This window comes from Nocardia aobensis NBRC 100429 (genome assembly GCF_000308375.1).
Classification (GTDB): domain Bacteria; phylum Actinomycetota; class Actinomycetes; order Mycobacteriales; family Mycobacteriaceae; genus Nocardia; species Nocardia aobensis.
Genome location: NZ_BAFQ01000297.1, coordinates 55904 through 113424 on the forward strand (window position 1 = coordinate 55904; position 57521 = coordinate 113424).

Annotated in this window: 51 protein-coding genes and 2 pseudogenes (2 of these 53 running past the window's edge); 14 read left to right on the forward strand and 39 right to left on the reverse strand. The window is 65.6% G+C overall.

Annotated features, from left to right (window positions below):
* The 3 genes in view from RJ03_RS33945 to RJ03_RS33955 are tightly spaced (each overlapping or abutting the next) and all read right to left on the reverse strand, a layout consistent with a single transcriptional unit that may run on beyond the window.
* Positions 1-313, reverse strand: partial view of a flavin monoamine oxidase family protein gene (locus RJ03_RS33945; protein WP_036511118.1) — the beginning only. Its footprint begins 1088 nt before the window's first position; only the first 313 of its 1401 coding nucleotides appear in the window; it begins with the start codon at positions 311-313; the stop codon falls past the left edge of the window.
* Positions 310-1209, reverse strand: coding sequence for an alpha/beta fold hydrolase (locus RJ03_RS33950; RefSeq protein ID WP_036511123.1), 900 nt, complete (start codon positions 1207-1209; stop codon positions 310-312). Before RJ03_RS33950 ends, RJ03_RS33945 begins: the two co-directional genes overlap by 4 nt.
* Complete coding sequence (locus RJ03_RS33955) at positions 1202-2713, reverse strand: flavin-containing monooxygenase (RefSeq protein ID WP_036511125.1); 1512 nt, start codon at positions 2711-2713, stop codon at positions 1202-1204. Before RJ03_RS33955 ends, RJ03_RS33950 begins: the two co-directional genes overlap by 8 nt.
* Before the next feature lie 272 nt (positions 2714-2985).
* Between RJ03_RS33955 and RJ03_RS33960 the strand changes: the two genes are divergently transcribed.
* Both RJ03_RS33960 and RJ03_RS33965 read left to right on the forward strand, forming a co-directional pair.
* Complete coding sequence (locus RJ03_RS33960) at positions 2986-3687, forward strand: hypothetical protein (protein ID WP_036511129.1); 702 nt, start codon at positions 2986-2988, stop codon at positions 3685-3687.
* Positions 3684-5090 (forward strand): NAD(P)/FAD-dependent oxidoreductase, encoded by a 1407-nt coding sequence (locus RJ03_RS33965; protein ID WP_036511132.1) that lies wholly within the window; start codon positions 3684-3686, stop codon positions 5088-5090. The genes RJ03_RS33960 and RJ03_RS33965 overlap by 4 nt, the downstream gene beginning before the upstream one ends.
* Before the next feature lie 312 nt (positions 5091-5402).
* On the opposite strand, the gene RJ03_RS33970 is transcribed toward RJ03_RS33965, so the two are convergent.
* The 3 genes from RJ03_RS33970 to RJ03_RS33980 all read right to left on the reverse strand — a co-directional run bounded on the left by RJ03_RS33970 (position 5403) and on the right by RJ03_RS33980 (position 8506).
* Positions 5403-6011, reverse strand: coding sequence for a hypothetical protein (locus tag RJ03_RS33970; RefSeq protein WP_083871555.1), 609 nt, complete (start codon positions 6009-6011; stop codon positions 5403-5405).
* Positions 6012-6292: 281 nt separating this feature from the next.
* Complete coding sequence (locus RJ03_RS33975) at positions 6293-7765, reverse strand: MFS transporter (protein ID WP_051025641.1); 1473 nt, start codon at positions 7763-7765, stop codon at positions 6293-6295.
* Positions 7766-7780: 15 nt separating this feature from the next.
* On the reverse strand, positions 7781-8506 hold the full coding sequence (locus RJ03_RS33980; protein WP_232329623.1) for a transporter: 726 nt from the start codon (positions 8504-8506) through the stop codon (positions 7781-7783).
* Between the two features lie 590 nt (positions 8507-9096).
* Here RJ03_RS33980 and RJ03_RS33985 point away from each other — a divergent pair.
* Positions 9097-12312 (forward strand): protein kinase domain-containing protein, encoded by a 3216-nt coding sequence (locus tag RJ03_RS33985; RefSeq protein ID WP_036511137.1) that lies wholly within the window; start codon positions 9097-9099, stop codon positions 12310-12312.
* 294 nt (positions 12313-12606) lie between these two features.
* Here the strand turns inward: RJ03_RS33985 and RJ03_RS33990 are convergent, their stop codons facing one another.
* Positions 12607-13872 carry a saccharopine dehydrogenase family protein gene (locus RJ03_RS33990; RefSeq protein ID WP_051025650.1) on the reverse strand — a complete coding sequence of 422 codons (1266 nt, stop codon included), beginning with the start codon at positions 13870-13872 and terminating at the stop codon, positions 12607-12609.
* 412 nt (positions 13873-14284) lie between these two features.
* On the opposite strand from RJ03_RS33990, the gene RJ03_RS33995 reads away from it, so the two are divergent.
* Positions 14285-14584: an FAD-dependent oxidoreductase gene (locus RJ03_RS33995; RefSeq protein WP_157163597.1), complete on the forward strand. Its 300-nt coding sequence runs from the start codon at positions 14285-14287 to the stop codon at positions 14582-14584.
* A 380-nt stretch (positions 14585-14964) separates the two neighbouring features.
* On the opposite strand, the gene RJ03_RS34000 is transcribed toward RJ03_RS33995, so the two are convergent.
* From RJ03_RS34000 to RJ03_RS34015, 4 genes are all read right to left on the reverse strand, one after another.
* Positions 14965-15591, reverse strand: coding sequence for a TetR/AcrR family transcriptional regulator (locus tag RJ03_RS34000; protein WP_036511145.1), 627 nt, complete (start codon positions 15589-15591; stop codon positions 14965-14967).
* 118 nt (positions 15592-15709) lie between these two features.
* The gene (locus RJ03_RS34005) at positions 15710-15940 is read right to left on the reverse strand and encodes a DUF3263 domain-containing protein (protein WP_036511148.1); all 231 of its coding nucleotides are present in this window, start codon (positions 15938-15940) and stop codon (positions 15710-15712) included.
* Positions 15941-15967: 27 nt separating this feature from the next.
* Positions 15968-17014: a phosphotransferase family protein gene (locus tag RJ03_RS34010; protein ID WP_036511151.1), complete on the reverse strand. Its 1047-nt coding sequence runs from the start codon at positions 17012-17014 to the stop codon at positions 15968-15970.
* Between the two features lie 38 nt (positions 17015-17052).
* Entirely contained in the window at positions 17053-17679 is a 627-nt protein-coding gene (locus RJ03_RS34015) for a TetR/AcrR family transcriptional regulator (protein WP_051025642.1), read from the reverse strand.
* Between the two features lie 238 nt (positions 17680-17917).
* Between RJ03_RS34015 and RJ03_RS34020 the strand changes: the two genes are divergently transcribed.
* Entirely contained in the window at positions 17918-19744 is a 1827-nt protein-coding gene (locus RJ03_RS34020) for an acyl-CoA dehydrogenase (protein WP_036511154.1), read from the forward strand.
* A gap of 520 nt (positions 19745-20264) precedes the next feature.
* The gene (locus RJ03_RS38905) at positions 20265-20399 is read left to right on the forward strand and encodes a hypothetical protein (RefSeq protein WP_281032306.1); all 135 of its coding nucleotides are present in this window, start codon (positions 20265-20267) and stop codon (positions 20397-20399) included.
* Positions 20400-20775: 376 nt separating this feature from the next.
* Here the strand turns inward: RJ03_RS38905 and RJ03_RS34025 are convergent, their stop codons facing one another.
* The 12 genes from RJ03_RS34025 to RJ03_RS34080 form a co-directional block, all read right to left on the reverse strand.
* Positions 20776-21429 carry a CoA transferase subunit B gene (locus tag RJ03_RS34025; RefSeq protein ID WP_051025643.1) on the reverse strand — a complete coding sequence of 218 codons (654 nt, stop codon included), beginning with the start codon at positions 21427-21429 and terminating at the stop codon, positions 20776-20778.
* Between the two features lie 70 nt (positions 21430-21499).
* Positions 21500-22249 carry a CoA transferase subunit A gene (locus tag RJ03_RS34030; RefSeq protein ID WP_036511162.1) on the reverse strand — a complete coding sequence of 250 codons (750 nt, stop codon included), beginning with the start codon at positions 22247-22249 and terminating at the stop codon, positions 21500-21502.
* Between the two features lie 59 nt (positions 22250-22308).
* A complete protein-coding gene (locus RJ03_RS34035; RefSeq protein ID WP_036511165.1) occupies positions 22309-23739 on the reverse strand; it encodes an aldehyde dehydrogenase family protein in 1431 nt (476 codons plus the stop codon).
* Positions 23736-24824 (reverse strand): NAD(P)-dependent alcohol dehydrogenase, encoded by a 1089-nt coding sequence (locus RJ03_RS34040; RefSeq protein ID WP_036511168.1) that lies wholly within the window; start codon positions 24822-24824, stop codon positions 23736-23738. The genes RJ03_RS34035 and RJ03_RS34040 overlap by 4 nt, the downstream gene beginning before the upstream one ends.
* 125 nt (positions 24825-24949) lie before the next feature.
* Positions 24950-25654, reverse strand: a complete 705-nt coding sequence (locus RJ03_RS34045) for a class II aldolase/adducin family protein (protein WP_036511171.1) — start codon at positions 25652-25654, stop codon at positions 24950-24952.
* A 13-nt stretch (positions 25655-25667) separates the two neighbouring features.
* Complete coding sequence (locus tag RJ03_RS34050; protein ID WP_036511174.1) at positions 25668-26330, reverse strand: MBL fold metallo-hydrolase; 663 nt, start codon at positions 26328-26330, stop codon at positions 25668-25670.
* 32 nt (positions 26331-26362) lie between these two features.
* A complete protein-coding gene (locus RJ03_RS34055) occupies positions 26363-27463 on the reverse strand; it encodes an alcohol dehydrogenase catalytic domain-containing protein (protein WP_036511177.1) in 1101 nt (366 codons plus the stop codon).
* 16 nt (positions 27464-27479) lie between these two features.
* On the reverse strand, positions 27480-28469 hold the full coding sequence (locus RJ03_RS34060) for a cupin domain-containing protein (protein ID WP_036511180.1): 990 nt from the start codon (positions 28467-28469) through the stop codon (positions 27480-27482).
* A gap of 38 nt (positions 28470-28507) precedes the next feature.
* Positions 28508-29470: a TAXI family TRAP transporter solute-binding subunit gene (locus RJ03_RS34065; RefSeq protein WP_036511183.1), complete on the reverse strand. Its 963-nt coding sequence runs from the start codon at positions 29468-29470 to the stop codon at positions 28508-28510.
* On the reverse strand, positions 29467-30318 hold the full coding sequence (locus tag RJ03_RS34070; protein WP_051025644.1) for a fumarylacetoacetate hydrolase family protein: 852 nt from the start codon (positions 30316-30318) through the stop codon (positions 29467-29469). The genes RJ03_RS34065 and RJ03_RS34070 overlap by 4 nt, the downstream gene beginning before the upstream one ends.
* A gap of 2 nt (positions 30319-30320) precedes the next feature.
* The gene (locus RJ03_RS34075) at positions 30321-31250 is read right to left on the reverse strand and encodes a VOC family protein (protein WP_036511189.1); all 930 of its coding nucleotides are present in this window, start codon (positions 31248-31250) and stop codon (positions 30321-30323) included.
* Positions 31251-31273: 23 nt separating this feature from the next.
* Positions 31274-32929 (reverse strand): bifunctional 3-(3-hydroxy-phenyl)propionate/3-hydroxycinnamic acid hydroxylase, encoded by a 1656-nt coding sequence (locus RJ03_RS34080; protein ID WP_051025645.1) that lies wholly within the window; start codon positions 32927-32929, stop codon positions 31274-31276.
* A gap of 169 nt (positions 32930-33098) precedes the next feature.
* Between RJ03_RS34080 and RJ03_RS34085 the strand changes: the two genes are divergently transcribed.
* On the forward strand, positions 33099-33554 hold the full coding sequence (locus RJ03_RS34085) for a MarR family winged helix-turn-helix transcriptional regulator (RefSeq protein ID WP_036511192.1): 456 nt from the start codon (positions 33099-33101) through the stop codon (positions 33552-33554).
* Positions 33555-33632: 78 nt separating this feature from the next.
* On the forward strand, positions 33633-34988 hold the full coding sequence (locus RJ03_RS34090) for a YhgE/Pip domain-containing protein (RefSeq protein WP_157163598.1): 1356 nt from the start codon (positions 33633-33635) through the stop codon (positions 34986-34988).
* A gap of 43 nt (positions 34989-35031) precedes the next feature.
* On the opposite strand, the gene RJ03_RS34095 is transcribed toward RJ03_RS34090, so the two are convergent.
* The 4 genes from RJ03_RS34095 to mhpA all read right to left on the reverse strand — a co-directional run bounded on the left by RJ03_RS34095 (position 35032) and on the right by mhpA (position 39416).
* Positions 35032-35817 (reverse strand): IclR family transcriptional regulator, encoded by a 786-nt coding sequence (locus RJ03_RS34095; RefSeq protein ID WP_036511196.1) that lies wholly within the window; start codon positions 35815-35817, stop codon positions 35032-35034.
* Positions 35818-35954: 137 nt separating this feature from the next.
* The gene (locus RJ03_RS34100) at positions 35955-36881 is read right to left on the reverse strand and encodes a VOC family protein (protein ID WP_036511200.1); all 927 of its coding nucleotides are present in this window, start codon (positions 36879-36881) and stop codon (positions 35955-35957) included.
* Positions 36882-36889: 8 nt separating this feature from the next.
* On the reverse strand, positions 36890-37762 hold the full coding sequence (locus tag RJ03_RS34105; RefSeq protein WP_036511203.1) for a fumarylacetoacetate hydrolase family protein: 873 nt from the start codon (positions 37760-37762) through the stop codon (positions 36890-36892).
* Between the two features lie 37 nt (positions 37763-37799).
* A complete protein-coding gene (gene mhpA / locus RJ03_RS34110) occupies positions 37800-39416 on the reverse strand; it encodes a bifunctional 3-(3-hydroxy-phenyl)propionate/3-hydroxycinnamic acid hydroxylase MhpA (protein WP_036511206.1) in 1617 nt (538 codons plus the stop codon).
* Positions 39417-39884: 468 nt separating this feature from the next.
* Between mhpA and RJ03_RS37670 the strand changes: the two genes are divergently transcribed.
* The gene (locus tag RJ03_RS37670; RefSeq protein WP_157163599.1) at positions 39885-40352 is read left to right on the forward strand and encodes a hypothetical protein; all 468 of its coding nucleotides are present in this window, start codon (positions 39885-39887) and stop codon (positions 40350-40352) included.
* Between the two features lie 78 nt (positions 40353-40430).
* Here RJ03_RS37670 and RJ03_RS37675 read toward each other — a convergent pair whose 3' ends face one another.
* Positions 40431-40796, reverse strand: coding sequence for a hypothetical protein (locus RJ03_RS37675; protein WP_157163600.1), 366 nt, complete (start codon positions 40794-40796; stop codon positions 40431-40433).
* A 459-nt stretch (positions 40797-41255) separates the two neighbouring features.
* Here RJ03_RS37675 and RJ03_RS34120 point away from each other — a divergent pair, with 459 nt between their 5' ends.
* A complete protein-coding gene (locus RJ03_RS34120; protein ID WP_036511212.1) occupies positions 41256-42287 on the forward strand; it encodes a hypothetical protein in 1032 nt (343 codons plus the stop codon).
* Between the two features lie 326 nt (positions 42288-42613).
* Here RJ03_RS34120 and RJ03_RS34125 read toward each other — a convergent pair whose 3' ends face one another.
* The 11 genes and pseudogenes from RJ03_RS34125 to RJ03_RS34170 all read right to left on the reverse strand — a co-directional run bounded on the left by RJ03_RS34125 (position 42614) and on the right by RJ03_RS34170 (position 53155).
* Positions 42614-43054, reverse strand: a complete 441-nt coding sequence (locus tag RJ03_RS34125) for a DUF1931 family protein (RefSeq protein ID WP_174372370.1) — start codon at positions 43052-43054, stop codon at positions 42614-42616.
* 13 nt (positions 43055-43067) lie between these two features.
* The gene (locus RJ03_RS34130; protein WP_036511218.1) at positions 43068-44783 is read right to left on the reverse strand and encodes an FAD-dependent oxidoreductase; all 1716 of its coding nucleotides are present in this window, start codon (positions 44781-44783) and stop codon (positions 43068-43070) included.
* Positions 44761-45027 (reverse strand): ubiquitin carboxyl-terminal hydrolase 14, encoded by a 267-nt coding sequence (locus RJ03_RS36640; protein WP_083871553.1) that lies wholly within the window; start codon positions 45025-45027, stop codon positions 44761-44763. Before RJ03_RS36640 ends, RJ03_RS34130 begins: the two co-directional genes overlap by 23 nt.
* On the reverse strand, positions 45024-45476 hold the full coding sequence (gene trxA, locus RJ03_RS34135) for a thioredoxin (RefSeq protein ID WP_036511221.1): 453 nt from the start codon (positions 45474-45476) through the stop codon (positions 45024-45026). The genes RJ03_RS36640 and trxA overlap by 4 nt, the downstream gene beginning before the upstream one ends.
* 14 nt (positions 45477-45490) lie before the next feature.
* A complete protein-coding gene (gene clpB / locus RJ03_RS34140; RefSeq protein WP_036511224.1) occupies positions 45491-48121 on the reverse strand; it encodes an ATP-dependent chaperone ClpB in 2631 nt (876 codons plus the stop codon).
* A pseudogene (locus RJ03_RS34145) lies at positions 48103-48431 on the reverse strand (chaperone modulator CbpM). The gene clpB and the pseudogene RJ03_RS34145 overlap by 19 nt, the downstream one beginning before the upstream one ends.
* Positions 48428-49333, reverse strand: a complete 906-nt coding sequence (locus tag RJ03_RS34150) for a DnaJ C-terminal domain-containing protein (RefSeq protein WP_036511230.1) — start codon at positions 49331-49333, stop codon at positions 48428-48430. Before RJ03_RS34150 ends, RJ03_RS34145 begins: the two are co-directional and overlap by 4 nt.
* A 6-nt stretch (positions 49334-49339) precedes the next feature.
* Positions 49340-49867, reverse strand: coding sequence for a nucleotide exchange factor GrpE (locus RJ03_RS34155; RefSeq protein ID WP_036511233.1), 528 nt, complete (start codon positions 49865-49867; stop codon positions 49340-49342).
* An 8-nt stretch (positions 49868-49875) separates the two neighbouring features.
* Positions 49876-51762 carry a molecular chaperone DnaK gene (gene dnaK, locus RJ03_RS34160; RefSeq protein WP_036511236.1) on the reverse strand — a complete coding sequence of 629 codons (1887 nt, stop codon included), beginning with the start codon at positions 51760-51762 and terminating at the stop codon, positions 49876-49878.
* A gap of 3 nt (positions 51763-51765) precedes the next feature.
* Positions 51766-52268 (reverse strand): annotated as a pseudogene (locus tag RJ03_RS34165) (general stress protein).
* Positions 52269-52858: 590 nt separating this feature from the next.
* Complete coding sequence (locus RJ03_RS34170; RefSeq protein ID WP_036511239.1) at positions 52859-53155, reverse strand: putative quinol monooxygenase; 297 nt, start codon at positions 53153-53155, stop codon at positions 52859-52861.
* Between the two features lie 352 nt (positions 53156-53507).
* Here RJ03_RS34170 and RJ03_RS34175 point away from each other — a divergent pair, with 352 nt between their 5' ends.
* The 4 genes from RJ03_RS34175 to mobF form a co-directional block, all read left to right on the forward strand.
* Complete coding sequence (locus tag RJ03_RS34175; RefSeq protein ID WP_036511242.1) at positions 53508-54647, forward strand: glutathione-independent formaldehyde dehydrogenase; 1140 nt, start codon at positions 53508-53510, stop codon at positions 54645-54647.
* 28 nt (positions 54648-54675) lie between these two features.
* Positions 54676-55080 carry a type 1 glutamine amidotransferase family protein gene (locus tag RJ03_RS34180; protein ID WP_036511245.1) on the forward strand — a complete coding sequence of 135 codons (405 nt, stop codon included), beginning with the start codon at positions 54676-54678 and terminating at the stop codon, positions 55078-55080.
* Positions 55077-55490 carry a GlcG/HbpS family heme-binding protein gene (locus RJ03_RS34185; RefSeq protein ID WP_036511249.1) on the forward strand — a complete coding sequence of 138 codons (414 nt, stop codon included), beginning with the start codon at positions 55077-55079 and terminating at the stop codon, positions 55488-55490. The genes RJ03_RS34180 and RJ03_RS34185 overlap by 4 nt, the downstream gene beginning before the upstream one ends.
* A 777-nt stretch (positions 55491-56267) precedes the next feature.
* The coding region annotated (gene mobF / locus RJ03_RS34190; protein WP_167332045.1) for a MobF family relaxase crosses the window boundary (this coding region is incomplete at its 3' end): on the forward strand, positions 56268-57521 show 1254 of its 1572 nt. 318 nt of the annotated region lie beyond the right edge of the window.

Consider the following 57521-nt stretch of genomic DNA (forward strand, 5'->3'; position numbering starts at 1 on the left):
TGGTGCCGTCGTATCGCTTCGAACGACCACGCCGGTGGTAGATCGACTTCCCGTCGACGTACGTCTCGAAGGTGGCCAGCCCCAACTCGTCGATCAGCGCGAGGACCCGGTCCTGGCCCGGACCGACCCATTGGCCGCCGCCTTCGGTGATCACACCGTCGGCAACGTCGAGGTTCATCGTGCGGCCGCCGACTCGGTCACCGGCCTCGGTCACCACGACCGATTGCCCGGCCTGTACCAGCCGCCGCGCCGCTGTCAACCCGGACACCCCGGCGCCGACGACGACGATGTCGGCGGTGCGTAGCTCGGTCATGCTGATGCCCTTTCGAGGTGTTCGACGACGTGGTCGGCGACGAGGGGTGCGAGCGCGGCGGGCAAGTGATGTCCCATTCCGGAAATCACGATGTGTCGCGCACCGGGTATCGCGGCCGCGGTGGCCTCGCCCCCGGAAGGCGCGATGATGAGGTCGCGATCGCCGTTGATCACCACGGTGGGAGCCTTGACGCCGGCGATCTCCGCCGTCCGGTCACCCGAGGCTTGGATGGCCTGAACCTGCCGGGCGGTTCCGGCCGCACCGTCGCCGGCCGTGCGATTCCACGTCTGCACGGCATGGTCCGCTTCCTCGACCTCATCGATCGGGAACTTGTCGCCCGCCAGATGCGCCGTCAAGCGAAGGTGCGCACGCACGGCCTGTACCCGGTTGCGCGGCGGCGGGGCGGCCATCAGCGCCAGAGTCGACACGGCCGGCCGACCGACCTTCGGATCGCCAGTGGTCGAGTACAACGAGGCCAGTGAACTGGTGAGTTCGGGGTACCGCGCCGCGACGGTCTGCGCGATCATCCCTCCCATCGAGCGCCCGACGAGGTGCACCGGGCCCAGGCCGAGATGTTCGATCAGTTGCGCCGCGTCGGCCGCCATGTCGGCCAGCGTGTAGGCGTCCCGGCGGGGCCGGGCGAGCAGTTGCCGGAGCGTACTCGGTGGCGGAGTGCTCGCGTAGGTGGAGCGGCCGCAGTCGCGGTTGTCCATCCGGATGACCTGAAAGCCGGCCGCGACCAGGGCGGAGACGAACCGCTGCGACCACGCCGTCAAGTCCTCCGCGAGGCCGGCGATGAGCAGGATCGGCGGGGCGCCGAACGTGCCCTCGATTCGATAGCAGACACGCGTGCCGCCGGGAAGGACGGCGAAACGGTCCTCGGTGTGCTCAGGCATGAGCCGCCGCCCGCACTGTCGAGGCTGCGCTCTCCTCGGCGGTGGAACCGAATCGCAGCGCGTCGTCCAGCAGGGGGCCACGCAAAAGCTTGGCGTCCTGCGGGTAGGACATCGACATCTGCCACATGCCGGTGCCCTGCTTCGGATTGATCGCGATGGCCCGCTGCGCATAACCCGAGCTGAGGTCCATGACCGGGCGCGTCTCCATGGCGGGATCGGCCTCGACGACGACGCTGTCATAACCGAAGGCGTCCATATGCGCTTGCAGGTTGCAGAAGTAGCGGCACAGGATGCCGATCTTCAGCGTCCACGACGAAGTGGTGTAGCCGATCGCGATGGCGAGGTTGGGAATGCCCGAGAGCAGGGTGCCGCGGTAGACGACGGAGTCGGCCAGGTTCACCGGTGCACCGTCGACCACCACGTCCATGCCGCCGAGCAGGCGCACATTGAGGCCGGTCGCAGTGACGATGACGTCGGCGTCCAGATGCTCGCCCGACTCGAGCTGGATCCCCGACTCGGTGAAACGCGTGATCCGGTCGGTGACGACCGAGGCGCTGCCGTCGCGCAGCGCGGCGAAGAAATCGCCGTCGGGGGAAAGGCACAGGCGCTGGTCCCACGGGTCGTAGGGTGGGTTGAAGTGGGTGTCCACGTCGTAGCCCCTGGGCAGCAACATCTTGTTGACGCGCCGGATGACCGCGCGCCCCAGGCGGGGGAAGGTGCGCAGCGACTTGACCACGCCCCGATCGATCCAGATGTTGGTGAACCGGGTCATCGCGTAACCGCGGCGTTGGCCGAAGAGCCGGGCGAACAGCAACGCCAGAGAATCGACCTTCGGCCAGGGCACGACGTACGTCGGGGTGCGCTGGAGCATGGTCACGTGAGCGGCGGCGCCCTCGCCGGTCAGCATCGACGGAATCAGGGTCACCGCGGTCGCGCCGCTCCCGATCACGACGACCTTCTTGCCGGCGTAGTCGTAGCCCTCGGGCCAGTGCTGGGGATGAATGATGTCGCCGGCGAAGTCCTCGCGGCCCTCGAAGTGCGGGGTGTAGCCCTCGTCGTAGCGGTAGTACCCGGTACCGGCGAAGATCCAGTTGGCGGTGACACACTTGTCGCCGTCGGCGGTGCGCACGTCGATCGTCCAGCGTGCGTCGGCGCTCGACCATTCGGCGCGCTGCACGCTGTGCCCGAGGCGGATGATCCCGCCCAGATCGTTCTCCTCGACCGTCTCGCGCAGGTAGTTCAGGATCTTAGGACCTTCCGCGATGGCAGCGCGGTCATTCCAAGGCTTGAACTCGTAGCCGAAGGTGTGCAGATCGGAATCGGACCGGATGCCGGGGTACTTGAACAGGTCCCAGGTGCCGCCGATGTTGTCGCGCCCCTCGAGCACGACGACACGCTTGCCGGGGAACGCCTCGACGATGTAGCGCGCGGCGCCGATACCGGAGATGCCGGCACCGATGATGACGATGTCGAATTCCTCGGGTCGCTGCTTCGTAGCGTTCATCGTGGAGCCTTTCGATGGTGATCACGTCGATGTGCGATTCCACGGTGCCCGCTGTTGCGGTTCTCGCACTACGGCGCGGTGCCCAGTCCTGCGCGACGGTGTGGTGCACAGTGCACTGTCCAGGCCTTTGCGGTACGGATCACACCGCCTGGTGGTGCAGTGTGTCGCGACCGTCGCGATACGTGGTTGCACGTCGGCGTAGCGGGCGGTATCGCGAGCACGCCAGTGTGGAAGCCGCACGACATCACGGTCAGACTCGAGGAGGCGCGGCCATGCGCGACATATTCTTCGCCGCGGCGGACATCTGGATGATCGCCATCGGGCTCATCTGCGGCGCGAAATTCATTCGCGGCCAACACAATTATTTGATCGGCCTCGAGTGGATCATTATGGCGACATCAGGGACCAATTTTCTGATCTACGGGATCACCGGGGCGGGCACCGATTCCCCGATGCACCACATCGCCTTCTTCTTGGACGCGTTCTCGCGCTCGATCGGGTTCACGCTGATCCTGGTCCTCGGGTTGCTGGCCGTCACTCACAGGTACAAGCCCACGATCCGCGTGGAGGTGGGCGCCTTCGCCCTGGCCGCGATCGTCGGGTTCGTCCTGTCGGAGTTCGCCGAACAGGTTGGCACCCCGGGTAAGGTGTTCTTCCTGATCACCGCCCTCGCGACCTCCGGCTTCCTGTGCTATTTCGGATGGCGACTCTGGGAGTTCGGCGAGCGCGCCCATGCCGCGTGGGTGGCCGTCACCGTCGCGCTGAACGTGGTCGTCGCGTCGATCTACGACTTCTGGCGAATCCCCGGCGACGACGCCAACCACACCCTCTTCTACACCCTCGCGCTATTCGCGTGGGGTCTGGTGATGCTCGTCATCTACCGGTCGTATGCGGCCTTCGCTGTCCACAACGAGCGGGTCGACGCGGGGCTCGTCCCGACCGCCGCCCCCATCCGAGAAGTCGAAATCGCATGAGCACCACTGCGAATACGACCTACACCACTTTCACCGGCTGGATAGATCCGCCCACCGACCTGCGACCGCCGCTGACGGAGAACCTCACCTGCTCCGTCGCGGTCGTCGGCGGTGGACTCGCGGGCATGGCGACCGCGCTCCGCCTCGCGGAGCGAGGAGTGGACACCATCTTGCTGGAATCGGAGTTCTGCGGGCACGGCTCGAGCTCCCGCAACGCCGGCCAACTGGCAAGCGCGCCCGGCGGCGACATCCAGTTACTGAACTTGTTCTTCGGCAAACGGATGCCGGCGATTATCCGCCTCACCGAAAACGCCGCCGGCCACGTCGAGAACCTGATCGAAACCCTGGACATCGACTGCGACTACGAAGCCACCGGCAACGTCTTCGCCGCCGTCTCTCGCGGCCAACTGGGGCGGGCCCGGCGCATCGCGAAAATCCTCCGACGCGCTGGCGCCCACGTCGAAGAGGGCACCGCTCACGAACTCGGCATCCCGCCCAGCTTCCTCGGCGGCATGCGCGAAATCCAGGGCGGAATCATGAACCCCGGCAAACTCCTGCGCGGCCTGCGCAACGCGGTACTCGCCTCGACCGTACGTGTCTTCGAACAGTCGAAAGTCACTGACATCGTGCACAGCAACGGCACCGTCACCGTCGGAACACCCCGCGGCGTGGTCCGAGCCCGGAAGGTGGTGCTTGCCACGAATGTCTACGGGGGCGAGTGGGATATCACGCCGAAACGCCTGTCGTCGCCGATGTGGGTGACCGAGGTCGAGACCGAGCCGATCGCCCCGGAGCGGCTCGCCGCTCTCGGCTGGACCAGCCGATCCGGGCTCATCACCCAGCACAACATCATGGAGAACTACCGGCTCACCGCGCGCAACACCATCGTGTTCGGCGTGCGGCAAATCGAAGCTGCCGCGAGCTATCCGCTCCCCGTGCGCAGTCCCGACCCGGCGGTCGTGGCCGACCTCGCGAGTGCGTTCGCGCGGCGTTTCCCGCCGCTGGCGGACGTGGCGATCGACCGCGCGTGGGGCGGCTGGATCGGGATCACCTCGACCTGGCTGCCAGTGGCCGGGACGATCGGCGACGACGTCTACTACTGCCTGGCGTGCAACGGCCACGGGCTCGCCCAGGCCACGTATATCGGGTCGCTCATCGCGGAGCGGATCGCCACCGGCACCACCCCGGACGATCTGCGCACCATCTGGGTCGACGAACCGAAGTTCGGCCGTGTGGTCCCGATGATCATGGGGCGCCTCGGATTACGCGCGGCATGGGCCCTGGACAGGTTCAACGACATGATCAACGGCAGCAAGCGCAACGCACGCCAGGGATTCGCCGCCGCCTCGAATGGTGCGCCGGCCCCCGTGCCTATTACATCGCGCGCCGACAAGGCCAGTTGAAACGCGACAGTCGACCACCGGGCGCACTGCTCCAGCGCCCCGAGGCCTCCGCCGAATCATGGGCGACGGCTCACTCACCGCACGACATCGCTGTACTCCCGAATACCGTCCACTGAAGCACCACCGACCTGTACGCGGTCGGTGGTGCTTCAGTGGACGGTATAGCCGTGACGCAGCGGGCGGTCCCCTCTCGCACATCACTCGAACACTCGGTCGTGTCAGAGCCGACACGACCGAGTGTTCGATCCTCGGGAGTACGGCCCAGGAGCCTTACCCCACCGCGCTCATTCGGCCCGATCGATCAGATCGTGATCAGAGGTCTCCGTTGGCTTGTAGCTGCTGGTACTGCTGGATGCCGGTAGCGATTCCAACGGGCGCCCCGACCACGGCGCCGCCGACGATGGCGCCGAGTCCGCCGAGAGTGGCGGCACCGGCGAGACAGGCCGGGATACTCAAGACTCCAGCGGTGACCGCGATGCCGACAAGCCCCGGGACCGCGCAGCCGATGACCGCGCCGCCGACGCCGCCGGCCATGGCCCCGGCACCGGCCGCGAGGCCGAAGCTGGTAGCGACCGTGCCGAGCGCGGTCTGAATGTCGGCGTTCTTGTCGGCCGCAGACTTCGGCGTGTCGGCGTTGATCGTATCGGGCCGGGCGGTGTCGACCTTGCCGCCGGCCGAAGGCTGTGGGGCTACGGCATCCGGATTGCCGAACACCGTCTGTCTCTCGGCATCCGCGACAGAAACCTGGCCGCCCACAGCCTCAACCACGCCGAACGGGGTCGCGTTTGCGGCGGCGGCGGTGGCTCCATCGCCCGCGTACCGGATGCTCGGTGCGAGCTCCACAGACGCCGGTGGGCCAACAGGGTTCGCGGGTGCGGCGCCAGCCGCTTCGGTGCCGAGCGAGACCGCGGCCGCGGTCATAGCCGTAACGGTCATTGCTTTGACAATCGTCCGTTTCATCGGTTGATTGTTCCTTTCATTCCAATGGATTGGGGCGGCAGATTTGTTGCGCACGACGTTTCGGTTCGAGGAAAGAGTCGCCCGCCGATGACCGCGACTTGACAATTCAGATCGTCGGCCATCGGCGGGCGAACGTCAGCGGACAGCTCACTCCGGTGAAGGTGGTGTGTTCGATGTTCTCGGTACTCGTCGATCCGTTCCCGAGTAGTCGTTGCCGGCGAACGGTGTTGGTACCGAGCTGTTTACGCGATCGCCGCGCCGGTATCGAGGCGACGGCCGCCCCGCGCTCGCGAGATCACGAGAGTCGCGAGTACGGCGATCGCGAGGACGGCCGACAGCCAGTAGCCGATGCCGTACAGGCTCTCGGCCGCGACCTCGAGATGCGTACCGGGAATCTGGACCACGGAGACACTCAGGTCGCCGCTGACCAGCGCCGTGCCGAAAGCGAATCCAACGGCCATGAAAGTGCCGGCGACACCCGAGGCCATTCCTGCCTTCTCCTGTGGCACCGCCATCTGTACCGTGGTGAAGCCCGCCGAGTAGCCGACGCTGCAACCGAGTCCCATTGCGGCGGCGCCGACGAGGTAATGCCACTGCTGGTTGTGAGCCACAGCCAGCCAGGCAAGCCCGGCCGCGCTGATGAGGGCCCCGGCGACGAAGACAGGCACGGCGCGCCCGTTGGTGACGAGCCGATCGACCAGAGCACCGCCGACGAGGAAGGTGACCGCGAACGGAACCATGAGCCAGCCGGTCTGCAGTGCGCTGAGGCCCAGCCCGTAGGCGTCGGCCGGACGCAGCGCGGCAGGAATGATCTGCGTGTACGTGCTGACCAGTAGCAGGAAAGCGGCGTTGACCGCGGCGAACAGCGCGATGCACACGCATGATGCGCTGACCAGCGTGGCCTTCATCAGTGCCACATCGAATACGGCGTTCGCGGACCGGCGCTGCGTGCGCAACCATCCGGCGGCGCCGGCGATCCCGACGACCAACGGAATCAACGCCGCGCTACCCCACACCAGTCCTTGCGTCAGGGTCAGCAGGATTGCCGCGACCCAGCCGATCATCCACACCGTGCCGACGACGCCGATACGTCCTGACCGCTCGGCGGGCGGGTTGTGTGGAATGACCACCACCGAGCCGAAAGTCAGTGCCGCGCAGATGGCCGTGAGAATCACGAAAAAGCTCCGTAGCGACAAGTTCTCGACGATGAACCCGCCGCCGATCATACCGACGACAATGCCGACGCCGGTGGCGATGACAAGCACCGCCACACCGACTGTGGCGTGATTCTCGCCCAGACCGCGGCGGAGGAACCCGAGCGGCAGGAGTTGGGCCGCGCCGCCGACGCCCATGAGTACGCACCCGATCAGGAGTGCGGGATAGGAGCGTGCGATGACAGGGACGAGCGCTCCGCCGGCCATCAGCGCGGCGGCGACCACTGTCGCGATGCGATCACCGTACAGGTCGGCCAGTCTCGGCAGCAGAATGAAACCTGCACCGCCCCCTAGTGTCAGCAATGTGTAGAGCCACGTCGCGGCGGCCACCGATTGCAGGCCGTAGTGGGCCTGGATCATGGGCAGCAGCGGTGGAAGGACGAAGATGACCGCGTTGGTAACGACGACCATGAGAGCGCCGAGACCAATGAGCAAGGACTTGCGCCAGAGCGAAAGTTGCTCTGCTGCAGATTGTTTCGATTCGACTTGGGTTTCGGTCATGGTCAGGCTTCTTTCTCACTTCGGTGCTCGACGCAGCGCGGAGTGGTCGTCGCGGTCCACCGCGATCGGGCGGCGGCCGGACGTGTCGAACCGCTGGTTGTGGGCATCGAAGGCGGCGTACGCCCGGTAGATGACGAGCATCGCCAAACCCCAGGCGAATAGCGCCAGGCTGTAGAAGAGGGTGTGGTTGGCGTCGTCGCCGGGGATTCGCCAGAAGTCGTAGATCGACGCGACGACCACGTTCAGCGCGACGGTGACGGCCACCCACGCGGCATGGGCGCGCTCGCCGAACTCCCAGAGTCGCCATCCGAAATAGCACAGGAAGCCGGAGGTCGCGAGGGCGGTGATCAGGAAGAACACCTTGCCCGGCGTACCGATCTGTTCGGCGAACTCCGACAGCACGAACCCGAGCACCGCGGCCAAGGCGAAGGCCCCCACCTCGACACCGACCGAAGGCTTGTACCCGTGGGTCACCACCAGCAACCCCAGGACCAGAATCAATGTGAATCCGATCGAGCGCGAGAACGCGTCGAAGAAGAAGGCAACGTGATACATCGGAGAGCCGGGGCCCGCTTTTGTCATGCTGTAGATCAGGAAATTGGTCCCCGATGTCGCCATGACGAGCCACTCGAGTCCGATGAGATAGTTCCGATAATTTCGAATGAATCGGACCCCATAGGTCAGCCCGGTGGCGATCATCCATATGTCCGTGGCCAGGAATAGTAGGTCTCGGATAGCCATGGCCCGTCTCCTTGAAATGTGATCTGTATCTCGTGCGGAGATCAGGGTCGCGCAGCGGGAACGTCGATCGCTACGCCGACCTGCACCATCTGTTCGGACGTATGCGACAGATTGCACCGCAGACGGGTGTGAAATGCGACATATTCGGCACTGGGGGCAATCCGCCCACAGACCTCCGATCGCCACCGACTCCAGAACTCACCCGCTTCGTCGCAATGATCGGTGGCGGACTCACAGGGACGGCAACCGTCAGCGGCGATGTCGACACCCCCCCGGGACCGAGGACGGTGCCGAATGCGGTGTATCGAAGGTCGGCGGACCTGCGCCGACGGCCGATTACGACTCGCTGGGATCGACAGCTTGCGCAGGGAGCGGCTCGACCGTGGCGGTGGCCGCGACAGTGGCGTCTTTCAGCAGGATCCACATCGTCAGCCGCTCGGGTGTGCGAGTCGCGTGGATGACCGGCTCAGCTCCCCATACTCAGTGGTGAACCGAAGTGGCCGGGCGGCAGCCGGAAATCGGACGGTCTCCTCCGACGTCGTCGGCGGCGATAGTCTGGATCTACCTGCCGGCAATCTGACGGGTAGCCGATGGTCGAGAGCGATCCGTTCAAGACTCAGCGTGATGGTGTCGATGTCGTCACGGAGCTCGACGCTGCGGGTTTCGCGGAGGCGGAAGAGATCGGGCGGGGTGGTTTCGGGCAGGTGTATCGGTGCACCCAGCTCGCCGTCGAGCGCACCGTCGCGGTCAAGGTGCTGACCGGCGAACTCGACGAGAATCGGGAGCGCTTCCTTCGCGAGCAACGGGCCATGGGGCGGCTGACCGGCCATCCCAATATCGCGGGGATGCTCGAAGTCGGCGAAACCTCCGCCGGTCGCCCGTACCTGGTGATGCCCTATTACGCGCGTGGTTCGCTCGATGACCGCATTCGTCGCGACGGCCCGTTGCCGCTGCCGCAGGTGCTGCGTCTGGGCGTGAAGATCGCCGGTGCGCTGGCGACCGCGCATCGCGCCGATGTGCTGCACCGCGATATCAAGCCGAGCAACATCCTGATCACCGACTACGACGAACCCGCGCTGACCGACTTCGGCATCGCCCACATCACCGGCGGATTCGAGACCTCGGCCGGCACGATCACCGGGTCCCCGGCGTTCACCGCACCCGAGGTGATCAGTACCGGCGCCGCGAGCCGAGCCTCCGACGTCTACGGACTGGGCGCCACCTTGTTCGCCGCGCTGACCGGACACGCGGCCTTCGAACGCCGCAGCGGCGAGCAGGTCGTCGCGCAGTTCCTGCGCATCACCGAGCAACCCGTCCCCGACCTGCGGGAACGAGGTTACCCCGACGACGTGTGCGCGGTGATCGAGGCAGCGATGTCCCGTGATCCCTCCCACCGGCCCACCGCCGAGATGATCGGCGAACAACTCCGCCGTGTAGAGCACGATCACGGCTTCGCCGTCGACGAGATGCCCGTTCAGCATCCCTCGGACGCCGAGCACAGGCCACCACCGGTCGCAGCGGGGACCACCGCCGGGAACCTGCCGCTGGAATTGACCAGCTTCGTCGATCGCCGCATCCAGGTAGCCGAGGTCAAGAATCTGCTGGCAGGGGCTCGTCTTGTGACCCTGACCGGGATCGGCGGTGTCGGCAAATCCCGGCTCGCCCTGCGAGTCGCCCACAAACTCACACCGGATTTCACCGACGGTGTGTGGCTGGTCGAGCTGAGCGAGCTCCGCGACCCGGCGCTGGTGGCCGAGAACGTCGCCGCCGCCCTCGGCCTGCAGAACCGCGGTGCCGGCCGAACACTCGACGTCCTCATCCGATACCTGGGCAGCAAAGACCTCCTGCTGGTACTCGACAACTGCGAACACGTCATCGACGAGGCCGCGAAACTGACCGAGTCGCTGCTGCGAACCTGCCCGGGCGTGAGAATCATGGCGACCAGCCGCGAGGCCCTGGGCATCGGCGCCGAATCGGTGTATGCCGTTGCACCCCTTGGTATTCCAGGCCCGGCCGGTAGGCGGTCCGCTCGCGACGACGCGGTCACCCTGTTCGCCGAACGAGCCGCCGCGGCCGTGCCGGGATTCGCGGTGACCGAACGCAATCGCTCCACCGTCACCCGCATCTGCGCCCGGCTCGACGGCCTGCCGTTGGCGATCGAACTGGCCGCCGCACGGCTGCGCACGATGTCACTCGACCAGATCGACTCCCGTCTCGACGACCGATTCGCATTACTGACCCGCGGCAGCCGCGGCGCACCGAAGCGACAGCAAACCCTGCAATGGTGCATCGCCTGGAGCTACGACCTCTGCACGACAACCGAGCAACACCTCTGGGAGCAGCTTTCGGTTTTCGCCGGTGGATTCGAACTCGACGCCGCCGAACACGTCTGCGAAAGCGACCTCGACGACGCGGAGTTGCTCGACGCGGTGGCCGCCCTGGTGGACAAGTCGATCCTGCTCCGCGACGAGACCGACGATGGTGTCCGGTTCCGGATGCTCGACACCGTCCAGCAGTACGGCCGGCAGATGGCCGAAGCACGCGGCACCTACTCGGAGACTGCCCGGCGCCATCGTGAGTGGTGCGAGCAGATGGCCCTCAACGCCGAGCAGGAGTGGATCGGCCCGCACCAACCGGCGTGGATCGCGCGACTGGAACGCGAGCTTCCGAATCTGCGAAAAGCATTGGAGTTCACCCTTTCCGAGCCGAACGAGGGCGCTGCGCACATTGCGAGCACGCTCTATCTGTTCTGGGCATTGGGTGGCCGGCTCAGCGAAGGCCGCCGCTGGCTGGAACGCGAACTCGCCCAGCCCATTCGATCCTCGCCCATACACCGGGCCAAGGCGTTGTTCGTCGCCAGCTCGATGGCCGGGCTACAGGAAGACATGCAGACTGCTTCGGTAAAGCTACGGGAACTCGCGAATCTAGCCGACGATACAGCGGATCCGCTGGCCAAGGCGCTGGTCTCCCATGCAGAAGCCAATATCTGTCTTGCCGGCGGCGACGTCGAGCTCCGGCGTGCGAGCGACCTTCTGACCGAAGCGGTCGCCCTGTACACCACACTCGGTGAGCCCGGCTTGCAGCTCGATGCCCAGATCTCCCTCGGGTGGAGTTATGCCCTTCGGGGCGACAGCGATCGCGCACTTCCGCCGCTCGAGCAGGCACTGGCTGTCACCGATTCAGCCGGCGAAGTGATGCTCCGATCATGGGCGATGTTGGCCGCGGGTTTTGCCCTATGGCGACAAGGCGATATCGGCGCGGCCACACACATGCTCCAAGCCGGAATCCAGGCCGCGCGCCAGGTGAACGACCCCCTCGTCGCGGCGGTGTGCTCGGAAACCCTGGCCTGGACAGCAGCACAGCAGCACCATTACCGCCGCGCGACGGTTCTGATGGGCGCCGCCGACACATTGGGACACGCCGCCGGAATCTCCGCCTTCATACTCTCGGACTTGCAGATCCATCGCGAACAGGCCGAGCGAGCCGCCCGAACAGCGCTGGGCGCCCGAGCATTCGAGGCCGCCCGCCAGGAAGGCACCGCGATGAACCTTCACACCGCGGTGGCCTTCGCCCTGAACGAGAACTCGTCGACTACCCCATCGGCAACGCCACCGGCACCATTGACCAGGCGCGAGCGCCAGGTCGCAGACCTCGTCGCCGAAGGTCTGACCAACAAGGCGATCGCCGCTCGACTGGTGATCTCACAACGCACCGCCGAAGGACACGTGGAACATATTCTGACCAAACTCGGCTTCACCTCCCGCGCCCAGATCGCGGCATGGGCCAGCAGCCACAGCGCAACCTGAATCGCAGCGCGACGCACCGCCGAGCTGAGCGAACGAAAACGTTGACATCAAGCGCGGCGCGCGCGAGGCCAAGGAAGCACGCGAGGCCTGACCAGAAGAAGGTCCAGCCAGGCGACACCAGCTTTGTCGCGCTGAATGCGAAAACGTCGTCGGCGACCGGGTGAGTCGGACAGCGTTGAGCCGATGCCGATGGTCGATGTCCTCGAGGTGAGGTCTTTTCTTAGCCGCACCGGACTCGCTGCGTCGACCTCACCGCCGGCTACGGCGAGAGCCGATATCCGCGATACCCGACTGTCAGTGCGTGACGTCGAGGATCTCGTTGCGCGGCGTGCCGACGCGTTCCAGGGCTTTGTAGAAGTCCTCCGGGGCGGCCCAGTCTTCGGGCGTGAAAACTCCTGCGCGGGTTCCGGGTTCGGCGTCGAGTGCCACGACCATGAATGCGGCACAGCAGGTTCCGGTCGCTGCGGCCATATCGGTGAACAGGTAGGTGCCGGGGCCGCTCACCGGGGTGCGGCGGCTGACCACGTGGGGCAGGCCGTTGCGGAGGCCGGTGACCTCGACCTTCACGGCGGACTTGTGAGGGAAGGTGTGGTTGACTGCCGCCAGGGCGAGGAACTTGACCAGTTCGGTGCGCGTCGCCTCTCCGGTGCGCACGAGATTCCCCACTCCCGATAAGGCGTGGCGCCAGCCGGCTACGCTGCCGAACCCGCCTGTCAGCACCGCCTCCGCGAAGTCGATCGCGTCTTCCATCGAGATCTTGCCCTTCTGCACGGCCAGACCCAGACCGCGAACGAGCCCGTTGTAGGGAGCTGGATCCAGTCCGCCGAAACAACGAATATTCTTGGCATCCGGGTACTTTCGTGGCAGTGTCACCGGCTCCGGGTGGGCGGTCTCGTGCATCAGGGTCAGCCCCAGTCCGGCGCCCAATTCGGTCCAGCGGGTCTGCACCCAGGACTGATGCATCGCGGGTCCGCCGTTTTCCCATGTCAGGCACGGACCGGCCGCGACTCGCAGCATATGGTCGAGGACCGCGCGGCCGATGGCTCCGCGCTCGTCGCCGATGACCCAATACAGGTCGATGTTTTCGACGACGTCGAGTTCGGCGGCCGCGTCGGCGGCCAGGACGTTGGTCATGCCCGGTGACAAACCGCAGCCGATGTACATCGGCACCCCGGCTGCTTCGGCCCGTTCGTGCAGCGACAGGGCGTGCACGGTGCTCTCGATGTCGTCATCGAAATCGAGATACGGCACCTTCGCCTCGAGACACGCTTCCAGCACGGGACCCGCGGTGCGGTTGTACGGTCCGGCCCCGAGCACGACCAGCGCGGCCCCGTCGATGGCGGCACGAAGCCCCCGCGGGTCGTACAGGTCCAGCCGCGCGGCGGTAGCCGTCCCTGCCGGCAGCTTTTCCAGCAGTGGCTCGAGCAGCTCGGCCCGCAGGTCATAGAGCGCGAGCTGCCAGTCGCCGCCCGCGACGGCGAAGCGTTCGATCGCCAACCGGCACATCTCGCCCGCGGCGCCGATGAACACGACCCGTCTCGTGTTGCTGTTGTGGGCCATGGCCCTCTCCATCCTCTTGCTCACGCCTGCTCATGGCGACGCATATGGGTTCTGTCGGCGTGTCAGCGACCGCCGACGACACTTCAATTTCGAATTCAATTCGACTTTATGGCGATCGGATGAGGTTGTCAACGCCTCCATACTCGCGATATCCGCCACCTGGCGAGCCTTGGGCAACCCGGTGTGGACAACCTCAAATTCCGTTACTAACAGGTAAATTATTGTTTCTATCGTTCGCCCGTTCGCGACCAAGGCGCCCGCAGCTACATCCGTTGGCGAGGCTAGAATCGGTAACTAAAATCGAATTTGATTCGGTTTTTGGCCTCGCATAACCTCAGCAGCCCGGCGATGGATGACAGCCCGGAACGGAGAAGGTCATGGCAGGCAATCGCCGAGACGTAGACGTAGCGTCGTGGGTACCGGGCTCTCCGGACTCACGGCAGCGTTACGGTTGAGCCGACGAGGGCTCTCGGTGCGGGTGCTCGAGGCCGGCGACCGTGTCGGAGGTCGCACGCTCACTCTCGATGTCGCCGACGGGGTGATCACCGAAGGCGGCGGGCAGCGGATCGGCGCTCTGCATACGCGGACGTTCTCGCTGATCGATGAACTCGGCCTGTCGACCTTCCCTACCTACACGGCGGGCAAGACGATCTACCTGCGCAACGCCAAGCGCCGCACCCACACCGGCACAGTCCCGCCATTGCGCCCATGAACTTCGCGCAGACACAGCTGCGGCTCGAACGAATAGCGAGGGGGCTGGGCCCGGCTTCACCTGGAGCGACGACATCCTCGACGACCCTTCCGCACGCCGCGCCGCATTCCTGGCCGAACTGACCACCCTCTTCGGACTCGAAGCCGGGCAACGCATCCGATTCCTCGAGCAGAGCTGGAGCGATGAACCTGAATCACCGGATGCGTCAGCACCCGCGCACCAGGGGTGATGACCAACTACACCAACGCCACCCCCAAGCAGGTGCGCAATATCCACTGGACGGGCACCGAAGCAGCACCGGAATTCGAGGGCTACCTCGAAGGCGCGATCCGCGCGGCCGAGCGTGCGGTCGACGAAGTCTGCGCCACGCTCTTCTACGATTACACGTACGTTTCGAGATACGCGTCGATAAAACGCCGCGCCTCTTTCACAACAGCGTCGTCGCCGGTTCGGGACTGCCGGAACGCGACATCGAACAAGCGGTTACCCGCCTCGAAAACGAGGTCCAGAGCGAGCGGTGGCGTATCCGCCCGCAGCCATTTCTTCTCGAATACCAGACCTCGAAGTTGCTCCGCCTGTTTTCTGTCGAATGCCAGCGCCAGATCGCTGATCGCCGGATTGCGGCCGGAAAACCAGAGTTCGACGAAACCCGGGTGCCCGCGGAAATAGCTCAGGTAGCCGTCGATCATGACGTCGATCGCCTTGCGCAGGCTGCGGGGCGCGGACCTACCACTCCAGACGGCGCCGAGCCGCTCCTCGAGCTGCGTCAAATGCCTTTGCAAGAGCGCGATTTCCAACTGATTGCGGTCGACGAAGTAGTGATAAATGGACGTGATCGGAATACCGGACCGTTCACTGACCGCCTTCAAAGTGGTGGCTTCATACCCATTTTCGCCGAACAGAACGTCGGCGACATCGAGAATGGTCCGCACACGCTCGACACTGCGACGCTGCACCGGCGCTGTACGTGTCGCTGACGGAACCGATGCCGACTGTTTTTCGAACACAATTCGAAATCGTATCATTTCGACCGCGCACAACGATCAGCCCCCGCGCACACGACGCACTCGTCACATCGCGATTATCTCGCCGTTCGATGCTGCCGACGATGCCCGAGCTTCGTTGTCACGACGTCTCGACACTGGAGCGCGCCAGCCGTTCACGGCACTGTTCGCGCAACGCCCCGAGGGTCGATCCACCGAGTACGCGGGCGGCTGGGGTGCGAAGTAACCGCAGCAACCGGACGTGGAACTCTTTCGGCCGCAGCCCGAACCGGATGAACGCTTCCTCGTCGTTGCCGCCGTACGGTACCCAGGCGCAAGCGAATTCCAGCATGTCCGCGTCGAACCGGTTCATCGCCACCCGCCTGCGATCAGACAGCAGTCAACAATCTGCATACGTGTCGACCCCTATCGAATCGGCTATACTCCAGGCCTTCTCGACGAGGACATCGATGGGATCGAATGTTCGCGTCGCCTGGCCCGCCATGTTCCACGGGTCGTTGATCGCGCCGCCCAGCACTCCTTCGCCGATGATCGCGAGCTTCCACAACCCGAACGCATGCCAGTACTGCAACACGGCCGGGTCGCGCCCGGTCTCGTCCAAATACACCCGTGCGATCTCAGCTCGCGTAGGAAACCCCGCCAATGTCGACGGCTCGAAGTCGCCGCCCATGGTCTCTCCCGGTTCGGGCCAGTAGGTGAGCAGGGCGCCCATATCCGCCACCGGGTCACCCCCATCCGATAGTTCCCAGTCCACTACCGCCGCGACTTCTCCGGTGGTTCTGGAGAAGATCACGTTGGGGAAGTGGAAGTCACCGTGCACCAGGCCGGCCTCGTGTTGCTCGGGCGCAGCGGCGACCAGCCGACGCGTGAGCGCGTCCAACAGCGGGACCTCACGCCTCTTGGACCGTTCCCATTGCGCGGACCACCATGCCAGTTGGTGATGAACATAGGGTTGCTTGCTCGCCAGATTCTGCAGGCCCACCCGCGTGAGATCGACGGCCGCTATCTTGGCGAGAGTTCGCGGCATCGATAGAGCGATACCGTGGCGTTGTCGATGCGTCAGCGCCTCGGCCGCGTTCATCCTGTCCACGACCAGCCCTTCGACGAATTCCATCAGCACCAGCGGTTCGCCGTGACGGGTTGTCACGCCGATGATTCGAGGCACGGCGACACCGGTGTCCGTCAGCGCGGAGATGATCCGAGCCTCGCCCACCACACCGTGGGCCGACGCTCCCGGGCGCCCGCGTGGCGGCCGGCGCAGCACCCAGGCCCGGCCTACCGCATCGGTGATCCGATAGGTGAGATTCGACTGCCCGAGGCCGATCCGGCGACACCGCAACGGAGCCGCGTGTTCCACGCCGAGATCGACCAGCCAGCGCACCACCACCGCCGGATCGATACCGGCGATGTCATCTGCGCCATCCATCGGACTCGTCTTGTCGTATGCGGTCGGTGCCGTAGCCGTCACGGCTCACCGCGGTCTCGGCCGGAGCCGCCGGGCGCCCCGAGACTGTCGAGGATTACCATCGCCGCACGTTCGACGTGGCGCTGTCGGCGCTCGTCGACGACGTCCTGAATGTCCAACGCCCAGTGCGCTTCGAACAGGCACACCAGCGCGTATGCCGCGGCCGAGACATCCTCGCCGGACACTTCGGGATAGCGTTCGGCCAACGCAGCTTCCAACTCGGGCAGCCAACGCTCGGTCCACAGGTCGTGCAGGCGCCGGCGCACCGCCGGATCCCTGGCGCTCAAGGCCACCAACTCGGCCCACACCACCATGTCGTCGCGGCTGCGGTAGGCGCCGGGAGCGTAGGCCGCCGTGACACGCTGCCGCAGCGGTAGATCAGCATGACGGCGCACGATCTCGGTACCCATCGCACCGACGACGTGATCGATGAACGCGCCGATCAACTCGTCGCGAGATCCGAAGTAGTGCAACACCAGCGTGCGTTGCAGACCGGCGGCTTCGGCGACCTTCGAAAAGGTGACACCGGCCAGGCCGTCCCGCACGACGACGGCGTATGCGGCTTCGAGTATCTCCGGAATCCGTTCCTTCGCCTTGCTCGGCCGCCCGACTTGATTTACCGTCATGACAGTTAATTTATCAGGGAAGCGCCATTCGTGTACGGAGGCCCGCCCTCGCCGACGCCCGCCAGCGTCCGCCGGGCTCGGTCATGCCGGCACGGACGGCCTCCCGCACATTGCCGATGGCCGCACGGAAGACGTCGTGCGCCATGCACATGCCGATTTCCGGCGCGATAGAGCACGACTGCGCCGCAAGTGTTTCTCCCGCCCGACCGTGGCGGGCCGATCGAGAGGTGAGGGTCCGGTGGGCCATTACAAGAGCAACGTCCGCGATCTGGAGTTCAACCTGCTCGAGGTCTACGGCCTCGACGCCGTACTGGATTCCGGGGCCTTCGGCGAACTGGACAGCGAGACCGTGCGGACGATGCTGGCCGAGGCCGCCCGTCTGGCCGAGGGGCCGGTAGCAGAGCCTTTTGCCGAAACCGACCGTAACCCACCGGTTTTCGACCGGGAGTCGCACTCGGTACGCATCCCGGAACCGTTCAAGCGGGCAGTCCGGGCGTGGCAGGACGCGCAGTGGTGGCGGATCGCCCAAAGCGAGACAGTCGGTGGTGTGCCCGCACCGTCGATGCTGAACTGGGCGATCAGAGAACAGGTCCTCGGCGCCCAGCCCGCGGCCTACATGTACCTGAGTGGTCCCTTGACGGCGAACGTACTCGCCGACATCGGCACCGAACAACAGCGGCGATGGGCAGCGAAAGCTGTTGAGCGCAACTGGGGCGCGACGATGGTGCTGACCGAACCCGACGCCGGCTCCGATGTCGGGGCGGGCCGCACCACAGCGACCGAACAGCCCGACGGCTCCTGGCATCTCGAGGGCGTCAAGCGCTTCATCACCTCGGCCGACTCCGACGACCTTTTCGAGAACATCATGCATCTGGTGCTGGCCCGGCCCCAGGGCGCCGCGCCCGGCACCAAGGGACTGAGCCTGTTCCTCGTCCCCAAATTCCACTTCGACCACGACACCTGCGAACCCGGCGCACGCAACGGCGTCTTCGTCACCAACGTCGAGCACAAAATGGGACTCAAGGCGTCGGCTACCTGTGAAGTGACCTTCGGCGGATACGATATCCCCGCGGTCGGCTACCTGGTCGGCGAGGTCCACAGTGGCATCGCCCAGATGTTCAAGATCATCGAAGAAGCACGAATGATGGTCGGCACCAAAGCCATCGCGACACTGTCGACCGGCTACCTCAACGCGCTCGACTACGCGAAAACCAGAGTCCAAGGCACCGACGCGGCCCGAGCCACGGACAAGACGGCACCGAAGGTAACCATCATCCATCACGCCGATGTACGCCGCTCTCTGATGATGCAGAAGGCCTACGCCGAGGGATTGCGATCGATCTACCTCTATGCCGCCGGCCACCAGGATCCCGCCGTCGCCCGCCACATCTCCGGCGCCGACGCCGACCTCGCCGCCCGCGTCAACGACCTCCTCTTGCCCATCGTCAAAGGCGTCGGCTCCGAACGCGCCTACCAGTACCTCACCGAATCTCTGCAAATCTTCGGTGGTTCCGGATTTCTGCAGGACTATCCGATCGAGCAGTACATTCGCGACGCCAAGATCGACTCCCTCTACGAAGGCACCACCGCGATCCAGGCCCAGGACTTCTTCTTCCGAAAGATTGCCCGCGACAACGGCATCGCCCTGACGCACGTCCTCGGCCAGGTCCACGCCACCGTCGGATCCGACTCCGACCACGGGCGGCTGAAGAACGAGAAGATACTGCTCAGCCACGCCCTCGAGGACGTACAAGAGATCATCGGCAAACTCACCACCCATCTCCTGGACGCCGCCGAACAACCACGCGAGCTTTACAGAATCGGCCTGAACTCCGTCCGATTCCTGCTCGCCGTCGGCGACCTGCTGGTGGCATGGCGCCTCATCGTCGCCGCCGAAACCGCCCTCACCGCAATCGAAACCGGACAGGACACCCCGTTCTATGCCGGCAAGGTCGCAGTAGCCTCGTTCTTCGCCCACTCCGTCCTTCCCCACGTCACCGCCGAACTGGCAGTGGTGTCAGGCACGGATCTGACCGCGATGGATCTCGATGAAGCCGGATTCTGACAGAGAACAGTCACCACTTCTCCGAACTTCGAGATCCGCGCACCGAACTCACGCGATACAAGTGGACCACCACAATCACCGAACTACAGTTGGTATTCCGCTTCAACGACCAGACGGCCGCCACGAAACTCGTGACACCACATCGGAGAAGTGGTCGTTCCGATCCTCAGCAGGTTGAGAACGCTTCTGTAGTGTTCGACGTCGCCCCGGATGCGCTGGGCATAAGGTGAACACGTCGTCGTCGCCCCTTGGCCGTATATCGGTGTGCGAAACGCGCTGATGTTGGCAAAGTGCCTTTCATCGTGGCGCGGCGGGGGGAATGATCAAGCGGTCGTAGATCGATTGTGCGCGCCGACCCATCTCACCTGATCGGCGGTCTCGCGCAGCGCATCCCAGTCAGTGTCGTGGTGACGTTCCTGCTCGCCATAGCCCGTGTACGAGTAGACCTGCCAGGAAGACCGCGACACTGACATGAGCCACAGCCGATGATCCGGCCGGGTCTCGCGGCCGATTTACCGATATGACTCTCGCACTCGCCCTACCGGTGGTCGCCACCGCGACCGACCCGAGCCTGCTCCTCGACTTCGTCAGCATCATCATCGCCGACCACCTCGACCGCGGCGAATCCACCTGCGACTACACGGTGGAACCGTGAGCATCCTCCTCCCGGTACCGCGGCGCGACTGGGCGACGGCCACGCTCGTCACGCCTCGTCACTGTGCCGCAGTCAAAGTCCGGGTCGTCCCCTCCGCATCGAGTTCGACGTACGGGACTGCCACATGTGCGCCCGGCCACTCAGCGCTGACGAACACCACGACGTGCCATAGCCCGTGCGCGCCACCCACGCGAAGCACGACCTTTGTCGAGAACCTATCACCACGCACGAATCAGCTACTCACACAATCACCCATATAGCCTCTCCCCCACTCACCACATATCACTCACCCACATATCTCCCCCTCACACCACGCATTCACAATGTCCCGTAGGAGCTCCCAGGCGTCATCTCGGCAGCGGACGGATTACCTGCCTCAGATATGTCTCTGTATCTGCGGATCGACGACCAGTTCGGCACCGGTCGCGGCGGCGATCTCCCGGATGGTGACTTGGGGCGCGAGCTCGCGCACCACCAGCGAGCCGTCGCAAAGATCGATCACACCGAGTTCGGTGATGATCCGTTGCACGACAGCCTTACCCGTTAACGGGAGTGTGCAGTGTTCGACGATCTTGGCGCCGCCATCGCGGTCGGTGTGTTCCATGATCACGATGACGCGCCGGGCACCGTGCACCAGATCCATGGCACCGCCCATGCCTTTGACCATCTTGCCCGGCACCATCCAGTTGGCCAGATCGCCGTTTCGAGAGACCTGCATACCACCCAGCACCGCGGTGTCGATGTGTCCACCGCGAATCATGCCGAACGACAACGCCGAATCGAAGAACGACGCCCCCGGATTCACCGTCACGGTTTCCTTACCCGCATTGATGAGGTCGGGATCGACCTCGGTGTCGGCGGGGTACGGACCGGTTCCGAGGATTCCGTTCTCCGAATGGAGCACAACCTTCACACCTTCGGCAAGGTGGTTGGGGATCAAGGTCGGCAACCCGATCCCCAAATTCACATATTCACCGTCGATCAACTCGGCCGCTGCGCGGGCCGCCATCTGCTCACGAGTCCAACTCATTTCGAACCTTTCCCGGCACGAGTCGGACACTGCGTATCTGTGCTCGGCCACCTGCTGCGCACCTGCTCGTTCATGCCGATACGGTCCTCTTCTCGATTCGTTTGTCCTGCACACCGGTATGGACGATGCGCTGGACGAATACGCCCGGCAGATGGATCTGCGCCGGGTCGAGTTCACCCGGCTGCACGAGCCTCTCGACCTGCGCGATCGTGATGCGCCCCGCCATCGCGGCGAGCGGGTTGAAGTTCATCGCGGTCTTGTTGAACACGAGATTGCCTTCGATGTCACCGATTTCGGCGTGCACGAGGGCGAAGTCGGCCATGATCGCTTCTTCCAGCACGTAAGGCCGGCCGCCGAACTCGCGAATCTCCTTGGGCGGTGAGGCGACAGCGACCGAGCCGTCGGCGTTGTAACGCCACGGCAGTCCGCCCTCGGACACCGGAGTACCGACGCCCGCAGGGGTGTAGAAGGCGGGGATTCCGGCACCTCCGGCGCGCATCCGCTCCGCGAGTGTGCCCTGGGGTGTCAATTCCAGTTCGAGTTCTCCCGACAGATATCGGCGCGCGAACTCCTTGTTCTCGCCGACATATGACGCGGTGATCCGTCGAATTCTTCCACCCGACAACAGGATTCCCAGGCCCCAGTCATCGACGCCACAGTTGTTCGAGAAGACCTCGAGGTCGGATACACGTCGAGCCGACAGGGCGCTGATCAATTCGTTCGGGATGCCACACAGGCCGAACCCGCCGACCACCAGCGACGCCCCGTCGGGAATATCTCCGACGGCCTCGTCTGCGGAGCTGGACACAATCGTCGCCATTCAGGCACCGAGCCTTTCGTTCGATCGGGGTGACGTCATATCGCTGTGGGTCGTGTCATCTAACCGACGGGGTGGACGAGGTGTTTCAACTCCTGGAACTCCTCGATCGCTCGATGCCCGTTGAGGCGGCCGAGCCCGCTGTGCTTGAATCCCCCTTCTTCCATCTGGTCGAAGGTCATCCCCCACGTGTTGGTCCACACCGTGCCGGCATTGATCCGGCGCGCCACGCGCAGCGGCCGGTCGACGTCGCGAGTCCATACCGAAGCCGCCAGGCCGAATCGAGTCGCATTGGCCCGTTCCACGGCGTCGTCTTCGGTGTCGAATACCTCGAATGTCGCGACCGGTCCGAAGACTTCGTCCTGGACGATCGGTGTGGACAGATCGTCGACTTCCAGCAGCGCGGGCCGCAGGAGCGCGTCGGTCCCGACCGGGTTGACCAGACCACCCCGGACCAGCACAGTGGAGTAGCCGGCTGCCTCGGCGACGACGCGATCGACCCGCTCGGCCTGGGCCCGCTCGATCATCGGCCCCATGTCGCTTCCGGTGTCGGTTCCCGGCCCGACCCGGACGTCCCGTAACGAGGTCGCGAGCCGCTCGCGCAGTGCATCGGCGAGTCCGCGCTGGACCAGGATGCGGCTGCCGGCCATACAGAATTGGCCGGCGAAGGTGGTGATGCCGGCGGTGAGAACCGGCACGGCAGCGTCGAGGTCCGCGTCGTCGAAGACGATCATCGGGGTTTTGCCGCCGAGCTCGAGTGACAGGCGTTTGAGCTGCGGGGCCGCGGCGGCCATGATCGTCGCCCCGACCGCCGTCGACCCCGTATAACTGATGACGTCGGTCTTTTCGTCGGCGACCAGCAGCGGTGCGCCGTCGTTCCCGGATTCGGTGAACGCGTTGACAACTCCGGCGGGCACGGAGTCGGCGAGCAGTTCGTAGAGCAACCCGTTGGTCAGCGCTGTCTGCGCCGGCATCTTCATCGCGACGGTGCAGCCTGCCGCGAGTGCGGGGGCGAACGATCGAACCGCCAGGATGATCGGCGAATTCCACGGCACGATCACCGCGGCGACGCCGAGTGGCTGCGGCAGCAGCATCGAGTAACTGCCGGGGGTGATCTCGGCGGCACGGCCGCAGTCGGTGAGCGCGAGCGCAGCGTTGTAGCGCAGCTTCGGGATGGTCGAGTCGACCTCCATCGCCGCCTCGGCCAGGACCTTGCCGTTCTCCCGAGACAGCAAGTGCACCAGTTCGTCTCGTCGCGCCGACATGGCATCGGCCAGGGCCAGCAGAACCCGGGAGCGCTCGTGCCGGTCGTGAGCCCAGGCGGTGTGGTCGAAGGCTCGCCGGGCGGCATCGATCGCCGCGCACGCGGTGACCGCGCCGCCGTCCGCGAAGGTCCCCAATGGTTCGCCGGTGGCGGGGTCGTAGCTGGTGCCGACCGCGTGGCCGTCGCGCCAGTTGCCTTCGACGAGGTTGCGGGCGTGGGGAAGAGTCATGATGCCTCGAATCGGATGACGGGTTTGACGGTGATGCCGGATCGGGCGTCATCGACTGCCCGGGAGAGCTGTTCGGGTGGGTAGAAGCGCATCAGCCGGTCGATCGGCAACCGCCCGGTGCGATGAAGGTCGATCAGCGCGGGGATGAAGGTGGTGCGGTCGCTGCCACCCTCGGTGACGCCCAGCAGTGTGCGGCCGTCGATGAGGCCGTTGACGTCGACCTCGATGCGTGTTCCCGCGGCCGGTGCGCCGATCACCGCGACCACTCCTCCCGGCCCGACGGCGCCGACGGCCGCTTCGAGAAGTGTTGGTACACCCGTCGTTTCGATGATGTAGTCGAGACCGCGCAGCTCGTCGACGCTCTCGGCGAGCACAGTGGCACCCAACTCCTGCGCCAGAGCCGAACGCGCGGGCACCTTGTCGACGACATGGATTTCGGCCACGCCACTCAGGCGGGCGGCCATGACCGCCGCGAGTCCGACCGCGCCGGCGCCCAGCACGGCGAGCCGTTGCCCCGGTTCGGGTTTCAGCAGATTGAGCACCGTACCCGCTCCGGTCTGGATGCCGCATCCGATCGGTGCGTAGCGGGCCAGTTCGTCGTCGCTGTCGGCGTTCACCGGAACCACCGTGTGCGCCGAGACGATCGCGTGTTTCGCCAGCGACGATTGCCCGAAGAATCGCCCGCCGATCGGTATTCCGTTGCGGTGGTGCACTATCGGGGTGCCGTCGGGACGGGCGGCGGCGAAGTTGCGGGCGAAGTAGTCCGGGCACCGGGTCGGGCGTCCGGTGCGGCAGCGTGCACAGCTGCCACAGGAATCGAAGGAGAGCACGACCCGGTCACCGATCGCGCAGGTGGTGACACCGGGTCCGACGCGTTCGACGACACCGGCGCCTTCGTGCCCGAGCACCGCGGGCAACGGTGTGGGTAACCGTCCCGCGAGTACGGACAAATCGGTATGGCACACGCCGGTGGCGACCATCCGTACCAGCACCTCGTCGGGGCCGGGGTCGTCGAGAACGACCGGCTCCCAAGCGAAGTCGCGGGCTCCGGGATACGCGACAGCAGCAGTGGTCTCGATAGGCACGACAGATTTCTCCCAGCATGTACGGGTAATGGAACGGATCGGCGAAGGCGGAATTACCAGCTCCGGAGACGAACGTCTCGGTCCTCGAGTTTCAGGACACGACCATGGTCACTGTGTCCTGTTCACTACTTCGTTTCATCGACGCCGTCCGGAAGATGTCTGGTCAGGTAGCGCCAGCCCGCGGCCAACTGCGCGGGGTTCCAGACCTGCTCCTGCTTGAATGCGATTTCGGCGTCATCGGACCAGATCCTGGGTCCACCCGCGGCTTCGGCGAGAAGCTGTGTGCGACAAGCACGTTCGAGCAACACCGCATACATGACCGCGGTCGCCGCGTCCGGGCCGACGGTCACCGCGCCATGGTTCGGGATGAGGACGGCGTGTGCGTCGCCGAGTCGGCGAGCCAGTGCGCGACCGAGTTCGGGAGTGGCGATGAGGGCGCCGGTTTCGGTGAATCTCGGGAGCTGCGGCGCGGTGAACGGCACGGCGTCATGGGAGATCGCCCGCAGTTCCCGGTCGAGCGAGGCGAAGGCCGCGAGAGTCGGCGCGTGGGTGTGCACGACGGCGCCGACGTCCTCGCGGGCGGCCATGATCTCGGTGTGGATGGCGTATTCGAGGTGGCGGTTGCCGGCCCCGTCGAGCACGACGCCGCCGGGTGAAACGAGCACAACCCGGTCGCGGTCGATCTCCTCGAAACCCCAGCCCGAGGCCTTCATCCACGCGCCGTTGCCGTCGGGGTCGCGGACCGAGGCGTGGCCCCACACCATGTCGCCCAGACCGGCCGCGGCCAATGCCGCGGAGGCCTGGACGACGGTAGAACGCACCTGCTGCATCGCTTGTCTCTTCCTACAGTTCGCGGGGTTGTCCGTGTTCGAGGACGACGACGGTGGTGTCGTCCGGCGAGAGGTTGGTCAGCAGGCCGTGATGGAATTGCCGGTGCATCGGCGCGAGTCCGGCCTGGTGGATGGGGATCGCCACGCGCGGAGCGACCGCGCGGACGTAGTCGACGGCTTCGGCCGCCTTCATCCACGGCCCGGCCGCGGGAACCAAGAGCACATCGACCGGCACGCCCGGCGGGTCGAGCGCGTCGCCAGGATGCAGCACGGTCCCGCCGACGAGGTAGCCGTTGTTGTCGGTGCCGGGCAGATCGGGATGGATGCAGGCGTGGCCGCCATCGCCGGTCACGGTCACCTCGATTCCGCGCAGCGTCACCGTGTCGCCGGGAGCGACCACGTGCGTGCGGGTGGGTGCCGGGCGCGCATCGCCGAGGGCGGCCGCGGCGTCGGCGCTGAGCACCACCTCGGCGTCCGGATTGGCCTCCAGCAGGGCGGCCGACCGGGCGGGATCGAGGTGGTCGGGATGCGCGTGGGTGATCAGGATCAGATCGAGGTCACGGAGTTCCTCGAAGCCCTGGGAATAGGTTCCGGGGTCGAACAACACCCGGACTGTCGCGCTGTCATGGGGTAATTCCACGAGCACGCAGGCGTGGTCGAAGTGAGTTATGCGCATCGGCAAGACCTTTCGGAGGGTGATTCACCTGGTCACGGATTGACGACGGTCATCCACGTGGGTTCGCTGCGCTGCTGCATCGCGTGCACCGCGGCGGTGGCCTCGGCCAGCGGGAATCGCTGGGTGATGAGCCGGTCCGCCGAGAGCGTGCCGTCGGCGAGCAGACTCAGTACCTGCAGCGCGTCGTTGCGGGTACACGCGCGGGTGCCGACGAAGCGCCAGCAGTTGACCATCATGGCGATCGGCGGGATCGGCAGCGGGGTGCGATTGCCGCCCATATGTGCCAAGGTGCCGCCGGTCCTCAGGGCGGCCATGGCCTGGGCGGTGGCCGGCCCGTCGGGGATGTAGTCGACGACCGCGTCGGCGCCGTCGGGTGCGAGCCGGCGCAATTGCTGGGAGAGTGCGCCGGTGTTCGCCCAGTCGTCGGGCAGTTCGTCGAGCGCGACACTGTCCACGGTGACTCCCCCGGCGAGTTCGGCCACGGCGTCGAGGCGTTCGCGGCTGCGGCCGACGAGCAGCAATCGGGCGATGCCCAGGTGTTTGGCCAGGCCGATCGTCGCGGTGCCCATGGTTCCGGTGGCTGCGGTGACCACCACGGTCGCGGCGGGAGTCAGGTCGACGGACTTGAGGATTCGCAGGGCGTTGGCCAGGTCGTGAACCTTGGCGGCGACATCGAAACCGATGGTGTCGGGCAGCGGGTCGAGCAGCCAGTGCGGGACGCGGATGTATTCCGCCAGGCCGCCGTCGTGGTATTCGGCGTAGAGCGGCATGGGGACACTGGAGAAGGCCGCGTGGCCGACCATCGCCTGCTGCGCGCACATCATGTCGCGGTCGGTGCGGCAGTAGACACAGTCACGGCAGTTGAGGTTCGGATGCACGCGCACTCGGGCGCCGATGTCGATGCCGCTCACGCGATCTCCGAACGCGACGACCGTGCCGGCGGCCTCGTGCCCGAGCGTGGTGGGAAGGTGTTTGAACGCTCCCATCGCCAGCAGGGACATCATCCCCGGGGCGAGACCGGCGGAGGCGACCCTCACCACGACGTCGAGCGGACCCGGTTCCGGGATCGGAATCCGTTCCAGCACAATCTCGGTGGAACCCTGGTGCGCTCGGGCGGCGAGCATGGTGTTCATCGTCGAACTCCTCGGGTCAGGCGTGGACGGCGGCGAGCCGTTCGGGGGTGTACGGATCGGCGGTGCGGGAGGTGTCGGCGACCTGGGGCAACTCGCGATGCGACTGCATCCGCACATAGCGGCACCCGTGTTCGGCGATGTCGGCGTGCGCGACGCCCAGTGGGATACGGACGAAATCGCCGGGATCGAGATCGACGATGCCCCGCTGAGTGACCAGGGTGCGCGTTCCGCTGATCTGGTACTGGATCTCGTCGGCATCGAGTGTGCGCAGGTAGCGCCGCGGAGCTTCGTGGTTCGCGGCGTCCAGTACGGCCGTGCCCAAGCGGAATTGGTCTGCCGCGTACAGCCATTCGGTGCCGGGCCGTTCGCCGACGGCCAGCACCGTCATGCGCTCGCCGGTGGCGTGCACACGATCGAGAATCAGCTGTTCGTCGGCGCCGAACACGGCGATGTCGTGTCCGACCGATCCCATGCACTGGGTGACGGCCTCGTTCACGGCGGAGGGCTGCCAGCCCTCGAAAGGCGGGAACACAGGTTCGGAAGTGCGCACCGCAGAAGTGAGTTCGCGCACGGGGGCGGCGGTATAGAACAGCAGGTGGCTTTCCGCCCGGCCGTAGTTGTCGTGCGCGACGCCGCGCGGAATGCGCGAGAACTCCCCCGGACGGTGTTCGATGACCCCGCGCTCGGTCATGAGGGTGCGTTCGCCGGCGATCTGATAGGAGATCTCGTCGACATCGCAATTGCGGTGATAGAACGGCTGCCGATTGTCCATGGTCTGCCACTCGACCCGCATCCGGTCGTTCTCGTAGACGCCGCGCGGCGGCGCGAACGGAACCGCCTCGTAGGCCTGCGGGTAGTGCACCACCGTCAGCGGCGGCTGATCGCGCCAGAGTTTCATCGGGAACTTGCCGGGGTTCGGCGCGGACAGCAGCAGGTGTTCGTCGCGTTCGACGCTGGTCAGCAGCTGGTCGGATGTCATCGTCGCGATGTCCTCGATGACGTGCATGGAGACCTCCTTGTCTCGTGAGTCGACCGGGTCCGGAATCAGGCGTGCGGCAGGGCGTCGTAGTAGGCGGCGGCGCCGGGATGCAGCGGGATGGGGCTGCGGCCGATGGCGACCGGGTCCAGCGGGTAGGTGATCGGGCTCTTCTCCGGCGCCAGATGGCGGTATTGCGCCTCGATGATGTGGCGGGTTTCGCCGAGGATCCAGGCGATGGCGTAGGCGACGTCGTCGGGCAGATCGCTGCGGGTGACCATGAGGAAGTCGGAGAAGTCCAGCGTGTCGAAGCCCTCGCGGCCGGGAAAGTGATCGTCGTCGATCCGCGCCGACGGCCAACCGAAGTCCGCGTGCAGCGACTCGAGCACCTGCGGCTCGACCTCCAGAAAGTGATAGTCCCGGCCGAATTCCTGCCAGTGCGGCAGCATGATCGCCTCGTGCACAACGGCATTGGCCTGACCGGCGAGCACGCGATCGAACGTGTCGAAAGGTCGCTCGTCTTCGAGGAATTCGCCGCCCCAGCCGACGACATCGACCCCCGCGCGGTGCAACAGTTCGTGCGCCGCGACACCGACGCTGTTGATTCCGTCGTTGACCGATGTCGCGACGGACAGGGCGGGCTTGTGTTCGCGCAATTCGGCGAAGCTGGTGATCCCCAGCGAACGGTGCACACCTACGACCAGCCGGTCGCGTTGCGGAACGACTCCCAGACCGCGCAGTTCGGGGTAGTGCTCGTCGGAGTACACGCCGCGACCGGACAACGCGGCCGCGGCGAATGCCGCCGGGGTCGTCATCGCGACGTCGACCTCCCCGCGGCCCACGGCACGAACGTTGTCGGAGAAGCCGCGGCCGTTCCAGATCGCGATCCTGGTGTGCGGGCCGGATCGATCGGTCAGTTCCTGGCATACCCAGCCGCAGACTCGGTGCAGGTTGACGCTGCCCCAGTCGCCCTTGAAATGCAGGGTCAGCGAGCGGCCGATCCGCGGCTCTTCGGGACGGTGTGTGGTCATCGGCCGGCTCCTGTCGTCGAGGCGGTGATTTCCGCGCGGACCGTGCTGCGCAGGACGCCGACGCCGTCGATTTCGACGCTGACCTGGTCTCCGTCGCCGAGAAACAGCTGGGGGTCGCGCCGGTAGCCGACACCGCCGGGGGTGCCGGTGAGGATGAGGTCGCCCGGTTCGAGGGCGGTGAACGTCGAGATGGTGGCGATCAGTGTGGGAATCGAGAAGATCAGCATCGCTAGATCCGATTCCTGGACGGTCACACCGCCGACGACGGTTCGGATACCGGCGTGGCTCACGTCGACTTCCTCGGGTGTGACCAGGTACGGGCCGAGCGGGGTGGAGGCGTCCCACGCCTTGCCCTGCATCCACTGATGGGTCTTGTACTGGAAATCGCGCATGGTGATGTCGTTGGCCACGGTGTAACCGAGGATGTGGTCGGCGGCGTCGGCCTCGGCGATGCGGCGGCCGGCGCGACCGATCACGACCGCCAGCTCGCCCTCGTAGTCGATCTGCTGCGACTCCGGCGGTGCCACGATGTCGTCGTTCGCCCCGACCAGGCTGGACGCGAACTTCGGGAACAAGACCGGATACGTCGGTAGTTCCCTTTTGGTTTCGGTGACATGCTCGCGATAGTTCAGGCCGACACAGAAGATCTTCGCGGGGCGCGGCACCACTGGGAGCAGGCGCACATCCGCGATCGGTGTGCGGTCGGCGACGAGGCGAGGGGCATCGGCGAGCACCTGAGGCGTTGTGGCCGAACCGATTTCGGACAGACCCTCCAGCGGGATCAGTGCATCGCCGTCGACGACGCCGACCCGGCGCCGGTCATGGGCTTCATACGTGGCGTAAGCCATGCTCATTTCCCTTCGCTGGTCTTGCGCCAGGACGCCAGCTGGCCGCCCCACAGGTTCACGGTGTTGGGGATCGGCTTCCATCGGCGCGGCACGTAGGTGACGCGGTCGTCGTGGAATTTCTCCATCTCCGCGGACAGTTCGATGTGGTTGCCGGCGGGGTCGTCGAAGAACACGAACAGGTTGTTGCCCGGTCCGTGACGCCCGGGGCCCCAGGTGACGTCGACGTCCTCGTCGGTGAGGCGGTCACACCAGGCCTTGAAGTCCTCCCAGGCGGCGAGGTCGAACGAGTAGTGGTCGATATCGCCGCCGCGCCCGACGTTCACCACCGCGAGGGTGTGATGATCACGGTCGCTGCGCAGCCACGCGAAGCGGCCGTCGGCGAGCTGATCGGAGATCCGGAAGCCGACGACGTCGACGAAGAAAGCGACCATCGTCGGCACATCGTCGGTGGCCAGGGTGATGTGCTGGTATTTGATCGGCCTGCGACCGGTGTCGGCCGCGCTCTCGCCCTGACGTCGCACGCCGGTGTGAAAGTGCACCTCGGTGCCGTGCGGGTCGGTGGTCGCGATGCCGTACGCGCTGCCCGAGGCCGCGTCCAGATAGCGGGGATCGAGGTCGGCAACGGCGTATCCGGCGGCGCTCAGCCGCGCCGCGATGCCCTCGACGCCCTCGGCGTCGCGAACCTCGAATCCGTAGTGCCGCAGTCCTTGTTCACCCTCGACCAGGTCGATCACGTGATGGCCGGTTCCCCAGCCCAGCCGCAGTCCACCATCGGGGAGTTCGTCGTGGACGACCAGGCCGAGAACCCGGCCGTAGAATTCGGCGGTCGCGCCGACGTCCGGAACGGAAAAACCGATGTGGGACACCGCGGTCCGGGTCAGCGTTCCGGCCGCTTCGCGTTCCTGTAATACGACGCGCTGTGGCTTGTCCATGAGCGTGTGCCCTTCCTGTGTTGTCACTTCGTTGCCACGACCGGCGACGCGGCCGCGACGGGTGTGCCTGCCGAGGCGAGGTCGCCCTCGACATCCGGAGTCCACGATCGGACCTGCGCGGCGACGCGATCGGAGTCGCCCGGGTGCCACGCTGCGGCTACGAAACGGTCCGGACGCAGCAGCACGAACTGCCCTGTGTAGGAGCGGAATTCCTCTATCAAGGCACCGTCGACGTCGACGAGGACCTGTCGAGCGGTGCGCGGGAGCCGGTCGGCGGTCACTACCGACACCTCGGTCGCCGCCAGCAACTCGCTGATCAATTCCGTTGGCTCCCAGTGCTGTTCGCCGACGTCCACGCCGAGCAGCGCCCAGCCGTTTCCGAGCACGTCGTCGAGGCGCCGGACCGCGTGGTCGCGGACATCGAAGGCCAGCGGCTGTCCGATCGGAACACCTACCGCGCCCGCGGTTTCCGGCGCCGGCGCGAAGACCATCCCGTGCGTGTAATGCTGCGCCGGGCGGTATCGCATCTCCTCCAGAAAGGCGCGGCCGGCCGGGGCCGCCATGGCCGAGCGCGCCAATTCGTCCCGCCGGGCGGCGATATGCGGCGAGGTCGTCATCACCACACGCCCCAACCGCTCCGACATCCGCACGGTCGCCCACGCATGCGGCGCGCGCTCGCTGTGGTAGCTGCTCAGGATTCGCGAATCCAGTCGCCCCGCCAAGACGTCGGCGATCTTCCAGGTCAGGTTCGCGGCGTCGCGCACACCGGAGTTCAGGCCCTGACCGGCGAAGGGGGGCATCATGTGGGCCGCGTCGCCGAGGAGGAACGATCGCCCGATCATCCATTCGTCCGCGACCACGGCGTTGAACCGGTAGTTCACCGCTCGCTCCACCTGATGGGGAGCCAACTCCCGATACCGTGACACCAGCTGCCGAATCAGTTCGAACGACGGCGGCGCACCGGCTTCGCCCTCGCCGGGGAACAAGCGGAACTCGTAGCGGCAGCGACCGTTCAGGCCGGGCACCACCACATGGGGGCGATCGGGATCACCATGGTGCATGGCGAATCGCTCGGTGTGGTCGTCATCGACGGTGTCGACCACGAGCCAGACATCGCCGTAGCTGCGTCCGGTCATATCCACGCCCTGCAGCAGGCGCGTCGCCGAGCGCCCCCCGTCGCAGCCCAGAACGAACGCCGCGTCGACGGTGTCCGCCTCGCCACCGCACTCCGTCCGGATGCGCACTCGGTCCGAAAGCTGTTGAAAGCCGGTCACTTTCGTGCCGAAACGAAGTTCGACGCCCGGCCGCGACTCGACCGCGTTCAGCAGGGCGCGCTCCAGATCGGGCTGGGCGAACGGGTTCTTGAACGGGTATCCGAGCCGGTACGGACGCGCTCCTCGTGCATGGAACAACGGCTTTCCGTGCCGGTCGTAGTATCGAGTTCCGGTGCCGGGCACCACGATCGGCAGGATCGCGTCGACGATCCCCGCCTGCTGATACACCCGCAGGGACTCGTCGTCGATGCTGATCGCTTTCGGTTCGTCGCTGGTGGCGTCGTTCTGCTCCAACACCACCACACCCACGCCCCGCGCGGCCAGCAGCGCCGCAGCGGTCAGGCCCACGGGCCCCGCGCCACAGATCGCGACTTCGACCGTGACCGGCGACGGTGTCGTCGTCATTGATCCACCTCTCCGAATGTCCCCGCGATTGACGCTCGTCACACTATTGCCGCGTCCTGAATATCGAAAGTAAGTTCCTGCAATGCAGGACTTTGAGGGACGGATCCCGCGGACGCACGGGCCGCTCAGCGTCACGCGATAGCTCTACTTCTAGAGGTAAAGTGCGGGAATGGCCGCCACAGTCTCCGAATCCCTGCCCCACGACGTAGCCCGCACGATCTGGGCGATGCATCGCGCGTTGCGCAACCGCCAGGGAACTCCCACCGGCCAGACCGCCCGTCCACCCGCCCAGGTCGAATTGCTTCGCCTGGTGGATGCCACACCCGGCATCTCGGTCCGCGAACTCGCCGAGCAACTGCACATGCAGGCCAACAACGTGAGCACGCTGGTCACCACATTGATGAAGGACGGATTTCTCGAGCGGCGCAGACACCCCGACGACGCTCGCCAGGTGCAACTGTTTCCCACCTCGAAGATGCAGGAGGCCAGCCGGGAACTGTCGACTCGCCTCAGCGCAGGACTGACCGAAGCGCTCGGGCGACTCACCCCCGCCGCCCGGACGCGAATCGAACAGGCACTCCCCGACCTCTATGAGCTCGCACGCCTTCTGACCACCGAGGACTGACCGAAGGAGTTCTCGTCGCGGCCGCAACGTGAAAGCAAACACCTCTAGAACTATACCTATAGTGCTAGAGTTTTTCTCGTGATTTCATCGAATCCCGCGGCGCCCGGCAGGCCGATGTCGGCGCTCGGCGTCCTCCGCAACCCACGCAGCTGGCTGATTCCAGGCGTAGTGCTGACCTCGGCCATCTTCGCGATCACGCTGGTGTTCGCCGGCAGCGTCGCCAACCCGTCCGCAGATCTGCACGAAGCCCCGATCGGCCTGGTCAACCTGGACACCGGCCCAGACGGCCTGGGCGCGGCGGTATCGATCGGGATAGAACAGCAGCCGCAGCAGCCCGCCGACTCGGTGCGGTGGCACCGATACGACAACCTCGACGCGGTGCGAGCAGACCTCGCCGACAACAAACTGTTCGCCGCGGTCGTGTTGCCCCCGGACTATTCCGCAGGGCTCGAGTCGCTGCCGACATCCAGTCCCCACCGACCTCGGATCACGGTGCTGACCAACCCGGGAACAGGCACGATGGCCGCCGAACTCGGCGCCCGTATCGCAGAGTCGGCGGCACGAGCCGGATCCGTCGCCGCGGCCGCCCATACGGCGCCTCGCGCGTCCGCAGCGATACCGGCGGCCAACGCGGAATTGCTGGCCGACCCGGTGACGGTCACCGAAGAAGCCGCAGTCCCGCTCGGTGCGCGGACCGGCAACGGCATGACAGCGTTCTTCTACGCCCTGTTGCTGATGATGGTCGGTTTTCTCGGAGCCAACGTCATCAACGGCATGATCGACGCCGAACTCGGTTTCGCCGCAACCGAATTCGGTCCGCTGCGGAAATTCTCCGCCCCGAGGTTGATCGATCGATCGCAGACCTTCGCAGCCAAGGCTGCCGTGATGGTCGTCGTCGCGTGCACGGGATCGACCGCGATTCTCGGTGCGAGCGCCGCCGTTCTCCACCTGGACCTGCCACACGCGGGAACATTGTGGTTGTTCGGGGTGCTGGCGATTTCCGCGGTCGGCATCGGCACGCTGGCGGCCGTGACCCTGCTCGGCCCGCTCGGGATCGTGCTGGGGATGATCTTCTTCATCGGCTGGTCGATTCCGGTCTCCGGCGGCGCGATTCCGCTGCAGGCGATGCCGCCGTTCTGGCGATGGCTGGGCGGATTCGAGCCGATGCGCGCGATCGCCGACGGCACCCGCGCGATCACCTACTTCGACGCCCACGCCGCGGCCGGATTATCCCGGGCGCTGGTGACCCTCGCCGTGGGACTGGCCATCGGGCTGCTCGTCGGCGTTGCCGGCAACATCGGCTACGACCGCTCGGGAATGCATCGAATCAACCCCCACGCCATCCCCCACATCCACGACCTGATGCAAAGAATGACGCCACACCGGCACCGAGGCGAACGAACCCGATCGGTATCGCCGGCCGATCTTCGGTGAAAGATCTTCGGTGAAGGAGAGGGCAGCGACACTGCCCTCTCCCTCACGCACTACGCAGTTCCAATTGCGCGGAGATGGCGTGCGCCGCGTCGCGCACCGCGTTTTCCACCTCGCGCAAACGTGAACGAGGAACTCTCGCGGCCAGGGCGGCGACACTGATCGCGGCACAGACCGCACCCGAGCCGTCACGAATCGGAGCAGCCACACCCAGAATGTGCTCGTCGAGTTCTCCTTGCGAGACCGCGACGCCACGCTTGCGGATACGCACGAGCCGAGCACGCAATTCGTCCGGATCGGTGAGAGTCTTCGCAGTGAAGCGTTCCAGTGGCTCCCGCCCCAGAACCCGCACGACTTCCGCTGGGTCCGCCCAAGCGAGAAGGACCTCCGCAGCGGCACCGGCGTTGATCGGCAGGACCTGACCGCGGTCGTAGGTCAGACGCACCGCGTGGGCAGCCTCCACCAGATCCAGACACACCACCGACCTGCCCGACCGCCGCGTCAGCAACACGGTCTCGCCGACCTCCTCGGCGAGCGTCCGCATCACCGGCAGCGCGACCTCCGACAGGCCGATACCGGCACGCGCAAGGCGAGCGAGCTCGAAGATCCGTGGCCCCAGACGGAATCCACCGACGGTCTCTTCGATGAAGCCGTTGGCGACAAGGCTCTGCAGATAGCGATAGCCCGTCGAACGTGCGACACCCAACCCGGCCGCGATATCGCCCGCGCTCCACACCGGCTTGTCGGCGGAGAACAACAACAGGATGTCGAGCGCACGGTCAGCGGTCGAATTGCGCTCTCGGTACGCACTTGTGGCGCCTTCTCGTGCCATCGAACCACTCCCTGCGACGGTCGAAACATTCACGTCTGGCGACAGATCAACAACCGGACACCCCTTGCGGGCCGTCCAAGTCTAGTGAGTCGCACCGAACACCTCGGAACGGTCAGCACGCCCCGCTCATCGCAACGTCACCCCTTCGTGGAGTGCGCGCCGGTCATCAACGCGGCCAGGTCCTCGGGGTGCAGAAACGACGGTGGCGGTGGCGGACCCCACGCATACAGACCTTGCAACCCCTCGAGCACCTGCGGGCTCCACAGCTCGTCTTCGGGGCAGGTGTCCATGTCGGAGTAGTACTCGGAGAAGTTCCCCGCCGGATCCTTGAGGTACCAGAAGAAGTTCGCTCCCGCGTAGTGCCGGCCGAGGCCCCAGATGTGACGCTCCGGATGGTCTTCCAGCATGGCGAAGGCACCACGGCCGACATCGTCGATGTCGTCGACCTGCCAGCTCGTGTGGTGCATGAACGCGACCGGCGCCGCCATCAGCAGCACGTTGTGGTGTTCGACCGAGCACCGCAGAAACGCGGCCTTGTCGCCCATGTAGTCACTGACCTTGAAGCCGAGACCGTCGATGAAGAACCGCATCGTGGTGGTGAGGTCCGTGGTGCCGATGACACAATGCCCGAGTTTGCGCGGGCGCACCCGGCCCGCACGAGCGATGAACGGCGCTCTGCCCCAGCGGTCGATACGACCGGGTGCGTTGTACGGGGTGGGCTCCACCGGTGGCTCGACGACGATCCGCGGCCGTACCGCGACCCGAACGGTCGTTCCGGTGACAGGTTCGGTGGCGCGCACGGAACCCGGGTCGGTCCGGGCCGCCACCCCGAGAGCCGCGAGTTTGGTGGCGATGGAACCGATGTCGTCCTCGTCGTCGGCGGCGATCGACAGCTCGACCAATCGCCGCAGGGGCGCGTGAACCAGTTCGAGTTGTTCTCCGCCATTGCTTGTCGCGAACCGGCCGTCGCCGAGGTGGTCGAGTCCGAATTCGGTGTAGTAGCCGACGGTTTCATTCAGGTTCGGCACACCGATGGTGACCTTCCCCAGCCCGTGCAGTGCCATGGGTGTCCCTACTCTGCCTCGACGAATGTCTGGTGCAGCGTGCCGATTCCTTCGATCCAGCTGGTCAGACTCTCGCCCGTCTTCAGGAAACGCTGCGGATCTCGGCCCACACCCACACCGGCCGGAGTTCCGGTGAAAACGACGTCGCCCGGATAGAGGGTGACGGTCTGCGAGAGGCCGGAAATCAACTGCGGCACAGAGAAGATGAGATCTCGCGTGCGGCCCTTCTGGACCTCTTCTCCGTCGACGGCACAACCGAGTTCGAGATCGTCCGGGTTGGCCAGTGAATCAGGAGTCACCAGCCACGGCCCCTGCGGTGAGAAGCCTGGAAACGACTTGCCCAGACCGAACTGCGGGGCCGGGCCACGCAATTGCGACACCCGCTCCGAAATATCCTGGCCGACGGTGAGTCCGGCCACCGACTCCCACACGTCGCCGGGCTCGACGCCGTGCAGTGTGCGTCCGATGACGACGACGAGTTCGACTTCCCAGTCGGCATTGCCGCCGGCCGGTAGCACGACGGCGGTGTCGGGCCCGCTGAAGCTCGATACGTATTTGGTGAACACCGGCGGAAGATGCTCGGGCGCCTCGAAACCGGATTCGGCGGCGTGGGCGCGATAGTTCAGCCCTACCGCGAACACCTGGCGCGGTGCCGGAGAGGGAGGTCCGAGAAATGCCCGGTCGAGCGGAAAAGCGTGCTCCTGCAGTGCCTCCGGCGCGAGACCGGCCGCCCACGTCGTGAACGTGTCCCAGCAGGCATAGAGCTGAGGCAGGTCCGGGCCGAATCGGCCGCCGGAGATCGCCGCGACCGGTGCCGCCTGCTCGGCCCCGTCCGCACCGAAGACGAAGACGGCACGTTCGTCGAGATTGGCAATACGCATGGTGTAGGTTCTCCTCGGAATGTGATGTGATCGACGCTCAGGCCGCGCCCGGCGCCGGGACCGACATGGTGTCGTGCCGTAGGCGAGCCGCGTACTCTTCGACGAGGCCGGCGATACCACCGATGTCCCCGACTGCGCCGTAGATGTAGTGGTCGGGTCGGATCAGCACGGCGGCAATCGAATTGGTGTCGAACCACCGTGTCCACTCACCGGTGAAGTCGCGCAGATCTGGGTCGCCCGCAGCCGATATCGACTTCGCGGCGGCTTCGATCGCCGGAAGTGTCCTCCGCGTTTCTGCGTCCAGTATCTGCTCGGCCCCGCTGTCCGACAGAAGAAGGAGCACGGCTCGATTCCCGGTCGCATCGTCGAGCAGGCGCGGCGAACGCTGCACCTCGACGGCGAATTGCGGGACGAGAGTGCCTCCCAGCACACAACCGGTTCTCACGATCCCCTCACCGAGTACCGGGCGGGCCGTCACCGGCAGCACCTCGGCAGGATCAGCGCCGCCAGCGATCATTCGCTGATCGCGCAGCGCGGCCTGGTCCGGATCGAGCACACAGATCACCTTGCCCAACTCGACCGACATCGCGATCGCGTGTTGCAGGTGCACACTTCGCTCGCTGGTATAGGTGTCCAGCAGGGCGGGGCCGGAGACACCGCGCAACACCCGGTCGAGTTTCCATGCCAGGTTCGCGCTGTCCCGCAGTCCCGAACACATGCCCTGTCCCGCGAAGGGTGGCATCTGGTGGGCGGCGTCGCCTGCGATGATCAGCCGTCCGCGGCGCCAGGTGTCGGCCCAGCGAGCCCCGAACGTATACATCGCGTGCCGTTCCAGACGGGTGTTGTCCGGGGTTCGCCCCCAGGCCCGCAACAACTTCCAGGCATTCTCCGTGGTGCCGAGTTCCTCCGGGTCTTCACCGGGCAATCGCATGAATTCCCACCGCCGGCGCCCGGGACCGCCCGAGACGATGGTGGTCGGCCGCGCCGGATCACAGAGCTGCCAGTTCATCGGCGACCAGGTGAGATCGTCGGACGGGATGGTGTCGATGATGAACCAGTCGAAGAAGGACCCTCGATCATCCATCCGGGCGCCCATCCGGCGACGCACGAAGCTGTTCGCCCCATCGCACCCGATGACGTACCGAGCCGTGAATCGACGCGTGACCTGGGTGGTAGGCGCGAGGTGGCCCGGCCTCACAACGCCGGTGTCACCGGCCGACACGACGACATCGTCGGCTCGCTCCTCGATATCGATAACGTCGGCGCCGCGCACCAGACCGACATTCGGCATGGAGGCCACCGCCTCGGCCAGTACCCGCTCCAACTGCGGCTGTGAGAAGAAATTCGCCGTCGGCCACCCGTTGGGCCCCGTCCCCGACCAGTCGATTCGCACCAACGCCTCACCCGCGGCGTTTCGCCATTCGTAGAAGTCGGGTACCGGTTCGATGATCGCCTTCACCTCGTCGGCGAGTTCCATGGATTGGAAGACCCGGCCGATCTCGTCGTCGAAGTGCACAGCACGCGGGAGCGGGTACGGCTCCGGCCACCGCTCGACCACAACAACATCGTGGCCCATCAACCCGAGCATGCGCGCGGTCGCCAAACCGACCGGACCGGCCCCGACTATCACCACGTCGTGATGTGAATTCTGCATGGATCCCCGATTCGAGTGACGCGGACAACACCGCCGCAAGATTAGGAAGCAGTCCTGAAATACGCAATCATTGTCCTGCATTTCAGGATGACTCATGCTGTTCCGGCCATTGCGTTCGAGCGGTGAAGCTCGGCTCGACACACGGGACCCAGCCACGCACTCGAGCCTGATCTGCTACCGACTGAACCCGCTGCAAGAAACGTCATTGCGCACAGCACCGGGGAACTGAGTGGTTGATGACGAGGATTGTGATCGATGGAGCCACGCCCCAGCCATCGCAACCATCGTCCAACGTCACAGAAGTATCTCCTGAACCAACAGTCCCACCAGTCACAGGACCCAGCTGAGTTCAAAACAGGAAGACCACGAGATTTCCGCAGAACAGAGCGCTACAGAGGCTCCAAACCAACTCGCAGACCGTGAACGGTCAGGACTAAGAAAAGGCTCTGACCAGGTGATACAAGAATTGTGGACCTGGCTGGGCGTTACGCGAAACGGGATGACCTGCGCAAACTCGAAAACCTCACAGCCGGAATCCAATCCGACAGCGTCGAACCGAGGAGACGGCAGCGGAAATCACCCAGCCCGATGCGGCCCAAGCCGGCCCGGAACATCCAACACCGACTCCCCCGCCGCACCGTCGACGAACTCGTCCAGGCCTACCGAGACGGCGCAACAACGCTCGAACTTGCCGCCCGATACGACATCTCCAAAACCGCCGTCCTGAACCTGCTCATTAGAGAAGGGGTAACCCGCCGTCACCAACCTCTCACTGACGCCGACATCGACCACCTCGAAAACCTTTACCTCGCCGGCAACTCCCTCGCCTCCTGCAGCCGACTCAGCGGAACACCCGCCAGCACGATCAAAGACGGACTCCACAAACGCGGAACCCCGATGCGCCCCGCCGGTGGACACCGCAACAACCGCACATGAGCCGACACCGAGTGTCGACACACCCGAAAAGCCACCCAATTCAACCCGATAGCGAACCTTCAGCAATCGCTGAACTCGTCAGGCGCGCTCCGTCAACCATTGCCCTACGTTGGTGCCCCCGACCCGACCGGTGTTGGTAAGGCACGATGGGTGATGTGATGGAAGCCCGCGCTCAACGCGTTCGCCATCGCATTCGAAGGCCGGATCACCCAACCGGAAACTGACCCCTACGGGGTCAGATCCACCGGTAATTCGACACTTCCGCGTCGGTGCGAGCGTGGCGGCGGAGCGCGTGTTTCGGGTCTTCTCGTTGGTCGGGAAGAACAGCTCGACCGACAGATCGGAATGGGTGAGACCCATCGGCGTACCGAAACTCCCCAGCAGGTTCGCCGACAATTGCGGCAAGCTCCAAGTGCGGAAGATGTTGGTCGGCGCACCGCGCACGTATTCGAGAATACCCGAACCAGGCTGCGCGCAGCATGATTGGTGAGTCGCACATTCCAGCCGCGGTCGATTACGGCGCCGGAAACGGGTCGTGGGAGTCCAGCAACGCCTGCAAGGATCGCAGGATGTGCAATAGCGCCCGTTGAGCGAGGTTTCCGTGTAGGGGTGCGTAGCCGGCGGCAAGGCGCCAGTCGTTGCGTTCGGGTAGTGGGAGATCCAGTTGACTTTCTCGTGCCTCGCGGCCGTCGGTTTCCGTCGCGTGAACTTCGTGATTCGCCGGTCGGGTGCCGCGAGTTGTTTTGCGCTGCAACATGAATGGCCAGCCGCGTGATCGTCGTTGTCTGAAGCCCTCTCCGCGGCCTACGCGTCGATCGCGATCCGTTCGTTGCCGCGAAGGTTTCGCGGGCGCGTGAAAACCGGAGACGTTTGGCCGGCCGGGGGCGAGGGTAGGCCGGGCCTATGGCACGGGAACAGTCGTCAATTCTGCTGATCGCCGATCCCGGAGCGCCGGCGGCGATCGCCGAGCATCTGTCCGAATCGCTCTCGAATGAGCGGACCGACGGGGCCGCGCCCGAGACTCGGGATGTGTCGGTGCGATGTCACGCCTACCCCATCGACGAGCACACCGAGTTCTCGGAGGTCGTCGACACCATCGACCCGAGTGGCCAGACCGAGGACGTCGTCATCTACCTCACCGATCTGCCTCGCCGTCAGGGAACGACGCCGGTACTGGCCGACATCAGTGTGCCGGACCGGTTCGCCGTGATCTCCATCCCGGGTCTGGGTGGTGCGTTCATTCAGCGCCGGGTGCGGGGCTTGGCGCGAGCCGTCGTGGCCGAGATGACGAGCCGGTCGAGCCCACAGAAAGCTGCAACCGAGCGGCTGAATCGGGTGCAGGACGGCGATATCGTCCACTACCTCGCCCCGTCGGTCCTGTCGCGCCTGCGGCTGCTCGCGGGCATGGTCTATGCCAATCGACCATGGCGATTGGTGACCGGCATGTCGAAGGTGATGATGGCGGCCTTCGCCACCGGGGCTGTCAGCCTCGCCTATGGGACGATGTGGCGGCTGTCGGCCACGATGGGCCCGTGGCGATTGAGCGCGGCAACGGCCCTCGCGAGCGTGGCGCTGATCGCCTGGCTCATCATCGAACACAATCTATGGGAACGCCCGCACTCGAGAAGCGAACGAGAGCGCGCGGCGCTGTACAACGCATCGACCGTCATCACCCTGACGATCGGCGTCGTTGTCTTTCACGCCGCGCTGTTCATCCTGCTGATGCTGACCGCCTGGTGGACGATACCGCCGCAGATGGTTACCGAAAACACCGGCGGGCCTGCGGGATTGGCGACGCTGCTGCTGATGGCCTGGCTGGTCGCCGCCGTGGCCACCCTGGGCGGTGCGCTGGGGTCGGGTATGGAGGACGACGAGGCCGTGAAGGCTGCGGCCTACGGGGCTCGGCAACGCCGGCGATTCGACCACACGGACTGACGACCCTTCCACTGGCGAATCGGTTGAGCCCGAACGCGACGAAGCAGTCCTGACCGCGTCGCGCATGGTCTGTCCACCAGCGCATCGCCACCTGTCTTCACCTGGCCGAGTAGTCGACCGGCCCCGAGATCGCCGATCGGCGTCGCCGCGAGCCGCGTCAGGCCGAGGGTGGCGGGTTCGAGGTGGGACCGAGAGCTGGCGAGGATAAACCGGTCTTGCCCGGCGGGCGTTGCAAGCTGAATACATTGCGGCGCAAACTATTCCACAACGCAAATGGCGTCGCAGGGGCGGCGGCGGTCTACTCGGCTCCGCCGGGCGGGGAGTGGTCAGAGCAGGAGATGGAAGATGTCGAAGGCGACGTTCCATTCGGCGGTGCGGGGGTTCTTACGGTCCGGCTCGATCGTAACGAAGGTGTGCGCCAGCGCCACGCTCAAACCTCCGGCGATCAGCGGCAATCGCTGCTCGGTCGCCTCGGAGAGGGCCATGTCCAATGGCGGCCGGGCCGTCAGTTGATCGAGCAGAGCCTGTAGTTCGATTTCCTGGTCGAGTTTTTCGAACCGGTGGATGCTCTCCTGCAGCCCCTTGGTGATCGGCAGGTCCCACGGTTCGATCACGTCCCTCAGGTTCGCCTTGGCCGAGGCCTTGCCGATGAGGATCAGATCGTAGATCTTGTCGTCGATGAAATCCGTATAGCGCTTGAGGTCGTTCCGGTCGACTTGCAGGCCGGCCGCTGCCCGGAAGAGTTGCTGGAATTTCACGGTACCCATCACTGGCATGTCGTCAGCTCCTGTCGAAGTATTCATGGATTTGGCGAACCGCCATCGCTCCCTCACCGACAGCGGAGGCGACCCGTTTCACGGAATCGCTGCGGACGTCGCCGACAGCGAACAGGCCGGGCAGGCTCGTTTCGAGCGTCCTCGACGGCCGGTCGCCGATCCACTGGTTGCCGTCCGCACGGGCGCGGACCGCGTCCATGCCCGTGCGGACGAAGCCGTGGTCGTCGAGTGCGATCGTGTCGGCCAGCCACCCGGTGTGCGGCACCGCCCCGATGAAGACGAACAGCGCGCGCACCCGAAGGGTGTCGCGCGCGCCCGTGTGATTGTTCTCGACCACGATCTCGTCGAGGTACTTCTCACCGTGGACCTCGCGAATCTCGGTATTGCGGTGAACGGTCACGCGCGGATGGCGCTCGATCTGGTCGACGAGGTAGCGGGACATGCTCTTTCCGAGGTCACCGCCGCGGATGAGCAGGTCCACGTGGGAAACACGGTCCGCGAGAAAGACGGTGGCCTGCCCGGCGGAGTTTCCGCCGCCGACGATGGCCACCGGGTCGGTGCCGCACATCCGCGCTTCCTGATGAGTTGCGGCGTAGTACACGCTCGTCCCCTCCAGTACCTCGATTCCCGGAACCGACAACTTGCGATATCGCGCCCCGGTGGCCAGCACGACGGCCCGGCCGCGAACCGTGCCGCCGTCCGCCAGCCGAAGCACGTGGTCCCCGCCCTCGGACTCCAAACCGGTCACCTCCGCCGACACCAGGATGCGGGCACCGAACTTGCCGGCCTGGATCACGGCCCGCTCCGCCAATTCGGCGCCGGAAATCCCTGCCGGGAAGCCCAGGTAGTTCTCGATCCGGGAGGAGGTGCTCGCCTGGCCACCCGCGGCGAACGACTCGAGTGTCACCGTGTTCAACCCGTCCGAAGCGCCGTACACGGACGCGGCCAGACCGGCCGGTCCCGCACCCACCACGATGAGGTCGCTTACGTCCTGGGCCGCATCCGGGACCGGAAGCCCGACGATGCGGGCGAGTTCCGCATTCGTCGGATTGCGCAGCACCTTCTCGCCGTGCCAGATCACCACGGGAGTGTCCTCGGGGGAGACGTCCAGGCTGCGCAGCAGCTGCTCCGCCCGTTCGTCGCGCTCCAGATCGATCCACCTGTGGGGCAACCGGTTTCGCATGGCGAACTCACGAAGCCGCAACGTATCCGGTGAATAACAGGAGCCGATGATCCGGAACCCCGAACCGAGCCCGATCAGCAGATGCCGCCGCACCAGGTAGGCGCGCAGGATCAGATCGCTGAGGACGGGGTCGTGGGAGACCAGCTCGCGCACCCGCTCGGCCGGGACGACGAGTATCTGGCCGTCCTCGATCGTCTCGGCGGTGAAGAACGCCACCTGGCCTTCCAGCAGCCCGAGCTCGCCCAGAAATCGGCCAGGACCGTGCACGCGCAGTATCCGGCGTGCGCCGTCCCCGTCGCCCTCATCGATGATCGCCACCTTGCCCGAGAGGATGACGAAGAAGTCGTTGCTGGGCTCGCCCTCGCGGACCAGCACCTCACCGGCGCCAACCGATCGACGCGCGCCACCGACCTCGAGCGTCGCGACCTGCTCGTCGGTCAGGCGCGGGTAGGCTCCCAGCTCGTCCGGAGTCTCGGCGTCGACAGCCGGAATCTCGCGCACGGGAGCGCCGTCCTCAGACGAAGTTCTGGTCGACATAACACCACCGCCAATCTTCACCCGGCTCCATCGACCGGACGATCGGATGGCCGACAGTATGAGCGTGCGCGCTCGCATGCCTGCCCGGCGAGGAGTCGCAGCAACCGACATGTCCGCACGTCAGACACAGCCTCAGATGTACCCACGGGGTGCCGAGGCGAAGACATTCCTCGCAGCCCTGCGGAGTCCGGGGTGCCACGGGCCGGATCGCGGTCACGTGTGGGTCGACAGGGACAGAAGTCATGACGTCGCCTCCTTGCCCGCATGTGCCGAGAGCGCATGATCGAGCCATGTGCGCAGTTGTGGTATCGGAGCGGCGCCCGCCTGACGAGCCAGCACCTCGCCTCGGTCCATCACCAGCAGAGTCGGTACCGCGCGGACGGTGAATCGTTCGGCCGTCCTGGGCGCAGCATCCACGTCGACCTTCACCAGTTTGATTCGACCCGCGCGTTCCCTGGCGAGCTGCTCGAGCGCCGGACTGACCGTGCGGCACGGGCCACACCACGTGGCCCAGAGGTCGACGAGAACGGGGACCGAGGATCTCTCGGCGACCTCCGCGAAGTCGTCGTCCCCTGCCGAGGCGATCCAGGGCAGCGGCTCATGGCAGTTCCCGCATCGCGGTTTTCCTTCCCCGGCCGCCGCTACCTTGTTGACCTTGCCGCAGTTCGGGCACTTCACGTTGTCGGTTCTCATGACGACACCTCCTCTCAGGCCGCCGCGACGGCAGGTTCGGCATACGCGACGGCGAGTTCGCCGCCGGCCACCGTGACACGGATGGTGCCCCCCGGTTCGATCTCGCCGCGCAACAGCGCACGGCCGATCCTGGTTTCGACCTCGTGGGCGATGTACCGCCGCAGCGGCCGCGCGCCGTAGACCGGGTCGAAACCGTGTTCGGCGATGAGCCGCCGCGCCTCCGGCGTGATATCCAGGTGTATCTGCCGCTCCGACAACCTGTTTCGGAGCTCGGTGAGTTGTAGCTCCACGATGTGCTCGATCTGGGGCAGCGTGAGCGGGGTGAACAACACGATGTCGTCGACCCGGTTGAGGAACTCGGGGCGGAAGTGCCCGCGCAGCTCCGCCAGCACCCGCTCCCGCGCATCCGGTGTGATCTCGCCGTCGGCTGTGACTCCCCCGAGGAGATACTGGGATCCGATGTTGGAGGTCATGATGATCACCGTGTTCCGGAAATCGACCTGCCGCCCTTGAGAGTCGGTGATCCGGCCGTCATCGAGCACCTGCAGCAGGGTATTGAAGACGTCGGCGTGGGCCTTCTCGATCTCGTCGAAGAGCACGACGGAGTACGGCTTGCGGCGCACCGCCTCGGTGAGCTGGCCGCCCTCGTCGTACCCGACGTACCCGGGGGGCGCACCGATGAGCCTGCTCACCGTGTGCCGCTCCTGATACTCGCTCATGTCCAGGCGCACCATGTTGTCTTCGCTGTCGAAGAGGGCACTGGCCAGCGTCTTCGCGAGCTCGGTCTTGCCCACGCCCGTCGGGCCCAGGAAGATGAACGAACCGATCGGCCGGCGCGGGTCACGGATACCGGACCTCGCCCGGATCACCGCGTCCGCGACCAGTTGCACCGCCTCCTCCTGACCGACGACCCTCTCGTGCAGAATCTCGTCGAGCTTCAGCAGCTTCTCCCGCTCGCCTTCCTGCAACCGGGCAACCGGGATACCCGTCCACGCGGCCACGATCTCCGCGATCTCGTCTTCGGTGACCACCTCCCGGAGCAACGGATTCCGCCCCTGCCGGGCGGCCAGTTGCTCTTCCGCCGCCGTGAGCCTGCGTTCCAGCTCGGTGATCTCGCCGTATCGCAACTCAGCAGCACGATTGAGGTCGTAGTTGCGCTCCGCCTCTTCGGCCTCATGGCGCAACCGTTCCAGCTCTCCCCGCAGCTCCTGCACCCGCCGGATCGCCTGCCGCTCCGCCTCCCATTGAGCGTGCCGGGCGTCGGCCTCGGCCCGCAGGTCGGCCAGCTCCTTACGGAGCTCTTCGAGGCGCGCCTTGCTGGCCGCGTCCGTTTCCTTGGACAGCGCGGCCTCTTCGATCTCCAGCCGGGTGACCTTCCGGGTGAGCTCGTCGAGTTCGGCGGGCATCGAGTCGATTTCGGTCCGTAGCCGAGCGCATGCCTCATCGACCAGATCGATCGCCTTGTCCGGAAGGAAGCGGTCGGTGATGTACCGGTGCGAGAGGGTCACGGCGGCAACCAGGGCGCCGTCCTGAATCTTCACGCCGTGAAACACTTCGAGGCGTTCCCGAAGTCCGCGCAGAATCGAGATCGCGTCCTCGATGCTGGGCTCGTCGACGAGAACGGTCTGGAATCGACGCTCCAGTGCCGCATCGGATTCGATGTGTTTGCGATATTCCTCGAGAGTGGTGGCGCCGATCATGTGCAGTTCGCCGCGGGCGAGCATCGGCTTGAGCATGTTGCCGGCGTCGAGAGACCCTTCGCCGCCCGATCCCGCCCCCACCACGGTATGTAACTCGTCGACGAACAACAGGATGCGCCCCTCGGCCGCCTTCACCTCCGACAGCACCGCCTGCAGTCGCTCCTCGAACTCGCCGCGGTACTTCGCGCCGGCCACCAGGGAACCCATGTCGAGCGAGAAGATCGTCTTGTCGCGCAGGCCCTCGGGCACGTCGCCGCGGACGATCCGCTGGGCGAGCCCCTCCACGATCGCCGTCTTACCGACGCCGGGGTCGCCGATCAGCACCGGATTGTTCTTCGTCTTCCGGCTCAAAATCTGCGTGACTCTGCGGATCTCGGCATCTCGGCCGATGACCGGATCGAGTTTGCCTGCCCGCCCCTCGGAGACGAGATCGCGTCCGTACTTCTCCAGAGCCTCATACGCCCCCTCCGGGGTGGCCGAGGTGACGCGCTGATTCCCGCGCACTGTGGTCAAGGCGGTGAGGAAGGCCTCCCGTGTGACCCCGTGACGCGCGAGGATCCGTCCCGCCGCACTGGCCGACCCCTCCTCGGAGAGGGCCATCACGAGATGCTCCACCGACACATAGGAATCCTTGAGGCGCTTCGCCTCCCGTTCCGCGGCGTCGAGCAGCTTGGCCAAGCGCTGGGTGATCATCACCTGACCGGGCGTCGCGCCGGGGCCGCTGACCTTCGGCCTACGCTGCACTTCACCTTGCAGATCGGATCGCAGGGCATCGACGTCCGCACCGGTCTGCTCGAGCAGTCGGGGTACCAGCCCTTCCGGCTGATCGACCAACGCGAGCAGCAGGTGCTCTCCGTCGACCTCGGTGTGCCCCATTCTGGTCGCGATGTTCTGGGCTTCCTGCAGGGCTTCTCGTGACCTTTCAGTCAGGCTGCCGGTGTCCATGGGGTGTCCTCCTTGCGCGGGAAGCTGCTTCGAGTTTCTCGATTCGATCCAGCAGATCGAGCACAAGCCCGATCGCCGAGTAGTTCAGGCCCAGGCCGGTCCGCAGCCGTTGGATGCGGGCGGCGTTAGCCACTTCGGATGGTTCGAACGACATCTCGCCGGAGGCGTCGCGGTGGGCATCGAGCAGGCCGAGAGCCACCAGCCTTCGTGCCAGATCCGGGTGCAGCCCGGTGCGTTCTGCGAAGGCGACCGGCGACAATCCGGGACGGCAAACCAATACGTACCGGGTGACCGGGGTCGGTGTGCTCATGTCTTTTTCCTCGGATCGAAGTTCGATTCGGCGGCCAGTTGTTCGAACAGTTCGCGTTCGCGCGCTGTCGGTTTCGACGGCACCATCACCTTGATTTCGGCGTAGAGATTGCCCTTGGCGCCACGCGGATTGGGCATCCCTTCTCCGCGCAGGCGCAACTTCCGGCCCGTCGAGGAGCCCGGTGCCACTTTGACCTTCGCCTCACCGCCCGGGGTGGGGACGACAACGGTCGACCCGAGCACCGCCTCCCATGGCGATACGGGCAGGTCGACGTAGATGTCGCGGCCCTCTACCCGGAACCGGGGATGCGGTTTGATCCGCACCACGAGGTACAGATCCCCGGGCGGTGCGTCACCGTTGCTCCGGCCGCCTTGCCCGGCCAGCCGGATCCTTTGGCCGTCCAGGACACCGGCGGGGATGTCGACGTCGAACTGCCGCCCATCCAATCGGAGACTGCGTTTACCGCCCCGATACGCCTCTTCCAGGGTCAGTTCCAGTTCCGCTTCCTGATCGGCGCCGGGAATCGGTCCGTACCCGCCGGCGCCGCCGAACATCTGACCGAAGAGGTCCTCGAAACCGACGGCGCCCTCGCCGCCGAAACCGTGACCGAAGCGCACCCTTCTGCCTGTGCCGCCGTACCCGCCGGCGCTCGCCCGGACCCGTTCGTCGTAATCCTCGGGAATACGCCGGAAGTCCTCACCGAATCGGTCGTAGCGTTTCCGGGTGTCCGGATCGGACAACACCGAATAGGCCTCGTTGGCCTCCTTGAACTTGTCCTCCGCGGTGGGGTCCTTGTTCACGTCGGGGTGATACTTGCGCGCCAGCTTGCGGTAGGCCTGCTGGATTTCGTCGGTGCCGGCACCTCGTGGGACACCGAGCACTTCGTAGTAGTCACGCGCCATCGCTGCTCACCCCTCGGGCCGGCTGACAACCACGGAGGCGGGACGCAACTGCCGGCCGTCCTCCCCATAGCCGGGGCGCACGACCTCGATCACGGTCCCGGAGGGAAGGTCGGGTTGGGCCACCACGCTGACCACTTCGTGGAGCTCCGGGGAGAACGGCACACCGACCTCGTCGTGGCGCTCGAAGCCGAACTGCGCCAGCACTTGTACCGCCTGGTCCCGGATCGCCTTCACGCCCTCGACGACGGCCTGGGGATCGCTGCCCGCATGGGCCAGGGCGAGCTCCAAGTTGTCCAGCACCGGGAGCCACGCGGCGGAAACCCTCGCCACCTCCGCGGCCCGTGCGCGCTCCAGATCCTTGGCAAACCGCTTGCGCAGGTTGTCCAGATCCGCCAGGGCCCTGCGCCAGCGGTCCTCGAGTTGAGCCAGCTCGGCCCCCGTGTCGGTGCGGTCAGGAGCCGTCTCGGCCTGATCCTCGTCGGTAGCCGACTCGGTCGCCGACTCATTCGTCGAATGATCTGCAGACCTTTCCATCGTGTGCCTCAGCTTCGATCGAATTCGGCGTCGATCACGTCGTCGTCATCCGACGACGACGCACCTCCGCCGCCTGCTGCCTGGTGTCCGTCGCCGCCGCCGGTCTGCGCCGACGCGAGCCCGTAGAGCAGCTGCTGCAGCTCCGAGGTGAGTGGCTCCACCTCCGCGGGCGAAGCATTGTCTTGCACGGCTTTTCGGGCGTCGGCGATCAGCATCTCGGCACGCGCCTTCTCGTGCGGAGGGGCACTGTCGCCGAGTTCGGCCAGTCGCCGTTCCACTTGATAGGCAACCGAATCGAGCGCGTTGCGCGCATCGACCGCCTTTCGCAGCGCCTCGTCCTCGGCCCGGTTCCGTTCGGCCTCCGCGAGCATGCGCTCGACCTCACTCTGGTCCAGGTTGCCCTGCTCGCTGATCGTGATGCCCTGCTCCTTACCGGTGTCCTTGTCGCGAGCGGTGACGTTGAGGATGCCGTTGGCGTCGATATCGAACGTCACTTCGACCTGGGCCTCGCCACGAGGCGCGGGGCGGATGTCTTCCAGCCGGAACCGACCGAGCACCCGGTTGTCGGCGGCCCGTTCGCGTTCGCCCTGCAGAACCACGACATCCACCGCCGACTGATTGTCTTCCGCGGTGGCGAACACCTCACTGCGCCGGACCGGGATCGTCGTGTTGCGCTCGATGATCTTGGTCATCACCCCGCCCTGGGTCTCGACACCGAGAGACAGCGGGGTGACATCGAGCAACAGCACATCGGAGACCTCGCCCTTGAGCACGCCCGCCTGAACCGCGGCGCCGAGCGCCACGACCTCGTCCGGGTTGACGCTCATGTTGGGGTCCTTGCCGCCGGTGAGCCGGCGAACCAGCGCCTGCACCGCCGGAATACGTGTCGACCCGCCGACCAGAATCACCTCGTCGATGTCGTTGGCGGTGACCTTGGCATCACTCATCGCCTGCTTCACCGGGCCGAGGCAGCGTTCCACCAGATCCGCCGTCAGATCCTCGAACTTCGATCGCATGACCGTGGTGGTGAGATGCTTGGGACCGTTCGCGTCAGCGGTGACGAAGGGCAGGTTGACCTGAGCCTGTGTCACCGAGGACAACTCGACCTTGGCCTTTTCTGCCGCCTCGAAGAGACGCTGTAACGCCTGCGGATCCTTGCGCAGATCGATGTTCTCCGCCCGTTGGAATTCGTCGGCGAGGTAGTCCACCAGACGTCGGTCGAAGTCGTCGCCGCCGAGATGGGAGTCGCCCGCCGTCGCACGAACCTCGACCACCCCGTCGCCGACGTCGAGCAGGCTCACATCGAAAGTGCCGCCACCGAGGTCGAAGACCAATACGGTCTCGTGGGTCTGCTTGTCCATGCCGTACGCCAGAGCCGCAGCGGTCGGCTCGTTGATGATCCGCAAAACGTCGAGGCCCGCGATCCGGCCGGCGTCCTTGGTGGCGTTGCGCTGCGCGTCGTTGAAGTAGGCCGGAACGGTGATGACCGCTTCCTTGACCTTCTCACCGAGGAACTTGCTCGCGTCGTCGACGAGCTTGCGCAGCACGAGGGCACTGATCTCCTCCGGCGCGTACTTCCTGCCCCGCACGTCGAATCGAGCTTCACCGTTGTCCCCCGGTACAACGTCGAAACTGACCGCCTTGGCCTCTTCGGAGACCTCGTCGTAATGACGTCCGATGAAGCGTTTCGCCGAATATATGGTGCCCTTCGGATTCAAGATCGCCTGTCGTCGGGCGAGCTGACCCACCAGGCGCTCCCCACTCTCGGTGAACGCCACCACCGACGGCGTCGTTCGCGCTCCCTCGGTATTGGAAATCACGACCGGCTCACCGCCTTGCCAGCTTGCGATGACCGAGTTCGTGGTGCCCAGGTCTATACCTACAGCGGTCGCCATGGCTCATTCCTTTCGATCGGTCCGGCCGGTGAGCAGGCGAACGACTTCGTCCGCGACCTCGACGTCGGCGAGAACTTCGTAGTGAGTGGTTGTGATGACTGGATTGAGGTGAAGTCGCGCCGGCCGCCCTGCAGCGCGTACATGAGTAGACCGAGCAGGGCGCCGACAACAGCGCCGCGCACCAGCCCATAGCAGGTGAGCATGAGGCCTGCGATCAGGAGCTGGACCCAATCGGGTATTCACGAGATCCAGCCGAACAGGGCGCCGGTCAGCCCGCCCGCGGCGGCACCTCGCAGAGCGGCCCTTCCGTAGTTCGATCGGCCGACGACCTGTTCGACCAGCTCGATGTCGCGTCCGACGATGGCCAGGTTGTCGACCGCGAAATACTGGTCGGAGAGGTAGTCGCCGGCGCTTTCAGCGTCGGCGTAGTTGTCGAACGTTGCCATTGCCGGGCGGGCAGGTTGGTTCGGACGTATCGTCGAGGTTCCACGATTGGACTCTGACATCACGCCCCTCGGCGTCGATGATTCGCTGTTCACCGAGCTGGCGCGAACCAGCTCGGTGTCCGGCCGGTCGGTCAACCGCTTGAACTCACGGACGGCTCAACCGCTGAAAGTTCTACATCCGCCTGTAGGCGTCGACAGAACGGGAGGCGGTGGCGTCCACACCCCGGCTGGAGCATAGAAGTGCCGGAACCCGCTCGAGGCGACCGGTGCGCGCACTCCGGGCATCAGCCACTACTCCGGTGCTTCCACGAGTAGAACTCCGATACGAAAGATCGGGACTGCTGAGCGGTGTGACAAGGCCCCAGCAGGTCGAAAGTGGGAAGCCAACTACGCCACACAGTGTAGCCACGGGAGCACCGGGAGTCACGGGCTGTGTGCTCGCTCGCGCCAGGAACAGCAGCCACCAGCGCGAGGACTCCACCGACGAGGCATCGTCATCCTGCTGCATGGCCAACGCCACCTCGTCGTTGCGCACCAAGAATCCGACAGGTTCGGCGGACTCGCGTGCCGGACTCGCGTGCCGAAGTTCGCGTCGGGCGGGTGACGCGGGTTCTGTCGAGCTTGCGGGCGGGCTGTTTCCAGGCGGTAGATCAGAGCTTGTTGGCGAGCACGTCGAGGTTGCTGATTTCGGGCGGCGCAGCGAAGAGTTCGTCGGCGCGTTCGCCGAGGGCCTTGCCGACCGGCCCATCGAGATGTGTTTCGCGGGCGGCCTGGTCTGGGAATGCGTCGATGATACCGAACGTCGAGGGGCCGAACTGTACCGCGAGCCAGGGCTTCGTGCCGGACTCCTGTTCGACGAGTGGCAGCGCCGATCGGAGGAATTCCACGACCGCGTTTTCCTTGCCTGGTTTGGCTTCGAGTCGGACCAGCAGCGCCTTGGTGGCCATGTCGGGTCTCCTGTTCGAGGTGGTGGACATGATCCAGCATCACACCATCGACCGGTGAAGAGAAGGAGCCGAGCGCACAAAATCAATGGGACCGATGTCAACCCCTAGCGATCGCGGAGTCGAAAGAGGAGACTCCAGGGTGGAGAGAATGCGACGCCTGGAATGCACGCACTGCTTGTTGTCGATGACGCGAAACATGGTGGTGTGCCTTGGTTTTGGTGTGTTCTTCCGTTGCGTGCGCTGTCGCGTCGGCTGCCCCAGCAGAACGGTTCGTTCGGTCGGTCGCTCACACGTAACCGCCTGTGGCCGCTGGGCGTCAACCGGAAACGCCGCATGTCAAGGGAGTATCGAGATGAAAGCGCTTGTGTACGACGGGCCGCGTCAGGTTCATGTCAAGGATGTGCCCGATGCGAGGATTGAGCAGCCGACCGATGTGCTGGTAAAGATCACCAGCACCAACATTTGTGGGTCGGATCTACACATGTACGAGGGCCGCACCGATCTGGAACCCGGGATGGTCCTCGGTCACGAGAACCTGGGGATCGTCGCCGAGGTGGGCAATGCGGTGGTAAAGGTCACCACCGGGGACCGGGTGTGCCTGCCGTTCAACATCGGTTGCGGTTTCTGCCGAAACTGCGAGGAAGGGTTGACCGCGTTCTGCCTGACGGTGCATCCGGATCCGAAGATGGCGGGCGCCGCTTATGGTTTCGCCGGGATGGGACCGTTCTGGGGCGGACAGGCCGAGTATTTGCGGGTGCCGTTCGGCGACTTCAACTGTCTGCGGCTGCCTGAGGATGCTCAGGACAAAGAAAACGACTATGTGATGCTGTCGGACATTTTCCCGACCGGTTGGCACTGCACCCGTCTGGCCGATATGCAGCCTGGCGATTCGATGGTGGTCTACGGGGCCGGCCCGGTGGGTTTGATGGCTGCATATTCGGCGATGATCCAGGGCGCGAGCAAGGTGATGATAGTGGACCGGCATCCAGACCGGTTGCGCCTGGCCGAGCAGATCGGCGTCATACCGATCGACGACTCGAAGGGCGACCCGGTCGAGCAGGTGCTGGAGCAGACCAACGGGCGCGGTGCCGACAAGGGTTGTGAGTGCGTCGGCTATCAGGCCCATGACCCGCAGGGACATGAGGATTCGGCGATGACCATGAACCGGCTGGTCGATTCGGTGCGGTTCACCGGGCACATCGGCGTGGTGGGCATCTTCTTGCCGCAAGACCCGAACGCGCCCGACAAGCTGGAGAAGAAGGGCAGGATCGCCTTCGACATGGGCAAGTTCTGGTTCAAGGGTCAAAAGGCCGGAACCGGGCAGGCCAACGTCAAGCACTACAACCGCCAGCTTCGTGACCTGATCCATGAAGGCCGGGCCAAACCGTCGTGGATCGTCTCTCATGAACTCCCGCTGGCTGAGGCCGAGTCCGGCTACCAGCATTTCGATGCCCGCGACGACGGATGGACCAAGGTCGTCATGCATCCGTGAGGCGGCCCGGACCGAGAGGAGCGCCACGATGGCAAATGCACTGCAGGGCAAGCAGATCGCGAGACCGGCTGCCGACGGGATCGAAAGAGTCGAACTCGACCGACTCCGCGACGCCGTATCCGATGCCGCGGTCGATGTCTACGATGCCTTGCCGCTGCGGGGTGGCACGGCGAACCCGGACAAGCTGCGAATCGCCGAAGCGGCGGTGTCGTTCCTGCGCGACTTCGTCGGTTCCCGAAAGTCGATCGGGGCAGGCGAAACGCTCACCCCATGCCCGAGTCTGCGGGCCGACCTGCGCAACGCCGGGGCCGACGTCGTCGAGGAAATCGTGATCTACGACAGCCTGATCCCGCGCAGGTCGCCCGACGACCTATCCGCGGTCTGTCAGGCCGTCGTCGAGCAGTTCGCGAAGACCGGGACAGGTGCGTCATGACAATCAATCAGACCTCAGTGTGCCTCGATGATGCGCAGCGGGTGATTGCCGCCGGGCAGGCCAAAGCCGCCGAAATCGAGTCGCCGTCGAATATTGCGGTGGTCGATGCCGGCGGCAACCTCGTAGCCCATGTGCGGATGGACGGTGCATGGATCGCCAGCATCGACATCTCGATCAACAAGGCATTCACCGCCCGAGCGCTGGATATCTCGACCGAGGACCTCGCGGCCGATGCGGGTCCGGGCGAGCAGTTCTACGGGATACACACCTCCAACGGTGGGCGCATCATGATCTTCGCCGGCGGTGTGCCGCTGCGGCGCAACGGCCAGGTCGTCGGGGCCGTCGGCGTCAGCGGCGGCACCGGAGAGCAGGACAAAGCAGTCGCCGAGGCAGCCTCCATGGCGATGTGAGCAGTGAACTACGCCGACAGGGCGCCGTCGTGGATAGCCCCGAGAGCAGTGGAAACACTCGCCGATAACGTCGTAGGGGTCGACGTGACAACCCGCCGGCTGCTGCTGGTCAACCCGCTCACCGATATGTTTCTGACCCTCGCCATCGCCGTCTCCCCGCCACGCGGATCCCTCCGCACAGACTCTCGGGTGGCGATGCTATCTGCACCAGCGCCCTCCCTCGACCGGACGTGATCGGAGCGTCCTGCGCTGCGGCGCCGCGACCGCGGCAGCCGCCACCGCAGCCTGGGCCCTGGGCCGATGGACACCAGGCACGCAGCGACGGGCCGCAACAATGGGGTTGACCCGCTCGGCGGCGCACAACTCGCCCGTACTTTGGTGCTGCACCACGAACGCCCCGCTCGTCGTAGCCACCGCGGTGGGCAGTGCGGCTGTTCTTGTGGCGATTGTCGAGATTCTGGAATCAGCCACTTCTTCCGATGTACACCGCTAGAGCCCGTGGCAATCGCCCCGCAACTCCCACCATTCCTCTTCCCATCACCCACTCACCACCACCCCACACACATTCACACCCACATTCCACTCATACACATAACCCCCACAACCCCCAACTCCCCTTTCCCCATAACCCCTCACCCCATATCCACACACCACACGCAGACCTCCTGCACTCCGGCTGAGAATTTCCTTACGACGTGGCGGAACGGCGAGAATTGATACAAACTCAGTCCCTTCCAGCCCTCGCGACCCGAATACCGTTAAGTGTCTGATGGATACGTGACAGCGACGCTGCACAAAATCCTCGCCGGCACCAGCTACCTGTACTACCAACGCCAGGTAGCCGCCGCCGATGCCACCGACCTCGGCACATCCAGCCTGGCCGACTACTACTCCACCCGCGGCGAAGCACCCGGCACCTGGCACGGCACCGGCCTTGCCGCCCTCGGCATCTCACCCGGCGAACAGGTCACCGAGGACCAGATGCGGTGCCTGTTCGGCCTCGGCCGACACCCCAACGCGACTGCCATCGAATACGAGACCGTGACGGACGCGATCGCCAAGGGTGCCAAACCCAAACACGCTGTGTATGCCGCCAAGCAAGCCAGCCAACTCGGCAAAGCCTTCCCTGCCCGCCACGGCGACAACACCTTCCGCACCCGCTGCGCCCACGCATACAAGGAACACAACCTCTCCCGAGGTCTCGACGCCAACGCCGCCATCGACGAAGACACCCGCGCCCAGATCCGGACCGAGGTCGCGACAGCGATGTTCGTGGAGAACTACGACCGCGCACCGCTCGACGATCGAGAACTCTCCGGGTTCGTCGCCCGCATCTCGCGGCCTCAATCGGCAGCGGTCGCCGGGTTCGACATCACCTTCTCCCCCGTCAAAAGCGTCTCCGCGCTGTGGGCCATCGCCCCCAAACCGATCGCCGACGCTATCCAGGCCGCCCACAATGCCGCAGTCGACGACGCCATCGCGTGGCTGGAAAACAACGCCACCTACACCCGTTTGGGCACGGGCGGCGTGCGGCAAGTCGATGTCGAAGGCATCGTGGCCGCGCGCTTCACCCACCGCGAATCACGCGCGGGGGACCCCGATCTGCATACCCACATACTCATCGCCAACCGGGTACGCACCCTCGACGGCAAATGGCGGACCCTGGATGCCACCCACTTCTACCGCAATCTCGTCGTGGTCAGCGAGATCTACAACACCCGCCTCGAACACCACCTCGAAACCAGCCTCGGCATTGGCTTCACCGAGCGACCCGCACCCACACCGAACAAGCGGCCCATCCGCGAAATCACCGGCATCCCACTCGAGTTGATCCGCCACTGGTCACGCCGCGACACCGCGATCACCGACCGGCTCGATACGCTCACGGTGTCGTTTCAGCAGCAGCTCGGGCGTGAACCGACACCGAAAGAACTGTTCGCCCTGGCCGAGCGCGCCACCCTCGAGACCCGCCCCGCCAAACACTTCTCCCGCTCCTACGCCCAGCAACGCCACCACTGGCACCACGACGCA

Bases quoted from the DNA above. Each gene is read 5' to 3' on its own strand.
- RJ03_RS33950 (WP_036511123.1), bottom strand. From the start codon at position 1,209: ATGCCTGAGCACACCGAGGACCGTTTCGCCGTCCTTCCCGGCGGCACG.
- RJ03_RS33955 (WP_036511125.1), bottom strand. From the start codon at position 2,713: ATGAACGCTACGAAGCAGCGACCCGAGGAATTCGACATCGTCATCATC.
- RJ03_RS33960 (WP_036511129.1), top strand. From the start codon at position 2,986: ATGCGCGACATATTCTTCGCCGCGGCGGACATCTGGATGATCGCCATC.
- RJ03_RS33965 (WP_036511132.1), top strand. From the start codon at position 3,684: ATGAGCACCACTGCGAATACGACCTACACCACTTTCACCGGCTGGATA.
- RJ03_RS33970 (WP_083871555.1), bottom strand. From the start codon at position 6,011: ATGACCGCGGCCGCGGTCTCGCTCGGCACCGAAGCGGCTGGCGCCGCA.
- RJ03_RS33975 (WP_051025641.1), bottom strand. From the start codon at position 7,765: ATGACCGAAACCCAAGTCGAATCGAAACAATCTGCAGCAGAGCAACTT.
- RJ03_RS33980 (WP_232329623.1), bottom strand. From the start codon at position 8,506: ATGGCTATCCGAGACCTACTATTCCTGGCCACGGACATATGGATGATC.
- RJ03_RS33985 (WP_036511137.1), top strand. From the start codon at position 9,097: ATGGTCGAGAGCGATCCGTTCAAGACTCAGCGTGATGGTGTCGATGTC.
- RJ03_RS33990 (WP_051025650.1), bottom strand. From the start codon at position 13,872: ATGGCCCACAACAGCAACACGAGACGGGTCGTGTTCATCGGCGCCGCG.
- RJ03_RS34005 (WP_036511148.1), bottom strand. From the start codon at position 15,940: ATGAACCGGTTCGACGCGGACATGCTGGAATTCGCTTGCGCCTGGGTA.
- RJ03_RS34010 (WP_036511151.1), bottom strand. From the start codon at position 17,014: ATGGATGGCGCAGATGACATCGCCGGTATCGATCCGGCGGTGGTGGTG.
- RJ03_RS34015 (WP_051025642.1), bottom strand. From the start codon at position 17,679: ATGACGGTAAATCAAGTCGGGCGGCCGAGCAAGGCGAAGGAACGGATT.
- RJ03_RS38905 (WP_281032306.1), top strand. From the start codon at position 20,265: ATGACTCTCGCACTCGCCCTACCGGTGGTCGCCACCGCGACCGACCCG.
- RJ03_RS34025 (WP_051025643.1), bottom strand. From the start codon at position 21,429: ATGAGTTGGACTCGTGAGCAGATGGCGGCCCGCGCAGCGGCCGAGTTG.
- RJ03_RS34030 (WP_036511162.1), bottom strand. From the start codon at position 22,249: ATGGCGACGATTGTGTCCAGCTCCGCAGACGAGGCCGTCGGAGATATT.
- RJ03_RS34035 (WP_036511165.1), bottom strand. From the start codon at position 23,739: ATGACTCTTCCCCACGCCCGCAACCTCGTCGAAGGCAACTGGCGCGAC.
- RJ03_RS34045 (WP_036511171.1), bottom strand. From the start codon at position 25,654: ATGCAGCAGGTGCGTTCTACCGTCGTCCAGGCCTCCGCGGCATTGGCC.
- RJ03_RS34050 (WP_036511174.1), bottom strand. From the start codon at position 26,330: ATGCGCATAACTCACTTCGACCACGCCTGCGTGCTCGTGGAATTACCC.
- RJ03_RS34055 (WP_036511177.1), bottom strand. From the start codon at position 27,463: ATGAACACCATGCTCGCCGCCCGAGCGCACCAGGGTTCCACCGAGATT.
- RJ03_RS34060 (WP_036511180.1), bottom strand. From the start codon at position 28,469: ATGCACGTCATCGAGGACATCGCGACGATGACATCCGACCAGCTGCTG.
- RJ03_RS34065 (WP_036511183.1), bottom strand. From the start codon at position 29,470: ATGACCACACACCGTCCCGAAGAGCCGCGGATCGGCCGCTCGCTGACC.
- RJ03_RS34070 (WP_051025644.1), bottom strand. From the start codon at position 30,318: ATGGCTTACGCCACGTATGAAGCCCATGACCGGCGCCGGGTCGGCGTC.
- RJ03_RS34075 (WP_036511189.1), bottom strand. From the start codon at position 31,250: ATGGACAAGCCACAGCGCGTCGTATTACAGGAACGCGAAGCGGCCGGA.
- RJ03_RS34080 (WP_051025645.1), bottom strand. From the start codon at position 32,929: ATGACGACGACACCGTCGCCGGTCACGGTCGAAGTCGCGATCTGTGGC.
- RJ03_RS34085 (WP_036511192.1), top strand. From the start codon at position 33,099: ATGGCCGCCACAGTCTCCGAATCCCTGCCCCACGACGTAGCCCGCACG.
- RJ03_RS34095 (WP_036511196.1), bottom strand. From the start codon at position 35,817: ATGGCACGAGAAGGCGCCACAAGTGCGTACCGAGAGCGCAATTCGACC.
- RJ03_RS34100 (WP_036511200.1), bottom strand. From the start codon at position 36,881: ATGGCACTGCACGGGCTGGGGAAGGTCACCATCGGTGTGCCGAACCTG.
- RJ03_RS34105 (WP_036511203.1), bottom strand. From the start codon at position 37,762: ATGCGTATTGCCAATCTCGACGAACGTGCCGTCTTCGTCTTCGGTGCG.
- mhpA (WP_036511206.1), bottom strand. From the start codon at position 39,416: ATGCAGAATTCACATCACGACGTGGTGATAGTCGGGGCCGGTCCGGTC.
- RJ03_RS34120 (WP_036511212.1), top strand. From the start codon at position 41,256: ATGGCACGGGAACAGTCGTCAATTCTGCTGATCGCCGATCCCGGAGCG.
- RJ03_RS34125 (WP_174372370.1), bottom strand. From the start codon at position 43,054: ATGGGTACCGTGAAATTCCAGCAACTCTTCCGGGCAGCGGCCGGCCTG.
- RJ03_RS34130 (WP_036511218.1), bottom strand. From the start codon at position 44,783: ATGTCGACCAGAACTTCGTCTGAGGACGGCGCTCCCGTGCGCGAGATT.
- RJ03_RS36640 (WP_083871553.1), bottom strand. From the start codon at position 45,027: ATGACTTCTGTCCCTGTCGACCCACACGTGACCGCGATCCGGCCCGTG.
- trxA (WP_036511221.1), bottom strand. From the start codon at position 45,476: ATGAGAACCGACAACGTGAAGTGCCCGAACTGCGGCAAGGTCAACAAG.
- clpB (WP_036511224.1), bottom strand. From the start codon at position 48,121: ATGGACACCGGCAGCCTGACTGAAAGGTCACGAGAAGCCCTGCAGGAA.
- RJ03_RS34150 (WP_036511230.1), bottom strand. From the start codon at position 49,333: ATGGCGCGTGACTACTACGAAGTGCTCGGTGTCCCACGAGGTGCCGGC.
- RJ03_RS34155 (WP_036511233.1), bottom strand. From the start codon at position 49,867: ATGGAAAGGTCTGCAGATCATTCGACGAATGAGTCGGCGACCGAGTCG.
- dnaK (WP_036511236.1), bottom strand. From the start codon at position 51,762: ATGGCGACCGCTGTAGGTATAGACCTGGGCACCACGAACTCGGTCATC.
- RJ03_RS34170 (WP_036511239.1), bottom strand. From the start codon at position 53,155: ATGGCCACCAAGGCGCTGCTGGTCCGACTCGAAGCCAAACCAGGCAAG.
- RJ03_RS34175 (WP_036511242.1), top strand. From the start codon at position 53,508: ATGAAAGCGCTTGTGTACGACGGGCCGCGTCAGGTTCATGTCAAGGAT.
- RJ03_RS34180 (WP_036511245.1), top strand. From the start codon at position 54,676: ATGGCAAATGCACTGCAGGGCAAGCAGATCGCGAGACCGGCTGCCGAC.
- RJ03_RS34185 (WP_036511249.1), top strand. From the start codon at position 55,077: ATGACAATCAATCAGACCTCAGTGTGCCTCGATGATGCGCAGCGGGTG.